Source organism: Allobosea sp. (assembly GCF_035999205.1).
Classification (GTDB): domain Bacteria; phylum Pseudomonadota; class Alphaproteobacteria; order Rhizobiales; family Beijerinckiaceae; genus Allobosea.
In genome coordinates, this window is sequence record NZ_DASYHA010000024.1 from 1 (window position 1) to 57,671 (window position 57,671).

General features: G+C 65.1%; 42 protein-coding genes. 18 read left to right on the top strand and 24 right to left on the bottom strand.

Annotation, left to right across the window (positions count from 1 at the left end; translation table 11 throughout):
* Both VGN82_RS12755 and VGN82_RS12760 read right to left on the bottom strand, forming a co-directional pair.
* On the bottom strand, positions 1-8,241 hold an 8,241-nt coding region (locus VGN82_RS12755), incomplete at its 3' end, for a peroxidase family protein (RefSeq protein ID WP_327527400.1).
* 856 nt (positions 8,242-9,097) lie between these two features.
* On the bottom strand, positions 9,098-9,766 hold the full coding sequence (locus tag VGN82_RS12760; protein WP_327527401.1) for a response regulator transcription factor: 669 nt from the start codon (positions 9,764-9,766) through the stop codon (positions 9,098-9,100).
* Between the two features lie 473 nt (positions 9,767-10,239).
* Between VGN82_RS12760 and VGN82_RS12765 the strand changes: the two genes are divergently transcribed.
* Positions 10,240-10,443 (top strand): hypothetical protein, encoded by a 204-nt coding sequence (locus VGN82_RS12765; protein WP_327527402.1) that lies wholly within the window; start codon positions 10,240-10,242, stop codon positions 10,441-10,443.
* A gap of 337 nt (positions 10,444-10,780) precedes the next feature.
* Here the strand turns inward: VGN82_RS12765 and VGN82_RS12770 are convergent, their stop codons facing one another.
* The 5 genes from VGN82_RS12770 to VGN82_RS12790 all read right to left on the bottom strand — a co-directional run bounded on the left by VGN82_RS12770 (position 10,781) and on the right by VGN82_RS12790 (position 17,416).
* Entirely contained in the window at positions 10,781-11,779 is a 999-nt protein-coding gene (locus VGN82_RS12770) for an HlyD family secretion protein (protein ID WP_327527403.1), read from the bottom strand.
* 194 nt (positions 11,780-11,973) lie between these two features.
* The gene (locus VGN82_RS12775) at positions 11,974-12,705 is read right to left on the bottom strand and encodes an ABC transporter ATP-binding protein (protein ID WP_327527404.1); all 732 of its coding nucleotides are present in this window, start codon (positions 12,703-12,705) and stop codon (positions 11,974-11,976) included.
* Positions 12,706-12,708: 3 nt separating this feature from the next.
* Positions 12,709-13,851 carry an ABC transporter permease gene (locus tag VGN82_RS12780; RefSeq protein WP_327527405.1) on the bottom strand — a complete coding sequence of 381 codons (1,143 nt, stop codon included), beginning with the start codon at positions 13,849-13,851 and terminating at the stop codon, positions 12,709-12,711.
* Between the two features lie 35 nt (positions 13,852-13,886).
* Entirely contained in the window at positions 13,887-15,116 is a 1,230-nt protein-coding gene (gene hemA, locus VGN82_RS12785) for a 5-aminolevulinate synthase (RefSeq protein ID WP_327527406.1), read from the bottom strand.
* A 296-nt stretch (positions 15,117-15,412) separates the two neighbouring features.
* A complete protein-coding gene (locus tag VGN82_RS12790; protein ID WP_327527407.1) occupies positions 15,413-17,416 on the bottom strand; it encodes a BTAD domain-containing putative transcriptional regulator in 2,004 nt (667 codons plus the stop codon).
* 145 nt (positions 17,417-17,561) lie between these two features.
* Here VGN82_RS12790 and VGN82_RS12795 point away from each other — a divergent pair, with 145 nt between their 5' ends.
* Both VGN82_RS12795 and VGN82_RS12800 read left to right on the top strand, forming a co-directional pair.
* The gene (locus VGN82_RS12795; RefSeq protein WP_327527408.1) at positions 17,562-17,864 is read left to right on the top strand and encodes a DUF1127 domain-containing protein; all 303 of its coding nucleotides are present in this window, start codon (positions 17,562-17,564) and stop codon (positions 17,862-17,864) included.
* 37 nt (positions 17,865-17,901) lie between these two features.
* A complete protein-coding gene (locus VGN82_RS12800; RefSeq protein ID WP_327527409.1) occupies positions 17,902-19,275 on the top strand; it encodes a tetratricopeptide repeat protein in 1,374 nt (457 codons plus the stop codon).
* 131 nt (positions 19,276-19,406) lie between these two features.
* Here the strand turns inward: VGN82_RS12800 and VGN82_RS12805 are convergent, their stop codons facing one another.
* The 3 genes from VGN82_RS12805 to VGN82_RS12815 form a co-directional block, all read right to left on the bottom strand.
* Positions 19,407-20,240, bottom strand: a complete 834-nt coding sequence (locus VGN82_RS12805; protein ID WP_327527410.1) for a GNAT family N-acetyltransferase — start codon at positions 20,238-20,240, stop codon at positions 19,407-19,409.
* 301 nt (positions 20,241-20,541) lie between these two features.
* Positions 20,542-21,435 (bottom strand): LysR family transcriptional regulator, encoded by an 894-nt coding sequence (locus VGN82_RS12810; RefSeq protein ID WP_327527411.1) that lies wholly within the window; start codon positions 21,433-21,435, stop codon positions 20,542-20,544.
* Entirely contained in the window at positions 21,432-22,286 is an 855-nt protein-coding gene (locus VGN82_RS12815) for a LysR family transcriptional regulator (RefSeq protein WP_327527412.1), read from the bottom strand. The genes VGN82_RS12810 and VGN82_RS12815 overlap by 4 nt, the downstream gene beginning before the upstream one ends.
* A 140-nt stretch (positions 22,287-22,426) precedes the next feature.
* On the opposite strand from VGN82_RS12815, the gene VGN82_RS12820 reads away from it, so the two are divergent.
* From VGN82_RS12820 to VGN82_RS12860, 9 genes are all read left to right on the top strand, one after another.
* A complete protein-coding gene (locus VGN82_RS12820; RefSeq protein WP_327527413.1) occupies positions 22,427-23,953 on the top strand; it encodes an ABC transporter substrate-binding protein in 1,527 nt (508 codons plus the stop codon).
* A gap of 43 nt (positions 23,954-23,996) precedes the next feature.
* On the top strand, positions 23,997-24,932 hold the full coding sequence (locus VGN82_RS12825) for an ABC transporter permease (protein WP_327527414.1): 936 nt from the start codon (positions 23,997-23,999) through the stop codon (positions 24,930-24,932).
* A 4-nt stretch (positions 24,933-24,936) separates the two neighbouring features.
* On the top strand, positions 24,937-25,749 hold the full coding sequence (locus tag VGN82_RS12830) for an ABC transporter permease (RefSeq protein ID WP_327527415.1): 813 nt from the start codon (positions 24,937-24,939) through the stop codon (positions 25,747-25,749).
* Positions 25,750-25,784: 35 nt separating this feature from the next.
* Positions 25,785-26,702 (top strand): serine hydrolase, encoded by a 918-nt coding sequence (locus VGN82_RS12835; protein ID WP_327527416.1) that lies wholly within the window; start codon positions 25,785-25,787, stop codon positions 26,700-26,702.
* A gap of 200 nt (positions 26,703-26,902) precedes the next feature.
* The gene (locus VGN82_RS12840; protein ID WP_327527417.1) at positions 26,903-27,952 is read left to right on the top strand and encodes a D-2-hydroxyacid dehydrogenase; all 1,050 of its coding nucleotides are present in this window, start codon (positions 26,903-26,905) and stop codon (positions 27,950-27,952) included.
* 57 nt (positions 27,953-28,009) lie between these two features.
* Positions 28,010-29,650, top strand: a complete 1,641-nt coding sequence (locus tag VGN82_RS12845; protein WP_327527418.1) for an ABC transporter substrate-binding protein — start codon at positions 28,010-28,012, stop codon at positions 29,648-29,650.
* A 67-nt stretch (positions 29,651-29,717) separates the two neighbouring features.
* The gene (locus VGN82_RS12850) at positions 29,718-30,635 is read left to right on the top strand and encodes an ABC transporter permease (protein ID WP_327527419.1); all 918 of its coding nucleotides are present in this window, start codon (positions 29,718-29,720) and stop codon (positions 30,633-30,635) included.
* A 17-nt stretch (positions 30,636-30,652) separates the two neighbouring features.
* The gene (locus VGN82_RS12855; RefSeq protein ID WP_327527420.1) at positions 30,653-31,540 is read left to right on the top strand and encodes an ABC transporter permease; all 888 of its coding nucleotides are present in this window, start codon (positions 30,653-30,655) and stop codon (positions 31,538-31,540) included.
* The gene (locus VGN82_RS12860) at positions 31,537-33,000 is read left to right on the top strand and encodes a M20/M25/M40 family metallo-hydrolase (RefSeq protein WP_327527421.1); all 1,464 of its coding nucleotides are present in this window, start codon (positions 31,537-31,539) and stop codon (positions 32,998-33,000) included. Before VGN82_RS12855 ends, VGN82_RS12860 begins: the two co-directional genes overlap by 4 nt.
* Before the next feature lie 120 nt (positions 33,001-33,120).
* Here the strand turns inward: VGN82_RS12860 and VGN82_RS12865 are convergent, their stop codons facing one another.
* From VGN82_RS12865 to VGN82_RS12895, 7 genes are read right to left on the bottom strand one after another with little or no spacing between them, the layout of a single operon-like run.
* The gene (locus VGN82_RS12865; RefSeq protein ID WP_327527422.1) at positions 33,121-34,473 is read right to left on the bottom strand and encodes a dihydroorotase; all 1,353 of its coding nucleotides are present in this window, start codon (positions 34,471-34,473) and stop codon (positions 33,121-33,123) included.
* A gap of 26 nt (positions 34,474-34,499) precedes the next feature.
* Positions 34,500-35,237: an ABC transporter ATP-binding protein gene (locus VGN82_RS12870; protein WP_327527423.1), complete on the bottom strand. Its 738-nt coding sequence runs from the start codon at positions 35,235-35,237 to the stop codon at positions 34,500-34,502.
* On the bottom strand, positions 35,210-35,890 hold the full coding sequence (locus VGN82_RS12875; protein WP_327527424.1) for a carboxymuconolactone decarboxylase family protein: 681 nt from the start codon (positions 35,888-35,890) through the stop codon (positions 35,210-35,212). Before VGN82_RS12875 ends, VGN82_RS12870 begins: the two co-directional genes overlap by 28 nt.
* Entirely contained in the window at positions 35,887-36,612 is a 726-nt protein-coding gene (locus tag VGN82_RS12880; RefSeq protein ID WP_327527425.1) for an ABC transporter ATP-binding protein, read from the bottom strand. Before VGN82_RS12880 ends, VGN82_RS12875 begins: the two co-directional genes overlap by 4 nt.
* Positions 36,609-37,598, bottom strand: coding sequence for a branched-chain amino acid ABC transporter permease (locus VGN82_RS12885; protein WP_327527426.1), 990 nt, complete (start codon positions 37,596-37,598; stop codon positions 36,609-36,611). The genes VGN82_RS12880 and VGN82_RS12885 overlap by 4 nt, the downstream gene beginning before the upstream one ends.
* Positions 37,595-38,467 carry a branched-chain amino acid ABC transporter permease gene (locus VGN82_RS12890; protein ID WP_327527427.1) on the bottom strand — a complete coding sequence of 291 codons (873 nt, stop codon included), beginning with the start codon at positions 38,465-38,467 and terminating at the stop codon, positions 37,595-37,597. The genes VGN82_RS12885 and VGN82_RS12890 overlap by 4 nt, the downstream gene beginning before the upstream one ends.
* An 11-nt stretch (positions 38,468-38,478) precedes the next feature.
* Positions 38,479-39,714, bottom strand: coding sequence for an amino acid ABC transporter substrate-binding protein (locus VGN82_RS12895; RefSeq protein WP_327527428.1), 1,236 nt, complete (start codon positions 39,712-39,714; stop codon positions 38,479-38,481).
* Positions 39,715-39,887: 173 nt separating this feature from the next.
* Between VGN82_RS12895 and VGN82_RS12900 the strand changes: the two genes are divergently transcribed.
* The 3 genes from VGN82_RS12900 (at position 39,888) to VGN82_RS12910 (ending at position 43,297) form a co-directional block, all read left to right on the top strand.
* The gene (locus tag VGN82_RS12900; protein ID WP_327527429.1) at positions 39,888-40,799 is read left to right on the top strand and encodes a LysR family transcriptional regulator; all 912 of its coding nucleotides are present in this window, start codon (positions 39,888-39,890) and stop codon (positions 40,797-40,799) included.
* Positions 40,800-40,981: 182 nt separating this feature from the next.
* Complete coding sequence (locus tag VGN82_RS12905) at positions 40,982-42,229, top strand: Zn-dependent hydrolase (RefSeq protein ID WP_327527430.1); 1,248 nt, start codon at positions 40,982-40,984, stop codon at positions 42,227-42,229.
* Positions 42,230-42,535: 306 nt separating this feature from the next.
* Positions 42,536-43,297 carry a bestrophin-like domain gene (locus VGN82_RS12910; RefSeq protein ID WP_465247923.1) on the top strand — a complete coding sequence of 254 codons (762 nt, stop codon included), beginning with the start codon at positions 42,536-42,538 and terminating at the stop codon, positions 43,295-43,297.
* A gap of 224 nt (positions 43,298-43,521) precedes the next feature.
* Here the strand turns inward: VGN82_RS12910 and VGN82_RS12915 are convergent, their stop codons facing one another.
* The 7 genes from VGN82_RS12915 to VGN82_RS12945 all read right to left on the bottom strand — a co-directional run bounded on the left by VGN82_RS12915 (position 43,522) and on the right by VGN82_RS12945 (position 52,709).
* On the bottom strand, positions 43,522-44,826 hold the full coding sequence (locus VGN82_RS12915) for an NAD(P)/FAD-dependent oxidoreductase (RefSeq protein WP_327527432.1): 1,305 nt from the start codon (positions 44,824-44,826) through the stop codon (positions 43,522-43,524).
* A gap of 73 nt (positions 44,827-44,899) precedes the next feature.
* Positions 44,900-46,522 (bottom strand): ABC transporter ATP-binding protein, encoded by a 1,623-nt coding sequence (locus VGN82_RS12920; protein WP_327527433.1) that lies wholly within the window; start codon positions 46,520-46,522, stop codon positions 44,900-44,902.
* A complete protein-coding gene (locus VGN82_RS12925; protein ID WP_327527434.1) occupies positions 46,519-47,400 on the bottom strand; it encodes an ABC transporter permease in 882 nt (293 codons plus the stop codon). Before VGN82_RS12925 ends, VGN82_RS12920 begins: the two co-directional genes overlap by 4 nt.
* 8 nt (positions 47,401-47,408) lie before the next feature.
* Positions 47,409-48,350, bottom strand: coding sequence for an ABC transporter permease (locus tag VGN82_RS12930; protein WP_327527435.1), 942 nt, complete (start codon positions 48,348-48,350; stop codon positions 47,409-47,411).
* Entirely contained in the window at positions 48,350-49,927 is a 1,578-nt protein-coding gene (locus tag VGN82_RS12935) for an ABC transporter substrate-binding protein (protein WP_327527436.1), read from the bottom strand. Before VGN82_RS12935 ends, VGN82_RS12930 begins: the two co-directional genes overlap by 1 nt.
* 61 nt (positions 49,928-49,988) lie before the next feature.
* Positions 49,989-51,683, bottom strand: a complete 1,695-nt coding sequence (ggt, locus tag VGN82_RS12940) for a gamma-glutamyltransferase (RefSeq protein WP_327527437.1) — start codon at positions 51,681-51,683, stop codon at positions 49,989-49,991.
* Positions 51,684-51,776: 93 nt separating this feature from the next.
* Entirely contained in the window at positions 51,777-52,709 is a 933-nt protein-coding gene (locus VGN82_RS12945; protein ID WP_327527438.1) for a LysR substrate-binding domain-containing protein, read from the bottom strand.
* 123 nt (positions 52,710-52,832) lie between these two features.
* On the opposite strand from VGN82_RS12945, the gene VGN82_RS12950 reads away from it, so the two are divergent.
* The 3 genes from VGN82_RS12950 to VGN82_RS12960 all read left to right on the top strand — a co-directional run bounded on the left by VGN82_RS12950 (position 52,833) and on the right by VGN82_RS12960 (position 57,483).
* A complete protein-coding gene (locus tag VGN82_RS12950; RefSeq protein ID WP_327527439.1) occupies positions 52,833-55,151 on the top strand; it encodes a molybdopterin guanine dinucleotide-containing S/N-oxide reductase in 2,319 nt (772 codons plus the stop codon).
* Positions 55,148-56,356, top strand: coding sequence for a CaiB/BaiF CoA transferase family protein (locus VGN82_RS12955; protein WP_327527440.1), 1,209 nt, complete (start codon positions 55,148-55,150; stop codon positions 56,354-56,356). Before VGN82_RS12950 ends, VGN82_RS12955 begins: the two co-directional genes overlap by 4 nt.
* Before the next feature lie 191 nt (positions 56,357-56,547).
* The gene (locus VGN82_RS12960) at positions 56,548-57,483 is read left to right on the top strand and encodes a LysR substrate-binding domain-containing protein (RefSeq protein ID WP_327527441.1); all 936 of its coding nucleotides are present in this window, start codon (positions 56,548-56,550) and stop codon (positions 57,481-57,483) included.
* Positions 57,484-57,671 lie beyond the last annotated feature (188 nt).

A 57,671-nucleotide genomic window follows, 5' to 3' on the forward strand; every position in this document is an offset into this window, starting at 1 on the left:
GATGTTGTCCGCGCCGGCCGTGCCGAGCAGGGTGTCGCCCGAGACCGTGCCGACCCTGGTGGCGCCACCCGAGGGCGATGGAGCAGGCGTACCCGTCTCGTCGTCGTCATCGTCGCAACCGCAGTCGTCGTCCTCGTCGTCCTCATCATCATCGCCGCTGCCGGTTTCGTCGTCGTCCTCATCGTCATCATCGACGTGACCGTCGTCGTCATCCTCATCTTCGTCGTCATCGCCATGACCAACCTGCGGTGGGCCGTCGGGGGCGGTGAAGCAGATGCTGTGCGTGCCGTTGGTCATCGTCGTCACGCCGCTCTCATCGGTCGTGCTGGTATAATCCTCCGGCACGGCCCCGTCCGGGAGCTCGATCACGTCCTGCGGACGCAACGTTCCGACGATCGTGTCATTGCCGCCATTCGAGCGGAACACGATCCGATGGGCCGAGCTCAAGGCGGAGATGTCGACCGTGTCGTCACCAGCATTGCCATCGATCGTGATGGTGTTGAGACGCAAGCTCGTGCCGGAGAAGTCGCCGATGATGTTGAAGGTGTCGTTCCCGGCGGCTCCGGGGCTGGTTCCGGAGGGATCGACGCCGTTGATGCGGATTTCCTCGATTTCCGCAAGCTCGGCGATGATCGCAGCGGCATTCGCGCCGTTGCGGGTGACCACGATCTCGGTTCCCGCCGCCAGCGGCACTGCCGCGTTGCCGGCAAGGCCAAGGAAGGCAGCCCTGGTGTAGATATTGTAGGTCTCGGCCGAGGCATTGCCGTTGATCACGAACGTGTCGCCGACCGCGCCTTCGGTGCCGCCGTTGACGAGGTCGCGACCATCGGTCGGAGCCGCGGCATTGGCGTTCCAGATGATCGTGTCGTCGCCGGCATCACCATTGACGGTGTCGATGCCGAGACCGCTGCCGCTGGCGTTGATGACGAAGTTCTCGATGAAGAAATTGTCGCCGGGATCCCAGTCACCATTGGCCGTGAAGCGAATGGCGGACTGGGGTCCGATCTGGGCTGCGGTCAGGGGCACGTTGAAGTTGCCGCTCGCCGTGCTCAGAACACCGCCGGTCAATGTCTCCCAATTATTGGTTGTGTGGTTCCAGGCCTGGACGGTGACGTTTTCGCCGCCTGTAAGGCTGGTATCTCCAACGTAGGCGAACTGAACCGAAGCGGATGTCACACCGGTCAGGTTGAACGCACGCTGGATGAACTCCCCGCCGTCGATGCCTTCCTCGAAGTGAAGACGGCTGCCGGTGGCGGCATTGATCTGGATGTCGCCGTCGCCAGCCCCCGTGGTTTCCCCGCCGCCTTCGGTCCAGCCGCCTGCGAAGGCCAGCGAACCGTTGTTGTCCGTGTAGGAGGCAGCGCCGTCGAAGTTGTCGCTGAAGGTACCGGAATTGGCTCCGATGCCGCCACTCAGCGTGTCGTTGCCATCGCCGCCATTGAGGGTGTCTGCGCCCTCGCCACCGTTGATGACATCATCGCCGCCTGCGCCACTGAGGGTGTCGTTGCCGCCAAGGCCATTGATCGAGTTGGCTGCAGCGTTACCGGTAATGGTGTCGGCTCCGGCAGTCGGGGCGCCGAACGCCGGCGGCGCAGCGGCGGCCAGGATAAAATCGGTCGCCGTGATGGCATTCTCCGCGTCTTCGACGTGGATGGTGCCCAGGACGGTCCCGCCGGCATCCCTGATGGTGATGAGGGTGTCGTCCGTACCGGCTTCGGCCACGTTCTGGATCTGAATCCGCGAGGCGGCAGTCGTGCCGATGTTGGCAGCCGTGAGCCCAAAGGCGCTCAGATCGATGAGGTCCTGCGTCGCCGCTGTGCCGCCGGTGGCGTCGAAGCTGTTGATGACGTCGTTGCCGAAGTTCGCGGCATTGTAGACGATCCGGTTGAAGCCTGTGCCCACATCGATGGTGTCGTTGCCGCCACCGCCGATGATGGTGTCGTTATCGTCGCCGCCGTTAAGGGTGTCATTGCCGTCACCGCCGTCGAGCAGATCGTTGCCGTCATCGCCATTCAATGTGTCGTTGCCGGTCCCGCCGAACAGCTGGTTGGCCGCGCCATTACCGTTGATGACGTTGTCGAGGCTGTTGCCCGTACCCCTGACCGCGCCCCCGTTAAGGTCGAGATTCTCGACATTGGCCCCCAGCGTGTAGTCGATGTCGGACTCGACGCGGTCGGTACCGCCGATGGTGGCATCGGCCGTCGCTTCAGTCACCACGTCGCCGACTTCATCGACAAAGAAGACGTCGTTGCCGTCGCCGCCGATCATCGTATCGGCTCCAAGGCCGCCATTCAGCGTGTCGGCACCGCCGAGACCGCTCAGCGTGTCGGCCAGGTCGCCGCCGGTAATGGTATTGGCACCGCTGTTGCCGGTGCCGACGAATTGGTCGGCGTCGACTCCTTCGTAGGACAGGTTCTCGACATTGGCCATGTTCTCGATCGAGAGCGCGGCCAGGTAGGTTTCGACCGTGTCGGTGCCCTCGCCAGCAGCCTCCACGACGACATCGAGCAGGTCGTCAATGCCGTAGGTGTCGTTGCCGGCGCCGCCGATCAGGGTGTCGGCGCCGAGAGCCCCGAGGAAATCGTCGCCGGCCGCATTAAGGCGAGCGTCAAGGGTGTCGTTGCCCGTGCCGCCGACCAGGAGGTCATCGCCGTCGCCGCCGACGAGATTGTTGGTACCGCTGGCGCCGAAGATCAGATCGTTGCCGCTGCCGCCGGTGATGACATCATTCGTTCCCTGCTCGCCGACGATGAAGTTGTTCGCGGTCGAAGCGGTCAGGTTGACGCCACCGCCGTCGCGATTGTTCGGATCGAGGCGGCTGATGAGGTAGTCCTCCGATCCGAGCGCATAGCCATTGAAGACCGCACCGTTGAAGTTGATGCGCTCGACGCCGGTCTCTGCATTCGTGCCGTCGAAGTGGTTCACGACCGTGATGGTCTGGGCGACCGAGGTGGCGCCACTCGGCAGGCTGTAATTGATGACCAGGTCGCCGTCGTTGGTTCCTCCGCCGTTATCCTGGGCGTTGAGGCTGCTGATCGTCAGGATGGGCAGGCCATCGGCGTCAACTCCCGTGCTCGGCGCGAGGATCGAGATGCGATCCGCCGTACCGCCGCTCGTGGCGGAGGCGCCTTCGTTAATGACGTCGTTCCCGTCGCCGAGGGTGAACGAATAGGTGTCGTCACCTAGGCCGCCGTTGAGGGTGTCCCCGACGGTGGTGGTTGTGACTGTGGTGAAGCTGACGGAAAGATTGTCGATCGTCACGGATTCGCCTGCCTCGAAGCTGTTGGCCACGAAGCGGATTGCGGCATTGGCGGTGAAGGGGCCTGTGCCGAAGGCGGTCAGGTCGATCGAGCGCGGCGTGATCGTGCTGGTGGAGTTAATGACGTCGACCTGGACGAAGGTGACGCCATCCCTAGAGAAGAACACCGTGACCGAGTCATTATCCGCGCCGCCATCAAGAGCGGTTCGGGTGATTGCCGAATAGGCCAGCGTGGCCGTGGTGGCCCCATTAAGATTGAGAGTGCGCTGGATCTGCGCGCCATCGCCATTAACGAAAGCGAGGACGTTGTTGAAGGCATCGTCAATCTGAATCTGACCATTGTTCGGGTCGTTGTTGTCGCCTGTTTCTACCCAATCCGGCCCCCAATTGACGGAGCCGTCGGAGTTGCCAAAGCTGTCGTTACCGAAGTTGTCGGCATAACTCGCCACAGTCGACGTCGAGATCGTGCCGTCGGCTCCGCCAACGAGGATGTCGTTGCCCGCAAGGCCGTTCAGCGTATCGGCGCCGGCAAGGCCAAGGATCAGGTCGTCTTCCGCCGTGCCGTTGAGCGCGGCATCGTTACCGGGCGTGCCGACGACGATGTTGAGCGCAGCGCCGGTGGCGAACTGCACTTTCTCGATGTTGCGCAGCCGGTCGGTGCCGTCCAGCCCGTCGGGGACGACATGCGAGATGATGACCTGCCCGTCTGCGGTGGCCGAGAAGGCGTACTCGCCGCGGCCGCCCTGGTACCTGGCGGTGTCGACGTCGGCCACGGTGTCCGCGCCCGCCGTCGTGATTTCGCGGATGATCTGCAGCTGACCGGGATTGATCTTGCCCTCGAACATCCAGGTGCTGAGCGGCTTCGTGGTCGGGGTGCCGCCGGTCGGCGCGGTGACCATGTTGCCGTTCGCATCCAGGCGCAGCGTGACCGGGCTGGTCATGCTCCTGATGTTCGGATTGCCCACGACTTCGGTGCCGGTCGGACCGCTGTCGTTAAACCCGCTCATGATCCCGATGCGGACGTTCAGGTACTTGTCGCCATCGATGATGTCGTCGCCGCCATTACCCTGGATGACGTCGCTGCCGTCGCCGCCCAGGATGATGTCGCCACCTGCGAAGGAGGTGACGCCCGCTCCGAGCACTTCTTGCAGGCCGGCGATGAGGGCGATGCCCTGCGCATCGAGCACGCTTCCGAGATAGCCGGTCGTGCCGCCCGCACTGAGCGGAGCCCGATCCGCCGCCACATCATTCGTGCCGGCGAGAACGTCGTTGAACTTCGTGCCCGAAAGGCCTTCCATCGACTCGAATTCGTCTAGCGCGGCGTTCTGCGGCAGTGTCGGAGCCTCGTCGAAAACGATCGGAATCGACAGGTCGGCATTCACGCCGGTGGTATTGTCCTTGTAGGTCGCCCAGTCGAAACCGGACATGCCCGCCATCTTGCCGCGGCCGGGGCTGCCGACCATGATGTCGTCGCCGCCCTCGCCGATGAACTCGTCGAAGCCGCCGTCGCCGAGGAACACGTCGTTCCCGTCGATGCCGTCATGCGCGAAGATCTCATCGAAATTGTCGCCAGGCGCACCGTCGAAAGTGCCGGTCTCGATCCAGTCATCGCCCTCGTTGCCGAGAATGCGTTCGGCGTTCTTGTTGCCGTAGATGAAGTCGTTGCCGGTGCCGGCGAAGACTTCCGAGCCCATGTCGGTGCCCAGGAAGACGAAGTCCTGGCCGTCATTGCCCATCACGAGATCGAGGCCGGGGCCTGCATGGACGACGTCGTGGCCCTTGCCGGCCTTGATGTTGTCGTCGCCGCCGCTGTCCTTGATGATGTCGTGGCCATCGCCCGCATTGATGATGTCGTTGCCGAAACCACCCTCGAGGATGTCGTTGCCGCCATCGCCATACAGCGTGTCGTCGCCGATGCCCGCGATCAGGACGTCTGCTTGCTCGGTACCGCCGAGGACGACATGGTCGCCGCCGGTGTAGCGAAGGTAGTTCGTATCTGCGCCGGGAGTGGCCGGATTGTCGCGGATCACCAGCTGGGTGAGGATGCCGCTGCCGACAGGATCGGCAGAGGTGTTCATCACATCGTCGAGGCTTTCGTCGACTCCGACCGTCGTCGGATCGTCTCCGAGAACGCCGTCGGCGCCCGGCAGGAACACGCCGGTGTCCGGGTTGTACTGACGGGACTGATCGACCTCGAGGATCAGGCCAGGCGTCGAGAACACGTCGGACGGCAGGTGCGAGGCATTGGTATTGCGCGCGATCATCGCAGCGAAGGAGTTGTTCTCCATTTCGCCGAACAGATGCAGGCCGTCGAGACGCTGCAGGTAATAGAAGCGGTCACCGCTCTGCAGGTTCTCCATCTGGACTTCGAAGACGAAATTGAAGGTCGAGCCGAGCATGCCGCCGAACGGCATGATGGCTTCGGCCAAGCCGCCGATCCAGAGATCGACATTGTTGAGGCCGCCAAGCGTGCTGCCAGGCACGGTGCCGGCATAAGCGCCGGTCGCATTGAGGAAGTCGAGGCGATCGGCCGGCACGAGCATGCCGTCGACCGAAACGCCGGTGATGATGGTCAGCGCGGCGTCACGCTTGCCCTCGATCGTCGTCTGGCTCGTGATCAACGAATGCGTGCCGTAGGAGGCGACGAAGTTGATGATCGAGGCCTCGTTCTTGAGGTGGCCGGCGAAGTCGACCCAGCTCTCATAGGGCTTGAGCAGGGAGTCCTGGTTGCTTGCCTCGTAGAATTGCCGCCTTGCCTCGTTCAGCGAGGGCACGCCGGTGTCACGACCACGCGCGAGGTTGATCGTCGCGAGATCGAGCGGCAGGCCGAGCAGGTTGTTGCGCAAGGCGCTGGTGACGAATTCGTCGATCTGGTTGCCCGGCTGCCGCGTCATGCCGCGGATGATGGCGCCAGCCGCGATGTCGTCCGTGCTCAGCGTCGTGCCGCCGTTGTTGGCGAACTGGAGCGGATTGAGGAAGCCCTCGATCAGGCCGATATGGTCTGGATTGAAGTTCGGATCGAAGCGGTCGATCGACTCGGTCAGCATCGAGTGGCCGAAGCGATAGACCACATGCGCGAACTCGGCGACGATCGAAGGATCGAGCGTGACGTCGTAGCCGTCGGGAACCAGGAACACGTTGATGTTCGGCTGAATCTTGCGGGCGAATTCCTCGAACACCAGGTGCTGATACTGCATCTCGGTGCCGAACTTGGCAGCCTGGAACAGACGTTCGCCGTTCCATTCGAGATCCTGTACGCCATCAGCGATGTTCGCGCCGGGGATGAGCCATTCCTGGATGAAGGCGTTGTCGCCGGTCGCCAGGACCACCGCCTTCGTATGTTCCATCAGCCGGTTGTGTTCGGCATGGAAGACGTGGTGCACGGCGGTCAGGCCGATGTTCTCGTTCACGCGCCCGTCGCCAGCGATGTAGTGCGCGTCGAGCAATTCGTTGTCGTAGCCGGGCGTCGCAGCTGGATCGTTGTTGCCCAGGCCAATCTCGATGTCGCCGTCGGCAAGGCCGTCGGGAACCGCATTATGCGCGATGTCGGCGAGGAAGGCATGGCCAGTGAGGAACGCATTGGCTGGCACGAGGACGCCGAGCCCGCCATTGGCGGCCGGATCGCCCTCAACGAGGCCGGTGGCGGTCACCATCTGCGGGAAGCCATTCGCGCCGCGCAGGAAATTGCCATACTGATCGGTAGCGAGAAGCGGAACGTTGCCAGCATTCGCATCGACCAACTGGATGCCCAGCAGGTCGGCTGCCTGGGCCTTCAGCTCGGCCCAGGTCGCCATGCCGCCATTGCCGCCCTCGATCAGTTTGCCCGTTGCCACGGGGTCCCCGGCGGCATTCATCACGTATTGCCGCAAGAAGACCTGATGGGACGGGTGCGAGGAGTAAGTCTGGTTCTGGTCGACGAACGAGGTGGTGGTGTTGACCGGGCGATCGGTGTTGTCGGCAGCTTCATTGATCGCCGTGAGCGGATCGTCGTTCAGGATACCGTCGGCGCCGGGCCCGACCAGCGTGGCGCGAGTCAGCACCATGAAGTTGGTCGTGCCACCCGGAACATAGAGCGGATCATCCGGCATGAGGGGAATGAACACGGTCCCGCTGCCGCCCTTGCCGACCAGATCGAGCCCGTGGTCGAAGAACTGGCCAAAGAGCGTGAACCAGGAGTTGAACGGCGCCGATAGCCCTTCGTCCGGGGCCGTGTTGGTGATGACGACATTGGGGCCATCGAGTTCGATGCCATTGGTCTCGAGCAACTCGTAAAGACCGCCAGCAACGCCGGCGAGTCCGTCCAGCGTCGCCCTGGCGGTGGCCAGGGTGGCTGCTGTTGCTGCGGCCGCATCCTGAAGCGCCTGATTGGTCGGGTTGGCAGAAGCCGACGCCTGAGCGACGGCATTCTCCCGTTCGGCATCCTCCACTGCCTTGAACTCGTCGGCGAGCGGTGTGTAGGCCGCCGTGATCTGTGCCGTGACGGTCATCTGGTCGGCAGGCGCCACGATGCCCGCGCGCTGCAGTCCGGTGAGAATGGCCGAGGGGTTGCCCAGTGTCTGGTCCACGATCAGGTTGGAGATCGTCCGGACATAGGGATCGACCACGTCACCGGGACCGGTGTTTCCGGGGCCGTCGGGCATGCCGGGCGTATTGTCGACACCCGGTGCGTAGCTGATCGGAACCAGGGGACCGCCAGGGCTCGACGGGACCATGATCGTGCGGAACTGGGTGCCGAGCCCCTCTGGGAACTCGTTGTCGGCAGCGCCCAGTTCCGGGCTGAGCAGGTGATTATACGTGCCGTCGACGGTGCGCAGCCCCCAGGAGAGATTGTAGGTGGGAATGGACGCAGTCTGTCCGTTGACGCCCGTTCCGAACAGGGGCTTGCCGAGTGTGCCTCCCGACCGCTCATAGAGCGCGTGGTCCTCAGCGATCTTGATCTGCGCGAGAATGAATTCCAGATCGCTTTTAATATAGGTGACCATCGAACTGCTCCATTCGTTTTCTTGGATGGAAGTTTTTCGCGGGAGGGAGGCGATAATTATCGAATTGATTTCACGTTTAAAAATAGACAATACATTCAATCATGGAGATTGAACCACGATCGTTGAATGGCTTAGAATTATATACTTATCTCGAAATCGGCTGTCGGCTCTGAATGGTCGAACATTATCAACCTGCTCGAGCGCCGAAATTGGCGAAGGTAGTGGAAAATTCGAAGACTTTAGTACATATATCGGCAACGAACCGTTGTTTAAGTGCCTCCCTTAAATATCAGAAAATTCGTAATAATCGGCGCTGGCCCGGGCCGGCGGTTGCCGGCCAGGAATTAGCTGGGGGGCTGATGCGCATCGGCTTTCATGGCTTCGACAGGGGAAGGGCCATCGCGAATGTGCAGCAGACGATCAGATGGCGCTGCACTCGGCCAGTCTGATCCCCCCAAGCATCGCCGAGCCTATCGGGCCATGCCCGTTACGAGCGGAATTATCCAATTACTCCGGTGTTTAACCGTGGCGCCTGGTCAAGGGCTGCATTGCTCGCCCGGCCGCCGTTCCGAAGTGCCGCCGCCATGCCGGTCCATGTCGAAGCCTTAAGCCTTCACATGGTCCGTCATGGCATATTTTGCCCGCCGTTAGGCTTTTGAATAGCCCGGCGTGATGAGGCTCCAGCGACGCATTCAGGACAAGGTTCCAATGAGCCGCTGCGCTGCAGCGCAACGGAATACATCTTCCTTGCGCTCTTCGGATTTTGAGGGAGGGAGGGAGAAATTAGATCGGAATTTGATTAATAATGTTCCGGCTCAATTGAATCAAGTAAATTGATATATCAATATAATCTATCTTAGAATAACTCTGGGTGCATCGTTTTTATGAAAACAACAACTTCCAATCTGCTGCGAGCCTGCAATTTCAACATGAGCTGAGACATATAGAATTTGATCGTCCGCTCTGTCAGGCGCAGCGCATTCGCAATTTCGCGATTCTTTCTGCCAATGAGTAGAAGTTTTATGATCTGAAGCTCTCTAGGGCTAAACTGATTCGGCTCCGTCGATGCGGAGTCGTGATGCTGATTCTTTGATGAACTGCCTTCCGCATTGAGTAGTGAGTAGACACTCTCTGCGATGCATTTGCTGATAAATACGCGACCGCTGCGAGCGGTCGTGATTGCATCGAATAATTCGTCAATCGAACTGCTTTTGAGAACATAGGCATCAGCGCCCAAGCTTACTGCCCGGGCCGCTTTATCAGGGTCGGTTGCTTCGGTGAATACAACCATTGTTACGTTGGGGTAATTAGACGATGTCTCTGAGATTGATTTGAAGGCATCGCCTGCTACACATAGATCTATTAGGAGAATATCAACTCGATGATCCGCTAGAATTTCTCCGATATGACGCGCCTCGGAGCCGCTTGCGACAAAATTAAAGCCCGCCCGTCGCTCAGCAGCTGACCTTACCCCCTCTCGCAGCACGGGGTGCGCATCGACGATTGCTATACGAAGGTTCGCCATCGTTTATCCCTTCAAGGCAATTTGAAGGACGCTTGATATCAATGACTTATTTCTATCCTCTCGTAAAGAGATACATTGGCATTGGATCCCTATATGAGTGCGCAAATATAGGTGGAATGCAAAATGAATATCTTTGGAAACTTTCGAATTGCAGATCGGTTATCACATAGGCGCAGATTCAATATAATTTGATACATATCAAAAGTAATGAATATTTTGTTCCATTCAGTACGAAATGTGTTCTATGTATTGGGCTTATATATCATGTCACCCCTCTCCCATCCATCGAATTGTCCTAAGCATTCATATCAATTTCCGGTCGCGACGCAAAGATATCGCGAGATTTTAGGGCCAGTTTTCGGCGCTAAAGAAATTGACGTGGATTCTAGCAATTCGTAAAATGCGGCCTTCCTTGCCCTGTCCCGCCCCGGCGGCGTCCCGCTGTGGATACTCGTATAGGTCGGAGGGATATCATGGCAGACCCGACAATCAGCTTGGCCGTTCTGGATATCAATCAGATCCGCGTTAGCAATAGCGGACGCCTAGAGGCGGTTATAGCCATGAAGTTGCCGGGCTCTCACGTGCAGCTGCATCTGCCGCCAGTGGTTCTTGCAAAGCTTGAATCGATGCTGGCCAGGGCCAGCCTTGAACAAGCAAAGTTCCAATCTTCGCAGTAGTCCTCAGATGCGGCCCCAAGGGGCGGAGTGGGGTCGGCTTACGACGAATTGCTCGCGCAATGGGGTTGGGTTCTTCGCATCGCCGTGTTGGACAAGCCAGGGAGCGATCTCGCCAACTGCCTGGAACGCCTTCTAGGTTTAGGACGCACTGAGCGCGCAGAGCGACCTCATGACCTGGCTCGACGTTCGCGAAGACTTTGCACGCGCTCATGCTGATCGATTGCCTGCCTGTCGCGGGATTGGGTACGAATCCCGTCATGTCTCGACTACGCGACAAGCTCTCGCTGAGCCTTCTCGCATGCGCAGGACGTCGGCAGCGGCCGACTGACGCGACGGACTAGTTGCTATCCAGCGGTGCTTGGGTGCTTCGTTTGGCCGAACGACTAGATGCGACGTTGACCCCATGGGTCTCGAACTGATCAGCTTCGATGAAGACGTCAAACTGCTGGCCGATCAGCGCAGTCGAACCTTCGGGCTGGATCGCGTAAATGACCTGCATGACCCGCGTATCCACGCGCTCTGTCGCCTGGCCCGAGAGAGAGCGCTTGGGGACCACCAAGGGTTCGACCCTGACGAAATTCAGTCTTGTGTGCCGGCGGGCCCTGCCCCGTTCCATAGCCAGCGCTGGCGCACCCGGCCGATAGCGAGCGATGTCCGCTTCGTCGATATCGATCCGCAGGTGCATCGGCTCTGTCCGGCCCAGGACGACCAGCCCTTGGGTCAGGGCTCCAGCCTGCGCGAATTCGCCTGGCCGCAAGTTAACCTGCAGGACCGTCCCATCGTCCGGGGCCCGAACGGTACGGAGTTTGAGATCCGTCTCGGCGAGCTTCAGCGCATGCTTGGCTTGCTCGACAGCGGCGAGATCGACCGCGATCGACGCACTGCTTCCACCCGACTCGTCGAACAGGGCGAGGTTGGCCGCTTTTACAGCCAGCCGACCCTGCATTTCCGCCAGCTTTGCATCCGCCGCGCGCAGGAGGTTGTTGCGCCGCGTGATCTCGCGTTCCGAAATGGTCGAGCCTACGTTCAGGCCACCCGCCATTCGAACAAGGTCCATGACCTCGTCGCGCTCGACCTGCGCCGCCTCCATCGCGGTCCGGGCGACCTGAACCTCGGCCTGCAGGCCGGTGACGCGAGAGCGAGCCAACGCAAGCCGTGCCATCGCGGTGGCGAGATCGCCGCGGCGCTGGGCGATGGTCGCCTCGGCCCGGTCGTTGTTGAGGGAGAACAGGGGCTCCCCGCGCTTCACCTTCTCGCCCGGCGCCACAAAGACTTCAGCAGCCGTCCCCGAAACCTCGGTTCCGACTCGGATCTCCTGGCTCGAAGGCTCGACCATTCCAACAGCGCCGATATGAGCGAGCAACCCGTCCCGGCGGACGGCGTCCTGCGTCAGTGGCGAAGGCGGCTCGAGACGGGCCTCGACGCGCGGCCGGCTGTTGCCCTTGCTCGCGATCGAAACGCCAGCTCCGAGCAGCGCTGCGGCTGCGAGAACCGGCAAGCCATAGGCCAGAATCCGCGAGCGTCCGAACATCATGCAGCCTCCCGGTTGACGCGGATCTCCACCGCAGTGACCTGTCCGTCGTTCATGTGGACGACCCGGTCGGCATAGGAGATGATGCGATTGTCGTGAGTGACGACGATGACCGCGCAGTCGGCACGCAGCGCGACCCGGCCCAGAAGCTCCATGACGATTTGGCCTGACGCCGCATCGAGCGCCGCAGTCGGTTCATCGCAGATGACGAGGCTTGGTTCGTGAACGAGCGCGCGCGCTATGGCGACGCGCTGTTGCTCCCCGACCGAGAGCTGCCCGGGGTATTTGCGCAGGTGGGCGCCGAGGCCGACTTCATCGAGCAGACTGTTGGCGCGAGCCTCGGCGCGCGTCGCCCCCTCGCCCAGCACGAGCAGCGGAACGGCCACGTTCTCGGTCACCGTCAAGGCCGGGAAGAGGTTCAGCTTCTGGAAGACAATGCCGAGATTGGCGCCGCGAAAGCGGGCAAGCTCCGCGCGTCCCAGCTTTCTCAGATCGGTTCGCAGTAACTCGACCTGTCCCACCTCTATGGGAAGGATTCCCGCGATCGTCGAAATCAATGTCGTCTTGCCGCAACCCGATGGCCCCATCAGGAATGTCATCTCGCCGACGAACACGTCGAGATCGATGCCGTGCAGAATCCGCGTGTGGGATCCGCCGCTGACGACATCCTTGACGATGCCGCGACAGGAGACCGCAATCGCTCCTGCTTGAAGTCGGCTTGGCGCGCGCATTCGCTAGCCTCGAAAAATGGTCGCCGGCTCGACGACGAAAACCCGTCGCAAGCTGACGATCGTGGAAAGGAGGATGAGTAAGGACATCGCCCCCGCAACGCCCAAGGCAATCCACCAGGGCAGCACAAACCCGCGCAAGGCAGACGTCGGCGTGCAGGCGAACTCGAAGAATGCGGCCGCCAACCCCGTGCCGATCGCGTAGCCAATCGCGCCCACGACAGCGGCCTGAAGCAGGACCAGGCCGGCGAGGCGTGTATCCGTGACGCCGACCACCTTGAGCATGGCGTATTGCGGCAGGTTGTCGGACACGAACATGTTGAACGTCAGTCCCACGATCGCGCCGCCGACAAGAATTCCCAGCAGGATCGTGGTCGCGAAGCTCATCGGAATGCCGGTGTTCCGAAGATAGTACTGGATCGTACGCCGCGAGAACTCGTCCGAGGCGTAGGCCTTCAGGCCGGTCCGGTCGGTGATGGCAAGAGCGGCCTGCGCAGGCGTGATGCCGTCCTCGGCTTTCGCGAGGATAAAGGAGAGCTGGTTGCGGCCGGTGGGCAGGTAATTCAGGGCCTGGGTGTAGCGCGCATAGATGATGACCTGCGCCGAGAATGCCGGGGCCGCATCTGTGATGGCGATGACGATCGCGCGGCGGTCGTTGAGTTCGAGCGTCTTGCCGATGGCAAGCGGCTCGCCGGGCCAAAGCTGCGCGAATCCGGCCCGATCGATCGCGATGGCGTCGGGTCGCTGCAGATCCTCGGGCGATCCGACGAGGAAGCGTCGCGTGGCGCCGATCAGAGTGGTGTCGTCGACACCGAGAATGAGAGCATTCTTCGTGCGCCCTTCGGGTGTCCTGACAGGTGCGGTGCCCTTGAAGAATGGCGCCGCCCAGGCCACGCCCGGAACGCCGCGCACCTTGAACAACTCGCCGTCGCGCATCGGTCGAACCAGATCGAGGTATTCGACAGAAGGCTCCATGACCCAGATGTCCACCTCCTGAGCTTCGGCGATCACGTTCTGCGAGCGCGTCATCAGGCCGACGAACATCGCACCCTGCTGCATCACCAGCAGTGTGGCGAAGGCGACGCCAAACACCAGGCCCAGCAACTTGGCCCGGTCGCCGAACAGGATCTTCAAGGCGAGGACGGGCATGAATGCCTCGCTGTCAGGCGGTTGTGATGACGTGCCTACTCCGCCGCGACCGCCGGGCGACCGACTGCCAGCCCCATCTCGCTCCAAAGCGTCACGAGTGCCGAGACCAGATGGTCCATGTCGGCATCGCTGTGCATGGGAGACGGACAGAGTCGCAGGCGCTCGGTTCCGCGCGGGACGGTGGGGTAGTTGATCGGTTGAATGTAGATGGCGAAGCGCTCAAGCAGCGCGTCGGTCAGCTGTTTGCACAGCCCGGGATCGCCGACGAAGACAGGCACGATATGGCTCGGGCTCGCCATCACCGGGATGCCGGCGCGCGACAGTCTTCGTTTCAACGTGCCGGCCCGCTCCTGATGGCGGATCCGTTCGGTCTGACTGGCCTGCAGGTGCCGGATGCTCGCCAGTGCGCCCGCCGCGATGGCGGGAGGAAGCGACGTGGTGAAGATGAAGCCTGGAGCGCTGCAGCGGATCGCGTCGCAACAGTCCCGGCTGGCAGCGATGTAGCCGCCCATGACCCCAAAGCCCTTTGCGAGCGTGCCCTCGATGATGTCGATCTTGTCGCCAACGCCTCGTTGCTGGGCGACGCCCCCGCCGCGCGGCCCGTAGAGACCGACGGCATGGACCTCGTCGAGATAGGTCAGAGCGCCATATCGGCTGGCGAGGTCGCAAATTTCCTCGATGGGCGCGAAATCTCCATCCATCGAATAAACGGATTCGAACGCGACGATCTTCGGCAGGACAGGATCGATCGACTGCAGTTGGCGTTCGAGATCGGCGAGGTCGTTGTGGCGCCAGATCCGCTTGGGTCCGCCGCCATGCCGGATTCCCTCGATCATCGAAGCGTGATTGTTCTCGTCCGAGAAGATGACGGCGCCTGGCAGCAGCCGGGCCAAGGCGGACAGCGTCGCATCGTTGGCGACATAGCCGGAGGTGAAAAGGAGCGCGGCCTCCTTGTCGTGCAGTTTCGCAAGCTGCGCCTCCAGCTCGACATGATAATGCGTGTTGCCGGAAATGTTGCGGGTCCCGCCCGAGCCGGCCCCGGCACGGTCGATAGCCTCGTGCATGGCCGCCAGAACGCCGGAATTCTGGCCCATTCCCAAGTAATCGTTTGAGCACCAAACCGTCACTTCATCGACGCCGCAAGCATTGAAGTGCTGCGCTGTCGGATAATCGCCTCGCATCCGTCGGATGTCGGCAAAGGTACGGTACCGGCCTTCTGCCTTAATGGATCGAATATATTTTGAGAAGGCCGCGGAGTAGGTCATTTCGATAATCCATGTAATAAACCGATCACGAAAATGCTCAAATATGCGAGATATTCTCTAAATATTGCGCGCAACCCAGCGAATTTTGTATCCTTGGCGGGCATGGATTTCCATGGACGAAAGTTGAACAAAGAGCGCGACCAAAGTCTGTAGATTCACCTGTCGACATGACGGGCATGGCGCTCGTTGCCCATGAAGCGCCCCGTTGCGCGCGATCAGTCTGACAGGGTTATGCGCCTGTCGGGCGCGGTTGCGCGCCTAGGCCGCGGCGGTGCGCCATTCGTTGCAGAGCGCTCTCAGGACCGAGGCGCGATCCCGGCCGCTTCCAGACCGGCCCAGACCCGCATCCGTAGCTCCTGCGGCACCGAAGCGACCAGCCGACTGAACGTGTCGAGCGAAAGCGAAGGCTCGATCGCCCGCGCCTCGGCGACGACTGCCTTTGCGTCGTCGATGCGGCCGAGCGCGACAAGTGCTGCCGCCAAGGCAAGCCGCGACCAGGTTTCGCGACGATGCAGCTGGGTGGCGCGGCGCGCATCGGCCTCCGCCCGCACGTAGTCCGCCAAGCTGTATTGGCAGAAGGAACTCAATGTCAGCATCATGCTGGCGAGCGGGTCCTTCGGGCTGAGCCTGAGTGCTGTGGCAATGCTGGCCAATGCCTGATCCGGTCTTGCGGCGTAGATCTGCGCCTGGGCGAGGCCAAAATGCGCCTGGGCGAAACTTGGATTGAGTTCGACCGCCAGCGCGAGGTGATGCAGGGCACGGTCGAGTTCGCCGGAAAAGGTCAGCAGGCGACCGATCGCGAAATGCGCGAAGGCACTGTCGCCATCGAGCGCGATAGCCCGCTCGGCATGCGCCAGCCCTGCTGCAATGGCCGGCTTCGGGTCGGCGACGAAGTACCAGATCGCCTTGACGAAGGCGGCATAGGCGAGACCGGCCTGCGGCAGGGCAAAGTCAGGAGCTCGCTCAAGCGCTTGCTCGAACAGCTCTTCACCTGCCGAGACATCCTCGCGCGTGAAGCGGTAGACATGCCAAAGACCGCGATGGAACAGCTCCCAGGCGTCGAGCTCGCGAGGCAGCTTGCGCGCGGCACGCTCGCGTTCGTCATGCCGAACCTCGGCGTCGACGCTGGCGACGATGCTTGAGACGATCTCGTCCTGGACGGCAAAGATGTCGGCGACGGCGCGATCATAGCGCTGCGCCCAGATGCAGCGGTTACCGAGAGCATCGATCAGCTGCGCGGTCACGCGTAGCCTCTCGCCGGCGCGGCGCAAGCTTCCCGTCAGAGCATATCGGGCGGCCAGTTCGGTTGCGGCTGCCGAGGCCGTCTCCGGCCGCCCCGAGAACAGTGCGCTCGACTGGCGAGCGATCACCATGAATTCCCGACGGCGCGAGATTTCGGTGACAAGGTCTTCCGAAAAGCCCTCGGCGAGGAATTCCTGGCCTGGGTCGCTGCCCAGATTGGCGAAAGACAATACGGCGACCGAGAAACGGCCATCAACAAAGCCGCCCGTTGCAGGCGGCGCGGCGGCCGGATGACTTTCTGCCGCTCGCGGGCTCGCACCCGCCCGCAGCAGCGCTACCGTCTCGTCCGAGATCGCGACGCCGAGTTCGCGCTCCAGCAAGTCGCGACAGCTCTGCAACTGCGCGCTGGCCCGCGATTGCTCGCCTGCCGCCAGATAGCTGCGGATGAGCACGCGCTGGCTGTACTCGCGCAGCGGGTCGCGCGCGACGAGACGCTGCGCCAGATCGATCGCCTCCGCGAAGCGCCCGGACTGCTCGTGTGCTGCGATGGCTCGTTGGGCTGCGCGTGCGGCTAGCCCGTCGCAGCGTGTGCGCTCAAAGGCGAGCCAGTCGGCGAAGGTTTCCGAAGGCGGCACGACGCCCTCCAGCAGGTCTGTCCGCAGCGCAAGTTGCAGAAATCCATCGTCCACGCGGGCCTCGCCGGCCGCCGCTGCGGCGAGGCGGTCGATATCGGTGGAGATCTGGGCCGGCGCGAGCTCCACCATGTCACGCTCGGCTCGTATGACCTTGGCTCCGAGGACGGCGCGGAGCGCAGCAAGCGCATTGCGCAGGCTGCCGCGGGCCTGCACGTCCTGACGCTCGCTCCAAAGCAGGGCCGCGAGCTTGTCCCGGGAATGCGCGTGCCCCGCCGGCAGGGCGAGATAGGCAAGAAGCATTTCGGCCTTGCGGGTCGGCAGCGCCAATGTCTCGCCATCGAGGCAGCGCAATTCGAAACCGCCGAGCAATGCGAGCTCGATGGTCGCCGCGTCCCTGCCCGCCCCGCATTCCGGGCTCGCCATCACCAGATTCCCGCTTCGAGCGAATTCCTGCCGATTTACCGCAAGTTTCACGCCGCTTCCACGCTGGCCTGACGCGCGTTGCCTAAGCGTTCTCTGACGCCGCACCGGCATCCCGTCGGAACGAGCGAATATTCGGAGAACTCACATGCGCATTCACGGGAACCAACTGCTCTACGAGATCCACGGCCCGTTCGAAGCTTCGTCGACCCAAGGGAACAGCAGGGCTTCGCGCTGGCAGGCAGCGCTCGCCCGGGTCGGCGGCGTGCTGGCAGGCTGGATGGAACGCTGGGCTCGGCACAAGCGGATCCGGAGGGCGACATTCGATCTCGCTCGCTTCGACGATCGTTTGCTCGCCGATATCGGCCTCACCCGCCTCGACATAGAAGCCGCCGCCGCCGGCGTGCCGCTTCGCGAGCGCGGACCACTGGCCGAACCGCTGCAGGCCTGACGTCTCCCTCTTTCCCTCCTCACCATTGAAAGCCAGGATGATGACCATCACCGATATCCGGGGCCATGCCCTTTCCGGGACCAACCGGGACGCCGCCCTCGCCTACTCCGACGCCGTCCGCCAGTTCTCGATGTTTTCAGGCGACCCCGTTTCGGCGGCCGACCGCCTGATCGAGGCGCAGCCCGGCTTCGTCATGGCGCATGCGCTGAAGGCCTGGCTCTATCTGCTCGGCGGCGCCCCAGCGGCGATACCGGTCGCGCGCGCGGCGATCCTGGCCGGCGAATCCGTTCCGGCAACGACACAGGAGCGCGGTCATCTGGCGGCGCTCGGGCACCTGGCGGCTGGTCGTTGGCACGAAGCCTCGCGCGTGATCGAGGACGTCGCGATCGAACATCCGCGGGACCTGCTGGCTTTGATCGCCGGGCACCAGCTTGACTACTTCACCGGCAACGCCAGGCTGCTGAAGGAGAGGATCGCACGCGCCCTGCCCAACTGGTCTCAGGACACGCCCGGGCGGCACGCGATACTGGCGATGCACGCCTTCGGACTGGAGGAGAACGCCCTCTACGATCAGGCGGAGCGGCAGGGGCGGGCCGCCCTCGCGATCGAGGCGGGCGATGGTTGGGCACGCCATGCCGTCGCACATGTGCTCGAGATGCAGGGGCGGCACGACGAAGGCATCACCTTCATGCGCGAGGATTTGCCGAGCTGGACGACGGACAGCTTCCTCGCCGTGCACAACTGGTGGCACCTCGCACTCTATCATCTCGAGCTCGGCCAGATCGACGAGGTGCTCGCACTCGTCGACGGGCCGATCATGGGGGGCGCGACACCGCAGATCATGGACCTGATCGACGCCTCCGCCATGCTCTGGCGGCTGCACCTGCGTGGCATCGATGTCGGGCCGCGCTGGCACAGGCTTGCCGATAGCTACAAGGCCGGCTGGAGCGCCGGCGGCTATGCCTTCACCGATTTCCACGCGGTGATGGCATTCGTCGGCGCCGGCAGGCGCGAGATGATCGAGCAGACGATCGAGGCCCAGGGAATCGCGTTGCTCGCGGCGGGCGACAATGCCGATTTCACCCGTGAGGTTGGCTATCCGCTGATGCGGGCACTCAAAGCCTTCGGCGATGGGCATTACGGCGAGACGGTGCGCCTGATCCGACCGATCCGCAGCCTGGCTGCCCGCTTCGGAGGCAGCAACGCTCAGCGCGATATCATCGATCTCACTCTGATCGAGGCGGCCTTCCGCTCGGGAGAGCGCTCGCTTGCCAAAGCGCTGGCCGCCGAGCGGGTGATGGCGAAGCACGATAGCCCCCTCGCCAAGCTATTCGCTCGCCGCGCCGGGCTGCAGGGCTGTGCCGGAACGAGCTGCACCTGCCCGCAATGCGCGGCCGGCATTGCAGCGTGATCGCAAAGCTTGAAGTGCGTCCGGCGTCACAGGCGCGGTGCGCAGGCGTCTGGCGCACTTCGACCGACCGGCGTGATCGCTCAATCCGCTCCATCCTTGCTAGTTATGGCGTCATCCGATCTGGAGACCGCCTAACCGAGCTCCAAGGTGGTCACGCCGAACAACTCGGGTGCCAGAGGGATCTGCTTGCCCAGATACATTCGCGTCGTCTCGAAGCCAGGCCGAAGGCCCGACTCCGACAGGAAGTCGATGAACTGCTGTCGCGCGGTTGGAACGTCGATGAAGATGTCGCCATCGGCAGAGGCCGCAAGATGCTGAACAAGAGAAGCAGCCGTCCTGTCATCAATCGCAGACAGTCCGCCAATCTTCCAACCCGAGCGGCACTTGCGCATGACGCCGTACCCCGTGACGGCTTCAGCTGAGACGGCCACGCATGCAAGATTTGGAGGTGCAAGCCAGCGCGCGAGAAACCGGTCCCGTGCTTCCGGAAAACTCCTTCGATCAAACGCCAAAATCTGGGGTATCAGTTCGGTAGTGACTGCGGCCAGCGTTGCACGATCGGTCGTGCGACCAGCAAATGTGCCACCGAAGCGGACGGTTCGGTAAGCGGGAGCAAAGCCCTTTCGGCAGTAGTTCTCGAACTGTTCATCGACCCCATCGAGCCCGATTGTCCGCCCGTTGAGGTGCGCCATGCCTGCGTCCCAGACGGCCTTGCCGTGACCTTGCCCGCGCATGTCCTCGCGGCTGATGTAGAGCCCGATGAAGCCGTAGGTCGCTCCGTAACCAACCGCCGAGATGCCGGCGGCCATCTCACCAGCGACAAACGCGCCGATGAAGCCTTCGGAATCAGTCGCTCGGAATACGGCGGCGTCATTGAGACCGGGATTCCAGCCCTCTGCCGCGGCCCAGTCGATAAGTTGCTCGACTTCGACCAGGTCAAGCTTGCGAACGAGGCGCCCGCTCATGCTGTCACAACTGCCTCCGGCACAAAGATTTGCACATCAGGCTAGCGCTTCGCGATCAGCGTTGCATAGCGTTGTCGCTCTGCCAGGGCGAGATCGCTCTTGGGCTGGGCAAGGCTGATCGGTTCCTGGCAGCGGTCCCAACCCTCCGGAAGCCGCGCAGTGCGCTTTCGCACTCGGCTCATGGCGCGGTGAAGTCACTTGAGAGTGAGGCGCTGCGGCTGCCGACGCGATGCAGGGCGAGCCCGGGAGATTGCGTTCGATTGGGGCTCGGTGGTGTGCCACGGCACGAGCTTGCCGCTGATCAGACGACGTCACCCGCGTTGGCATTGACCAGGATTTCGGCGAAGCGTGCGGCCAAGCGAGTCAGTGGCCGACTCCGCACCGTCATGAGACAGATCGTGATCGGCAATTGCGGTGTTACGCGCAGCTTGACCAGCCCCTCGAAAGGCTGCGCCTGTGTCAGCAGGCTGTCGATCAGGATGACGTCGCCCTGGCGGGCGAGCAGATGGGCCGCCGAGATGCTGTAGGGCACCGTCATGAACGGAGCGTAGTTCAGGCCGGCCTCCTCATGGGCCCGGGCGATCAGCCAGCCGAGTGGCGACTTCTCGCGGTCGAAGCAGATCAGGCGCCTCTCCTTGAGTTCTGGCAGGCTGACCGAGCCGCGACGCGCCAGAGGATCGTCGTCGCGGACGAGCGCGATGATCGAGGCCTGTGCAAGTGGCGTCAGGGCGATGTCGTCCGTGACGCGCGGCGAGAACATCACGCCGAGATCGGCGGTGCCCTTCGACAGCTCGGTCGGCGCGTCGCCCATGATCAGCTCGATGCGGGCCGCAGGATACTCGGTGACGAGCTGCCGGATCGCCTGAGCGATCAGGCCCTGGCCGATACTGGGTGTCGAGGCGATCCGCAGCGGCAGGGCACGCCCCGAGCGCAAGTCTCCGACGGCGGCGCGCAGGGCGCGCCATTCCTCCTCGACGGTGCCGAGCGCCTGCAGCAGGGCGCGTGCTTGCGGGCGCAGCACGAGGCGGCCGTCGCGACGATCGAAGACCGCGATGCCGAGGCTCGCCTCGCTGCGGGCGATGATCTTGCTGACGGCTGATTGGGTCAGATGCAGCTGCCTTGCGGCCTCAACGGTGGTTCCGCAACGTTCGACCGCGCGCAGCACAGTGGCGTGAGATGGCGTCAACGCCTTCATGCGCCGTCTCCTGCGAGGTGGTCCAGCAGGATGCGCGCGGCGCGGTCGAGCGGCGCTGCCTCGCGGTGATGCGCGTAGGCGGTGACCAGCGGACTGGCGTCGAGCGGACGGACTGCCAGCCCCGCCGTCAGGCCGCTGCTGATGACGAACCCGTCCACGACGGCGATGCCGACGCCCTCGCGAGCCAGATGGCAAGCGGTGTCGGTGTGCCGGACGGTGATCGCGACGTGGTCGGACAGGCCGCTGCGGCCGAGAGCGTCCTGAAAGCTGTCCGCCACGCTGAAGCCGTCCGGACCGTAGCTGATCAGACGCTGGCCCTCGAGATCGCAGCGCGTCAGCACATTGCGGCCGGCGAGCGGATGAGCCTCGCCGAGAACGCAGACGAGCGGGCTGCAGCGGAGCACGACATCGCGCAGCCCCTCCGTCGCCATCGGACCATAGGAGATCGCGAGATCGACCTCGTTGGCGCTGAGGTGATCGCGAACGTGGTCGAACATCACCTCGACGGCGGCCCGGTCGTCCAGAGCCTGACGCGCCCCGGCAATGGCCGGCGGCAGAATGCTGTGCGCCAGCCCCGGAACGGTCGCGATCCGAAGACGGTCGGCCATCCCGACGCGGATCATGTCCGCCTCGTGGTGCGCGCGGCGCAGGACGTCGAAGGCCGGCCGCGCCAGGCGGGTCAACTCCAGCGCCTCGGGTGTCGGCGTCAGGCGCCCCTGCACGGGGGCGACGAGGCTGAGATCGAGTTCCTGCTCCGCCAGCCGCAACGCCTTGATCACGGCGGACTGGCTGACACCCAGCCCCTGCGCCGCCTCGCCGGTGCCGCCGAGCCGGACGAATGCATCGATCACGTTCAAAGCGCCGAGCTTCACCTGCCCTATTCCATTTAGTTGAAGGGCGTGCCGAATGTTTCATTTGCGAGACTAGGTGGGCTCATGGGAGGTTGCAACCGCCGCGGCACAGGCAGAGCGGTCAAGATCAGGGGATTTCGATGACCACATTCCGTTCGATGGTGTCGGCGGCAGCACTCGCGCTTGCTGTCATCGGCCCTGCGCTGGCCGTTGCGCCGACGTCGGCCTTTGCGCAGGGCGTGCTCAAGCTGGCGCAGACGCAGGACCTCGTCTCGCTGGATCCGATCGCCACCAGCGACAACCCGTCGATCCACGCGCAGCTCCTGATCTATGACACGCTCCTGCGCCCGAGCACGGACGCCACCAAGCTGGAGCCCGGCCTCGCAGAGAGCTGGACCGTCAGCGAGGACGGCCTGACCTATACCTTCAAGCTGCGGCAGGCGAAGTTCTCGGACGGCGCGCCCGTCACCGCCGCCGACGTCGCCTTTTCGCTGAAGCGGGCCGGCAGCGACGCCTCGAACTGGAAGCGCTTCTTCGCCGGCATCGACGCGATCGAGACGCCCGATGAGCGTACGGTCGTGCTCAAGCTTAAATCGGTCTTCACCCCTCTGCTCAACAACCTCGCGCTGTTCTCGTCGGCGATCCTGCCGCAGAAGGCCTTCGAGGCCGCGCCCGACAAGTTCTTCGAGAAGCCGGTCGGCTCCGGGCCGTTCACGGTCGCAGCCTGGAACAAGGGCCAGGGTCTCTCGCTCAAGAAGAACGCGCATTACTGGCAGGCGGGCAAGCCGAGCCTCGACGGCGCCGAAATCCTGGTCTTGCCAGAGGGCAACAGCCGCGTGCTCAAGCTGCAAGCCGGCGAGATCGACGCCGCGCTCGAGATTCCGCTGAACCAGATGCAGAGCCTTGCCCGTTCGGGCGCGATCAAGACCGAGGTCGCGAACGTGCTGCGCACGGACTTCGTGCTGCTGAACACGAAGAAGAAGCCATTCGACGACGTGCGCGTCCGCCAGGCGCTGAACTACGCCATCGACAAGGACGGCCTTGTCAAGGCGCTGCTCTATGGCGCGGGCAAGGTTGCGAACTCGCCGATGCCGCTGATGGCCTATGCCGACCCCGAGCTGAAGCCCTACGGCCACGATGTCGCCAAGGCCAAGGCCTTGCTCAAGGAAGCGGGCTATGCCGATGGCTTCAAAACCTCGCTTCTGGTGCATTCCGGCCGGCCGCTGCACCGCCAGCTCGGCCAGGCGCTGCAGAGCGCGCTGGCGCAGATCGGCGTCACCGCCGAAATCCGTCTCGTCGAGGGCGGCACTCACTGGTCGACCACCAAGGCCGGCGACTACGAGATGGCCGTGTCCTATGCGTCCAGCGACACGATCGACCCCGACCAGATGGCCGGCTTCCTGATCGTCAATCCCGAGCGCGCCAACGCCTATCACACCGAGTGGAAGAGCGAACGCGTCAACGAGCTCTACGCCAAGGAGCGGGCCACCAGGGACGGGCCGGAGCGCGGTGCCATGTTCAAGGAGATGATCAAGCTCGCCCATGAGGGTGCGCCCTCGATCTTCCTGTTCTATCCCGGCACCTCTTACGCCCATCGCAGCAATGTCAGCGGGTTCGAAGTGCTGCCGACCGGCAACTTCCGGCTGGAGGACGTCAAGCTGAAGTGAGGATGGGGCGGCTTTCCGCCGCCCTCTTCCCCGGCCCGCCATCATGCTGACCTACATTCTCAAGCGGTTCGTCCAGCTCGTCCCGGTGCTGTTCGGCATTACGCTGGCTTGCTTCTTCCTGCTGCGCGCGTTGCCGGGCGACCCGGCGACGCTGCTTCTCGGCGCGCGCGGCGGGCCGGAGGAGATTGCGGCGATGAAGCAGCGGCTCGGGCTCGACCTGCCGCTGTGGCGGCAATACCTGCTCTTCCTCGGCGACATCCTGTCCGGCAGCCTCGGCCGCTCGGTCGTCTACGGCCAGTCGGTGACGAAACTGGTCCTGGAGCGCCTGCCGGCGACGCTCTGGCTCGTGGCCTATTCGACGGTGATCGCCGTCGTGCTGACGATCCCACTGGCGCTGTGGTCGGCGGTCAAGCGCGACCGGGCACCCGATCTCCTGATCAAACTCGTCTTCACGGTGCTGCTCGCAATCCCATCCTTCTGGCTCGGGCTGGTGCTCGTCGTCGTCCTCGCCATCTGGGTGCCGCTTTTCCCGACCTCGGGCTACGGCAACGGGTTCGTCGAGCGCTTGCATCACCTGACCCTGCCAGCCTTCGTCATCGCGCTGGCGACGGCGTCGCTGACGATCCGCAGCCTCCGCAGCGGCATCCTCAACGTGCTCGGCTCCGACTACGTGACCACTGCCCGCGCCAAGGGCAATGCCACGGCCCGCACCATGCACGTCCATGTGCTGCCCAATGCGCTGATCAGCTCGATCTCGGTGCTCGGCGCCCATACGAGCTGGGTGATCGGCGGCACGGTGGTGATCGAGACCGTCTTCGCCTTGCCCGGGCTCGGCTCGCTCTTCGTCGAGTCGATCTTCGCCCGCGACTACCCGATGATCCAGGGGCTGACGGTCGTCTTCGCCGTGCTGGTCGTCCTGATCAACCTCGCGACGGACATCGCCTATGCGCTGGCCGACCCGCGCATCCGGCTGGACTGACGCGATGAGCAAGCGCCGCCTCGATCCGACGCTCCTCGTCGGCCTCGCCATGCTGTTGCTACTGTGCCTGTTCGTCGGGCTCGGGCAGTTCTGGACGCCGCACGATCCGTTTCTGGTCGATTACGGCAATACGTTGCAGCCGCCCTCGGCGAAACACTGGTTCGGGACCGACGATCTCGGCCGCGACGTCGCCTCGCGCGTCATGGCCGGCGGGCTGGTGGACCTGCGGGTCGCGCTGGTCTGCGTCGTCGCTCCGGCCATCCTCGGCATCGCGATCGGTGCGCTTTCCGGCTTCGTCGGCGGGCGGGTCGATACCGTGATCATGCGCATCACGGACATCTTCTGGGCCTTCCCCTTCCATGTGCTGGTGATCGCCATCGTCGGCGTGCTCGGGCCCGGCGAGGCCAACCTCTACCTCGCCTTCCTGCTGGTGAACTGGATCTCCTTTGCCCGCATCACCCGCGGCGAGGTGCTGGTGCTGCGCGAGCTCGAATATGTGCAGGCGGCACGCAGCTTCGGCTCCACCGATCGCCGCATCGTCGTGGCGCATATCCTGCCCAACGCGGTGACGCCCGCGATCGTCTTCGCCATGGCCGACGTCGTCCTGACGATCCTGGCCGTAACCTCGCTCTCCTTCCTTGGCCTGGGCATCCAGCCGCCGACGCCGGAATGGGGTTTGATGATCGCCGACGGGCGCCAGTTCCTGTTCGACGCCTGGTGGATCGCGACGGCTCCCGGCCTCGCCATCATCTACACCGGCGTGACCTTCGCCCTGATCGGCGAAGGCCTCGACACCGCGCTGCGGCCCAAGGGCTGACGCGCCTTCCTTCCGCTCTGCATCGCGAGACGGCCATGAGCTTCTTCACCGACAATGCCGAACTGCAGCGGATCGGCGCGCTGCTCGAGGACCACGCCCGCCCGATCTACGCGGCGCGGGGCGTCCCTTTCCAGCAGTTCGCCTATGTGTTGCTGCAGCCCGGCCGGGACGGCGGCGCGCCCGTGGGCGCCTCGCTGCGTGCGGATTGGCGCGCTTATCCCTGCTCGCTGGTCAAGGTGTTCCACCTCGTCGCGGCACAGCTGCGGCTCGAGGACGGGCGGCTTTCCGCCCATGATGAGCTCGATCGCGCGATGCGCGACATGATCCTGTGGTCATCCAACTCGGCGACCAACTACATCATCGACCTGCTCACCGGCACGACCGGCGACACCCTGCTCGACGAGGTGGAGATGGCCGCCTGGTGCGAGCGCCGCGAGGAGATCAACCGGATCTTCGCCTCGCTGGGCTGGCCCGAACTCGCCGGCATCAACCTCAACCAGAAGCTCATGGACGACCTGCGCTACGGCAGGGAGAAAATCGCGCTGGATCTCTCGCCAGCCGGGCACAACTGCCTGACGCCGATCGCGATGGCGCGGCTGATGTACGAGATCTTCAGCGAATCCGCCCTGTTGCAACCCGCACGGCGCGCGCTCGTTCGCGATCATCTCGCCCGCGACGCAAACGCGCCGGACCGCGGACGCGGCGCCTATCAGCTCCTCGGCTATCTCGGCGACAGGCTGCCGCCGAGCACGCAGATCTGGTCAAAGGCCGGGCGCACGCGCTGGCTCGGCGACGACCGTGCCTCGTTCCGCCGGCATGATGCGCTGCGCGCGATCCTGCCTGACGGCCAGGACTTTCAGCTCACGGTTTTCACCCAGGGCGAAGCCATTGCCGAGGACGACGGCTTCCTGCCGGCGATCGGAGCGTTGGTCGCGACCCAGTTGGCTCGCTGACACGGCGGCGGACGATCTGGCGTCCTCGAGAGCTATTGAGGGCAGCAGAGTGCAGCCCCGTCAGGCCACCCCAGCGCAACGCTGGTCCATGGCCATGTTCGCAACGCCGACGGCTCGCCGATTGCACCTTGCACGGCAACGGCAATTAGTGCCGAATGGCACGATCCCTGCTTGCTGAAGTCACCCCGATTGGAGTGTCGATGCAACACACGATCTTCGTCACCTCGCCTCTCGACGACGATTGCGTAAGCCGGATCCGGGCGGCTGTCCCGGTGGGCGTGGACGTCGTCCACGATCCGGAACTGCTGCCGCCGACACGCTATGTCGCCGACCACAAGGGCATCGCCGGCTTCAGCCGTTCGAACGATCAGCAACGCCGCTGGCGCGAGCATCTGGCTCGAGCGACGATCCTGTGGGATTTCCCAGGCGGCCCCGTGTCCGAGGGGGGTGGGCTCTCGCTGGCCCCGCAGGTGCAGTGGGTTCAGACGACCAGTTCCGGTGTCGGCCCGCTGGTGAGTGGCTATGGCCTGACGGCCAGCGATGTGATCGTCACTACGGCGCGCGGCATCCACGCTCGCCCTCTAGCCGAGTTTACGATGATGGCGCTGCTGCTGCACGTCAAGCGGCACGCCCATCTCAAGGCTGAGCAGGCGGCGCATCGCTGGGAGCGCTATTGCGGCGAGAGCCTCGCCGGCCGGACATTGCTTGTCGTCGGCGCCGGCAAGGTCGGGGCTGAAATCGGCCGGCTGGCGCGTGCGTTCGACATGCGCGTCGTCTCCCTGGTTCGTCATCCGCATGACGACCGGTGCGACGAGCTTCATGCCGATGAGGTGCGCGGGCTGGACGCTCTCGACATGGCCGTCGCCGCCGCTGATGCCGTCGTCCTAGCTGCCCCGCATACGCCTGAGACGGAAGGCATGATCAGCCGTCCCGTCATCGCGCGGATGAAGCCGGGTGTCGCCTTCGTCAATGTCGGGCGCGGGCAGCTCGTCGACGAGGCGGCGCTGACCGAGGCCCTGCAGGACGGCCGCATCGGCTTCGCCGCGCTCGATGTGGCTCAGGTCGAGCCGTTGCCGGCGGCATCGCCCCTCTGGGATCTCCCGAACGTTCTGATCTCACCGCATTCGGCGAGCACGGTCGCAGCCGAGAATGCGGCGATCACCGACATCTTCGTTCACAACATCGGAAAGTTTTTTGCCGGCGAAACAAGTGGCATGATCAACGTGCTCGACAAGATGCGAATGTACTGACGGGCGATTTCGGATCTCCGAGCCCGCCCCGTGATCGACCGAAACCGGAGGATGACGATGCGCTCTCGAGTTTTCACCCTGGCCGCGGCAGCGGCACTGTCGGGACTGGCCTTCGCGAGCCCCGCCTCGTCGCAGGGACAGCCGCAATATGGCGGCCAGCTGATCTACGCCCAGTCAGGCGAGAAATTCACGCTTTTCATGGGCCGCAACACAGACCAGTCGGCCCAGGACGTCTGGCTGCATGCCTGCGAGACGCTCGTCGACATGGACGAGAAGAACGACATCAAGCCGCTGCTGGCCAAGAGCTGGAAAACCTCGCCCGACGGCAAGAAGGTGACGTTCACGCTGCAGGAGGGCGTCAAGTTCCATGACGGCACGCCCTTCAACGCTGAGGCGGCCGCTTTCGTCTTCAACGAGGCCAAGGCCAAAAAATTCCTTTATATCAGCCTGCTGGAAGGGTTCGAGCAGGCAACCGCCGATTCCGAATACGAGATGAGCTTCCATCTCTCGGCGCCCTTCGCCGCGTTGCTGCCGACGTTGGGCTACCGCCCGCTCTGCGTCTTCAGCCCGACTGCCTATAAGACCCTCGGCGAGGCCGGCCTCGCCACCAAGGTCGTCGGGACCGGCCCCTTCGTCCATACGCAATACGTCAAGGGCGAATACACGCTGTTCGAGCGCAACAAGGACTATTGGCAAAAGGGCAAGCCCTATTTCGACAGCGTCAAGATCATCATCGTTCCTGACGCCGCGACACGCACCGCAATGCTGGAGCGCGGTGAGATCGACCGCACGGTGCAGCTCGGCGATCTCGAGCTTGCGCGCCTGGAGCGCAACAAGAATATCCTCGTGCGCACGGTGCCGAGCACGCGCCAGTTCTATGTCGTCCTGAACCACAGGAACGCGCCCCTCGACAATCCGAAGTTCCGGCTCGCGCTCAACTACGCGATCGACAAGGCGGGGATCGTGCAGAGCGTCTTCGCAGGACGCGGCGCCGCGCTCATGACCGCGCCGACGGTGACCGAGGGCGTTTTCGGCTATGCCGACATGCGCAAGCCCGGCGAGGAGACGATCTTCCCCTACGATACCACCAAGGCGAAGGCGCTGTTCAAGGAGGCGGGCTATGACTTCAGCGGCGGCCAGCTCAAGGACGCCAGCGGCAAGCAGGTCCGCTTCAAGTTCTTCACCCCGCGCGGCGCCACCAAGGGCGATTACCAGACCGCGCAGCTGATCCAGACCTTCCTGGGACAGGTCGGCATCGGCGTGGACATGACTGTGATGGAAAGCGCCGCATTCAGTTCGGCCATGAACCAGGCGCCCGAGAATGCGAAGTACGACTTCGGCATGATGTCCTGGGGCATCCCGACGGCCGATCCCGACCAGCCGATGATGTATTTCACCCATACCAAGGCTTGGAAGCCGGTCGGCGCCAACCGCATGTTCTTCTCGGACACTGAGATCGACAGGCTCGCCGACCTCGCCCATGTCGAGACGGACGAGGCCAAGCGCAAGGACCTCGTCAAGCAGTGGATGACGCGGCTGCTCGACACCGCCCCGGTGATCTACCTGCCGACGCTCAATCTCGGCCTCGCCGGCCGGAGCTATCTGAAGGGCGACCAGATCCTCGCCGTCGACAATTACCCGGCGATCTTCGGCTGGTTCGACAAGGCCGAAATGGAACGCCAGGGCGTCAAGCGCTGACGATCGTCAACATGCCGCGCCGGCTCGGGCCGGCGCGGCCCTCCTCTCCCATGCTGGAATGCCGGCCTTGCTGAGACTGATCGTCGGACGCCTCTGCTTCATCGTGCTCGCGGGTTTCCTGCTGCTGAGCTTCCTGTTCGCACTGTTCCACATGATCCCGGGCGACCCGGCGGTCCTGCTCGCCGGCGACAGCGCGACGAAGGAGGTGGTGGACAGCATCCGGGCCGCCTATGGCTTCGACCGGCCGCTGCATGTGCAATACGTGTCCTATATGAGCCACGTGCTCGTCGGCGATTTCGGCGTGTCGAACTATACGCGTCAGCCCGTCCTCGGCATCGTGCTGCCACGCGTCCTCAACACGGCGCAGCTCGCGACGCTGGCCATGCTGCTGGCGGCCAGCATCAGCCTGGTCCTCGGTTCTCTCTCGGCTATGTTCTGGGGTCACCCGCTCGACCGGGTCGTGACGCTGTCCTCGCTCGTCGGCATCTGCACGCCGGTCTTCGTCACCGGCATCGCCGGCATCTATCTGTTCGGCGTCTGGCTCGAATGGCTGCCGATCGCCGGCATGGGGAGCTGGTGGAACTACATCCTTCCGGTGGTGACGCTCGGCACCTACCAGGCCGCGATCTTCACCCGCATGGTGCGCTCCTGCATGATCGATGCGCTCAGCAAGGAGTTCATCGTGACGGCGCGCGCCAAGGGCGTGCGCGAACGGCGCATCGTCTATCTCCACGCCATGCGCAATGCGCTGCTGCCGATCATCACCCTGTTCGGGCTCGGCTTCGGGCATACGCTCGGCGGTTCGGTCGTGGTCGAATCGATCTTCAACTGGCCGGGCCTCGGGCGGCTCATGGTGGAGTCGGTGCTAACGCGCGATCTGCCGGTAATTCAGGCAGCGATCTTCTTCTTCGCGATCATCTTCATCACGCTGAACATGCTCGTCGACATCATCTACACCTGGGCCGACCCCAGGATCCGCTACTGATCTCGATCGGAACGGCGATGCAATTCCTGAGGACCTTCACGCGGGACAAGATTGGCAGCTTCTTCGCCATGGTCCTGCTCGCGCTCATCGTCGTCGCGATCACGGCGCAATGGATCACGCCGCGCGACCCCTTTGCCGTCAGCCTGCGCGAGACCATGCAACCGCCGTCCTGGTCGCATTGGTTCGGCACGGACCAGTTCGGGCGCGACGTGCTCTCGCGCGTGATCCTGGCGACGCAGGTCACGACCAAGATCGCGCTGTCCTCAATCCTGTTCGCCGTCATCCTCGGCGTGCCGCTGGGCATGATCTCGGCCTATCGCGGCGGCATCGTCGACTCGATCTGCATGCGCATCACCGACATTATGCTGATCTTCCCGATTATCCTGGTGGCGATCGTCATCGTCGTGGTCGCCGGGCCGTCCGAGAACGGCGTCATCCTTGCGCTCGGCCTGTCGCAACTGCCGCAATTCGTCCGGATCGCGCGCGGCGTCACGCTGGCGGCGAAGGAAGAGCTCTATGTCGAGGCGGCGATCGCGGCTGGTGCCGGTTGGCGGCGTATCCTGTGGCGCCACATCTGGCCCAATATCTCGACGCCGGTCATCGTCCAGGCGACGCTGACCCTGCCCGTCTTCGTCCTCAATACGGCCGCTCTGAGCTATCTCGGCCTCGGCGTCCAGCCGCCGACGCCCGAATGGGGGCAGATGCTGAACGAGGCCAAGGAGGTGCTGACCAGCGCGCCCTATCTGATCATCGGGCCCTCGGTCGCTCTCTTCCTGTTCGTGCTTTCCGCCAATCTCGTCGGCGACACCTTGCAGGAAGCGATGAACCCCAAGCTCAAGGCGCGGACGCCCGGTTCCGCCCCCAGCACGGACCCAGTGATCGATCAGGCGAGGACAAACGGATGAGCGACCGGCAGGCAATCTACGACCATATCGACGCCAATCTCGACGCGCATGTTGCCGCTATCCAGTCGATCGTCCGCCAGCCCAGCGTCAGCCTCGAGAAGCTCGGCATGCGCGAATGCGCTGCTGTACTTGTCGAGAGCATGAAGGCTGCTGGCTGCACCGAGGCCGAGGTGGTCGACGTCGGCGACGACTATCCCGGCGTCTGGGCCGCGATGGATTTCGGCAAGCCGACCACGCTGTTCATCTACGGCCATTACGACGTCCGTCCTGTCGGCACCGAAGCCTGGACACATGCGCCGTTCTCCGGCGAGGCGATCCCCTTCGGCGGCTTCCCGAAGGTCGTTTTCGGGCGCGGCGCGGCGGCGCAGAAGGGGCCGCTCCAGGCGTGGCTGAACGCCATGTCCTCGATCATCGCGACGACGGGCGAGTTGCCGGTCAACATCGCCTATCTGATCGAGGGCGCTGAGCTGCTTGGCAGCGCGAATTACGGCAAGCTGGTCGAGCGCTATCGCGACCGGCTTGCCAAGGCTTCGGCGCTCTATGGCCCCAAGACGGCCCAGGATGCCTCGGGCGCGATCAGCATGACGCTGGGCTACAAGGGGCTGATCTATATCGAGCTGACCGCTAGCACCGCCGCGACTGGGCTGGGTCCGCAGGGCGGCTCCGTCCACAGCGCCACCGCCGTCGTCGCGGACAATCCGGTCTGGCGCCTGCTGCACGCCATGGCCACGATGACCGACGCCAGCGGCCGCGAGATCCGCATCCCCGAGCTCGCCGCCGTGATGGCCCCGCTCAAGCCGATCGAGCCCTGGGAGCGGCCGGTGCTCGATGCGATGCGGGCGAGCGCGGCGGGCAAGGATGCCAATGGCGTCATCCCCGGCCTGTTGCCGAACTTTCCCGTGCGCCAGTTCAAGGAGGAGATGTCGACCGAGGATTTGCTCGAACGCTACATGTATGGCGCGTCCTTCAACATCAGCGGCCTGCGCTCGGGCTACACCGGGCCGGGCTCCAAATCCTTCCTTCTACCCGACAGCGCGACCGCGACCTGCGATATCCGTGTCATCAGCGAGGTGCCGGCTGACGAGATCATCGCGATGGTCCGCCGCCACCTCGACGGTCAGGGCTTCACCGACATCGCGATCAAGGTGCTCGCGGCCTATGACTGGTATCAGAGCTCGATCGAGTCGAACCTGCTCCAGGCGACGCTGAAGACCCTCGACGATTATGGCTGCCCCCGTACGATCTGGCCGGTGCAGGGCTTCGGCGGACCCTGGGCGCATTACGCCAAGGTCTTCGACATCCCCTCGCTCCAGGGTGGTGGCCCGCTCCACGGCGCGCGCATGGCGACGAGCGACGAGTTCCTGGTCGTCGAGGGTGATGGCAAGGTTGCGGGATTGGCAACGACCGAGCGCTTCTATGTCGATCTGCTGTACAGGTTCGCGGCCTTGCAGGGCGAGTGACACCGCGCCACGCCGCCCGAGCCCGCGGATCGCGTTTCCGAGCCTCGGGGATGCGTTCCCGGGCTCCTTTCATGCGGCAGCAGTCAGGCCTGACCGATCGGTGACGCCTACAAACCGATCCTACGCCGGCCTGATGAAACGCCCGCTGCCCGGCGCTGCCGTGACCTGCTTGCCATCGAAGACGGTTTCGCCTCGACGGAAGGTCGCGATAGGGCGATATGGCAGCTCGATCCCGTCATAGGGGCTCCAGCTGACGAAATTGTGCCCGCTGCGCGCCGCCTCGTAGCGGTGCGGGTCGTGCGCCATCACCATGATGTCGGCGTCGCGCCCTGGCGCGAGCGCGCCCTTCACGTCGCCGATGCGGAAGAGGCGTGCCGGGTTGGCGGCGAGCAGGCGCGCCGCCCAGGTGAGCGGCAGGTTGCGCTCCACCAGGCCCTTGACCAGCAGCGGATAGAGCGCTTCCAGGCCGGGCACGCCCGACGCATTGCGGGCCATGACCGGATCGACCTTGCGGTCCTCCGACCAGGAGACGTGGTCGGTCGAGACAATCGTGACATGGCCGGCGGCGAGATGCCGCCAGAGCGCTTCGACCTCGGCGCGCGAGCGGATCGGTGGGTTGATCTTGGCCTTGCCGACGAGGCGGGCGACGTCGCTTTCCTCGTCGAGGAAGAGATAATGCACGCAGGCCTCGATCGTCGTGTCGTAGCCGTCCCGGCGGTAATTCTCGCAGAGCTGGTAGCCGCGGCCGATCGAGCAATGCACGATATGGCCGGAGCAACCGGTCGCGGCCGCGATCTCGTAGACCTCTGCCGTCGCAAGCGCCTCGGAAAGCTTGCTACGCGCGAGGCCGTGGGCGCGATAATCGGTGATCCCCTGCGCCGCGACGCGCGCCTCCGCATCGCGGATCATCTCGTCGTTCTCGTTGTGGACTGCGCCGATCCGGTCATGCTTCGCGATCTCGGCGAAGCAGGCCTCCAGCATCTGCGGCGGAATGCGCGGGAAGCGCTCGGGATGCGTGCCGAAGGTCGAGAATTTGAAGCCGGCCGCTCCGGCGGCGACCATGGCGGGAATGTGCTCGGGACCTTCTCCCGGATGGACCGTGCCGTAGAGCGCGAAGTCGACGCGAGCCTGCTCGCCCGCCTCCTTCGCCTTGGTCGTCAGCTTCTCGGCCGTGCAGATCAGGTTGCCGTCGTCATAGGGCATGTCGACGATGGTGGTGACGCCACCTGCCGCCGCCGAGCGCGTCGTCCAGATGAAATCGTCCTGGCCCTTCTGCGTGCGCGAATGCACCTGCGCGTCGATGGCGCCCGGGAGCACCAGCGCATTGCCGAAATCCTCGCGTTCGCGTGCGGCCGGCGGCGTGCCTTCGCCGACGCGCTCGATGATGCCGCCGCGGATCGCGACGTAGCCGTTCTCCCGCACACGGTCGGTCCCGACGACCCGGCCCGTCACCACGAGATCGAAATCGCTCATTCGCTGCTCCCCATGAAGTCGCCCGCTCAGACGCCCAGAAAGGCCGAGCGGATGCTGTCGTCGTCTATCAGGTTGCTGGAGAGGTCACTACGCACGGTGCGTCCCTTCTCGAGCACATAGGCCCGGTGCGAGATGCGCAGCGCCTGCCTGGCATTCTGCTCGACGAGCAGGATCGCCGTGCCGGCCGCATTGACCTTCTTGAGCAGCTGGAACAGTTCGGCAACGAGCTTCGGCGCCAGCCCGAGCGAGGGTTCGTCGAGGATCAGCAGGGTCGGCCGGCTCATAAGCGCCCGGGCGATTGCCAGCATCTGCTGTTCACCGCCGCTCATGAGGCCGCCGAGCTGTTCGCGCCGCTCCGCGAGCCGCGGGAAGAAGGCGAACATCTCGTCGAGCGTTTCCTGGCGTATCGCGATGTCGCGCTGCGTGTAGGCGCCCATCAGCAGATTTTCCATGACGGTCATCTGCGGCATGATCAGGCGCCCCTCGGGGCATAGCGCGACGCCCAACGGCACCATCTCATGGCACTCGGAGCGCGTGACATCCCTGCCGCCGAAATGGATCGTCCCCGCTTGGGGCGCCATTGCACCCGCGATCATCCTAACCGTCGTGGATTTTCCGGCGCCATTTGCGCCGAGCAGGGCCACGATCTCCCCCTGCCCCACAGTCAGGCTGACATCACTGACCGCGACGGCGCCTGCATAGGCGTAACTCAATCCCTTGACGTCGAGCATCGGCGTCAGTCCATGGGCCAGGGCGGCAGGCATCCGCCTTCTCGTGCAAGCTCGGCCCAGACATCGCAGGCATCGACCAGCGTGGGGCCGCCGCAGGGCAGCATCACATAGGAGACGCCTTCCGCGATCTTCTCGATCGAGGCGCCGAGTTCGGTGGCGCGGCGCAGATGATAGCGCATGCCGGCCTTACATTTTCGGGCCGCGTGCGCGACGATCAGGGCGATCTCGGCGATCTGTTCCGGAATGGCGCCGCGAGCGGTCCCGACCATGGCGGCATAGCGCCTGTCGGCCTCCTCGGGAGCGATCCAACGCGACCAGCTGTTGGAGAAGTCGAGCGCCGGATAGGCTTCGGCTACCCCCGCCAGCGCCATGCAGTCGTGGATCTGCTCCGAGGTCATGCCGGACTCCTCGGCCCGCGGCATGTGGATGTCGCCATAGGCCTCGCGCGCCGAGGTCAACAGCACCAGCCAGACGACCTCGCGCTCGAAATAGGTGAAGGCGCGCTCGAGCAGCGTCAGTTCGCGGTAGTAGTTGTCGTACGCCGCCATCAGGTTCGGATCGTAGGTGCACAGCATCCGGTGATAGGCGAGCAGGTAGCCGCGGGCGTCCAGGGCCTTGGCCAGAGCGGCCTTGCCATTCGCCTCGCGCTCCTGCGGGGTGAGTTCCTGTCGTTTGATGAAGGTCATTCGTCGGTTCCCAGATAGGCTGCGATGACCCGCGGATCGCGTGCGATCTCCTCGGGCTTGCCCTGTGCGATCAGGCAGCCGGCCTCGAGCACGAGCACGGTGTCCGAGACCTCCATCACGGCGGGCATGTCATGTTCGACCAGGACGATGGTGGCCCCGGCGTCGCGGATGCGGCGCAGGATCGTGACCATTTCCGCGGTCTCGGTGGGGTTGAGGCCGGCGCAGGGCTCGTCCGCCAGCAGCAGCGACGGGCGCGCCGCCAGCGCGCGGGCGACTTCGAGCCGGCGCAACTGGCCGACCGTCAGTTCGCGGGCTTCACGGTCATGCAGCTCCGCAAGACCCGCGAGCTCCATCGCCTGCGCCGTCACCGCGGCGACGTCGCGCGGACCGGTGCGCCCGAACAGGGCGCCGATACGCACATTCTCGGTGACCGACATGCCGGGGAACGGCTTGGCGATCTGGAAGGCCCGCGCGACGCCGAGATGGGCGACCTGGACCGGCGAGAATCCCGTGATATCCCGTCCCTCGAAGGTGATCGTACCGGTGTCCGGCGCGAAGTAGCCGGTCACCAGGTTGAAGAAGGTCGACTTGCCGGCGCCATTGGGACCGATAAGGCTGCAGATGGAGCCGCGCGGCACCTCGAAGGAGACCTCGTTCACCGCCTTGAGGCCACGGAACGACCGGCTGACGCCCTGCACGCTCAGGATCGACTGCGCCGTCATCGTTGCGTCTCCTGCTTGCGACGCCGCATGCGCAGGCGATAATTGTCGTAGATGCCATAGAGCCCGTTCGGTGCGGCCAGCACCAGGACCGCGATGAGCAGTCCGGTGATGAACATGTGCGTGTCGAGCAGATCGCCCAGCAGCACCTGCGTGACATAGGTCATGATGCCGGCGCCGATGATCGGGCCGATGATCGTGCCCATCCCGCCCAGCAGAGAATAGACGATGACATTGAGGTTGAAGTCGCCGCGATAGACCGAGTTCGCGGTGATGTAGCCGAGGTTATGGGCATAGATGACGCCCATCATCGCCGTCAGCATCGCCGAGATCACGAAGGCGATCATCTTGTAGCGCGTCGTCGGCACGCCGAGCATGCGCGCGGTGTCTTCGTCCTCGCGGATCGCGAGCAATCCGTAGCCCAGCTTGGAATGGCGGACCGCGATCGCGACGAGGACGATGACCAGCGTGGCCAGCAGCAGCGCCCAGTAATAGAAGCGCTCCGGCCGGACGCCCCTGGGGACGATGTCCATGAGGTTCACGCCGAGCGCGCCACGCAGGCTGTCGATATTGCTGACCAGCTCGAAGCAGACCTGACTGACGCCCAGCATCGCAATTGCGAAATAGATGCCGCGCAGGCGCAGGATCGGCCAGGCGATCGCCAGCGCCAGCAGGCCGTTCAGCAGCATGGCCGCAACCAGCGCCACCATGAAGGCCGAGCCCGCCGGCCAGCCCGGCAGGGCGAGCTGGAGCAGCGCCGCCGTGAAGGCGCCGGTGCCGACGAAGGCCGCGTTGCCGAAGCTCCAATAGCCGGAGAAGCCGCCGAGAACCGTCCAGGCGACGGCGAGGCCCGCCGCGAGAACGAAGAGCTGGCCGACGCGGACGCCGTAGGGCGACAGCAGCAGCGGCAGCAGGGCGAACAGAAGGGTGCCGGCCAGGGTGACGCCGATCGACACCCAGGCCTGACGGCCGGAGACGAAGAGCTTCATCGCGATCCCTTGAAGCTGTTGCCGAGAAGACCGGCCGGTCGCACCACGAGCATGAGCACGAGCAGGAGGAACATCATCGCATTGGGGAAGGCGGCGCCGACGAGCTGGGCCGTCGCCGTGTTGATGACGCCGAGGATCAGGCCACCGACCAGCGCGCCGGCAGGGCTGCCGATGCCGCCCAGCGTCACGACGACGAAGGCGTTGATCGTCCAGAGCGTCTCGTCCGGAGGAGAGAACGGCATGACGAGGCCGATCGCGACGCCGGCAGCGCCGGCGAAGGCGGCCGACACGCCCGCCGTCAGGGCGAAGACATGGCGGATGTTGACGCCGCACAGTGCCGCGGCCTGCTCCTGCTGCGCGGTCGCGCGGATGGTGCGACCGAGTGAGGTGTAGCGCAGCATCGCCGCCAGCAGTGCCAGCAGCACGACGCTGACGACCAGCGCCGCGACGCGCGTCAGGCCGACCGTCACCTCGCCGAAGGAGAGCGAGTCGAAGGCATAGGCAGGCGTCACGCTCTTGAAGTCCGGCGAGTAGATCAGGACCAGCGCGTTGCGGATCATCAGCGCGAAACCGAAGGTCAGCAGCATCGAAGCGAGCAGGCTCGCCCGCTTCGTTGCCCACTGGATGACCGTGCGCTGGAAGGCGTAGCCCAGACAGAACATGCCGAGCATGATCAGCGGCAGGGCCAGCAGCGGATCGATGCCGAAGCGGTCGAGCAGCGTCCAGGCCGCATAGCCGCCGATCAGGACGAAGGCGCCGTGAGCCAGATTCACGACACCGAGCACGCCGAAGAGCAGCGAGAAGCCGACGGCCGAGAGCGAGAAGAGCCCGCCCAGGACCAGCCCGTCGACCAGGGTTTGCAAGGTCATCGGGTTCTCGCTCAGCCGCGCTTCTGCGCCCACGTCGGGGCCGGATAGGTCGGGGCCGCGGTACGGGAAGCCTCGGGGAAGACGACCTCGGCGTTGCCCTTGAGAACCTGGCCGACGGTCGAGCCAAGATAGAGCGGATCGCCGTCGCCCTCGGGAGTGAACTTGATGCGGCCGTAGAGGGATTCGACATCCAGCGCCGCGAGCTTCTCGCGCACCTTGGCCGGATCGAGCGAGTTGGCCGCCTTCATCGCATGCACGTAGGCGACGATGCAGGCCGCGCCGGAGGCTGTGTGGTAGGCCATGTCGCGTTTGAAGTGCTTGTGGTAGTAGGTGGCGAAGCCCTGAGCTGAGCCGAAGATCGCATCTTTGTAGGGCGAACGCTCGTCCCAGAACTGCTGGAAGTACAGGCCGTTGGCAAAGTTGCCGAGTGCTTCGCGGAAACTCTTGAGCTGCGGGCCGAGCGACAGATAGAGCAGTGGCACGTCGACATTGGACGAGATCAGCTGGCGCGCGATCAGGAGCGAGTTCTGGTCGTGGGTGGTGGCGAGCAGGACGTCCGGCTTCTTGCTGCGGATCTGGTTCACCAGGCTCGAGGCGTCGGTGATGTTCTCCGGCAGGGTGACGATGTCGTTGATCGGGAGCCCCTTCTGCTTGCCGAATGCGATGGCGCCCTCCGCCAGGGTCTTGGAGAAGGCATCATTGGCCATTGCGAACATGATCGACTTCGGCGCCGGGTTCAGCGCGGCGAAATACTCGATCGTGTTGTAGAGCTGGCGCGAGGCGCGCGGGAACATGCAGAAGATGTTCTTGTAGCCCTGGGTGTAGATCTGGTCGGAGGCGCCGCCGGTCTGCATCATCGGCTTGCCGGCGCGCTCGACGATGGCGGCCGTCGGGAGAACGATGTTGCTGCCGAAGGAGCCGAGGAAGAACTGCACGCCGTCGTCGAGGTGGCGCTGGATCAGGGTCGAGGCGCGGGCCGGGTCCGAGGCGTCGTCGAAAAGGCGCACGTCGATCTTATAGCGCTTGCCGTCGACCTCGACGCCGTTGAGCTCTTCATTGATGAACTTCTGAGCGGTGAGATAGCCGTTGTTGACGTTGAGACCAGTCTCGGCGGCACGCCCGGAGAGCGGCACCGAGCCACCGATGACGATCGTGTCGGTGGCTTGTGCCATGGCGCTGCGGCTGATCGCCGGCATGGCGACGGCCGTGCCGATGGTCTTCAGGACTGTTCTGCGGTCGATCTTCATGGTTCCCCTCGCAGTTCTTGTCGGCCGGCCCGAGGACCGCCTCTCTTGCCCTGCAAGATCGGGCCCTTTCATCGGAACCTTCGCCCTGCCGGCATGTCACGCAGCAAGATTTTCCTCTTGCGGCGCCGCGATAAAGATTGCTGTCGCATTGGATTTATGCGGAATTCGCATGAATGGACATGTTGCACGCCTATCGCGCCTTTCTGCGGGTCGCAGAAACCGGCAGTTTCAGCCGCGCAGCCGAGGAAATGCGCCAGCAGCAATCGCAGATCAGCCGGATGGTCGCGGCGCTCGAATCGCAGCTCGGCGTGCAACTGCTGCGGCGCACGACCCGGTCGGTCACCATCACCGAAGAGGGCGAGCGCTACCGGATGCGTCTCGCATCGATCCTGCATGCGCTCGACGATTGCGAGAGCGAGATTCGGACCGGCCGGCGCGAGCCGAGCGGGCTGATCCGCGTTGCCTGCCCCACCACGCTTGGGCGCGTGCTGCTGGTCCCGATCGTCAGCGAGTTCCTGAAGGTCTACGGCAAGGTCAGCGTCGAGCTGCTGATGAACAACAGCCTCGTCAATCTCGCGGCGGACGGCATCGACATCGCCGTGCGCGCCGGCCGCCTGCCGGAGAACGAGCTGCCGACGCGCCGCCTCGGCACCGTCGAGCAGTTCGTGGTCGCGAGCCCGGCCCATCTCGCCAGCATCGACGCGATCAGCGATCCCGACCATCTGCTCGGCCGCAACTGCTTCTGCTTCGCGACGAGCGGCGGGACGCAGACTTGGTCCTTCTCGCAGGGCGACACCGCCAAGCTCGTCAATGTCCAAGGCGACTTCATCGCCAACGATGCAGAGGTGCTGCTGCAACGTTGCCTGGACGGGCTTGGCGTGGCGATGCTGCCACGCTGGCTGGTGTGGAACCTGATCGCCGAGGGGCGGCTGGAACGCCTGCTGCCGCATTGGCAGACCCGCTCGATGCAGCTCAGCGTCGTCACCTCGCATCGCAGCTATCGGCCACAGCGCATCTCCGTATTCCTGGCCTTCCTGGAGATGCACCTGAAGCCATTCCTGACGTCAAGCCAGGAAGCGGACTGAGCTGCGATCGTCGCCCGGCCGGCACAACTGGGCCAGCCTGCGGCCGGCGCCGCAGACCCGCCCCGCTGCTCGGCCGGCTTGCGCCGAGACGTGCGGGATGACAATGGCGTGTCGGCGAGAGCGCCGGATAGGCGCAGCCCGTCGCTCGCCGAACCATGCCAGTCCTTGCCCTCAGAGGTTTCATGTCCATCGATCAGAGCCGTCTCTGGAGGAGACTTGAGACACTGTCGCGCCTGACCGATCGTGACCGGCCTTGGACGCGCCGCTCGTTCACGCCGCGCTTCCTTGAAGGCCGCGCGTGGCTCGCCGCCGAATTCCGTGCGGCAGGGCTGGAGACCGGAATCGATGCCGGCGGCAACCTGATCGGGCGGCTGGAGGGGACAGAGCAGGGCCTGGCGCCGATCCTGATCGGCTCGCATTCCGACACCGTCCCGTCCGGCGGGCGCTATGACGGGATTCTCGGCGTTCTGGCGGCACTCGAGGTCGCACAGGGCCTGATCGAGAACGGCGAGCGCCGGCGGCATCCGCTGGAGGTCGTTGATTTCCTCGCAGAGGAGCCGAGCGAGTTCGAGGGCCTGTCGTGCATCGGCAGCCGCGCGATGAGTGGCGCGCTAACCCCTGAGCACCTCGCCCTGCGCCGGGCAGACGGCATGAGTCTCGAAGAGGGCATCGCTTATGTCGGCGGAAGGCCGCAGGACGTGGCCGGTTCGGCCCGTGCTCCCGGCAGCATCGCTGCCTATCTCGAGCTTCACATCGAACAGGGACGCGTGCTCGAAAGCGAGGCGAAGCCGATCGGCATCGTGACCGATATCGTCGGAATCCGACGCGAGCGCATCACGGTCACCGGCCGTGCCGACCATGCCGGGGCCACGCCGATGCCGCTGCGCAGCGATGCGCTCGTTGGCGCGGCCCGCCTGATCGAAGCCGCCTACCAGAAGGCGATGGCGACATCGGGAGATGCGCAGCCCCTGGTCGCGACCTTCGGCAAGATCGACGTCAGCCCGAACGCGGCGAACGCGGTGCCCGGGGAAGTCGTAATGACGCTCGAGGTGCGGTCGGGCAACGAAGCTGCCGTTTCCGCTTTCGGCGGCGCGCTCGTGCGAGAGGTGCAGCCTGAACTGGACGCGCTTCGCCTGAAGGTGAAGGCCGAGCCGATCAGCAATGTCGCTCCCGTCGCCTGCGCGACTGTCATCCGCACGGCCATCGCCGATGCCTCGCGAGCCTGCGGGCTTGGCACGCGCGACCTGCCGAGCGGCGCCGGCCATGACGGGGTCTTCGTTTCGCGGCTCGGCCCGATCGGCATGATCTTTGTGCCGTGCCGCGACGGACGCAGCCACGCGCCGGAAGAGGCGATCGAACCGGAGCAGGTGGCGGATGGGGCCCGGACACTGGCCGGTGCTGTCAAGGTGCTCGACGAGCGCCTCGACTGAGCGGGCCGAAAACTGGATCCAGCTGCAGGCCCCTGTCACCCTCGTCACGCGGTGCCGTTCGTCCATCCGATCCGCGCGTGATCGGCATCCAAGCCTACCCCGTCAGGCTGGCGGCCGCAGGTCAAGCCGACCGCGGATTCGCCGCGAGTCGGTGGAACGGCCGGCTCTTCTGGCGCAACGCAGTCGACTCGGATGCACGTGTCGCAGGCGAGAGGAGCTTGCGCCACCGTCACGCACCCGATTTGATACCGGCGGGCGGGGCGCGCGGTGATTCAAGTCGAACTCATCTTCGGGATCGCATTTGTCGTGCTTTTCAGCGCAAGCGCCATGGCTGGCGCCACACTGCGCAAGCATCTCCATGAGCGGCATTTGTCAGCGGAGAACATGGACGCCGTCAGGCTCGTAACGGGCCTTCTGGTCACTTTTGCAGCCCTTGTCCTCAGCCTGCAGCTTTCGACGGCGAGGTCTGCCTTCGACGCGGCGAGCCAGGATCGCTCGAACTACGCTGCGCGCCTGGCCAATCTCGACCAATGTCTGCGGAGCATGGGGCCGACGACGGAGCCGATCCGCCTGCTGATGCGCCGCTATACGGCCGCAGTCATCGCCAGCACATGGCCTCGCGAGTCCCGGCCTCAGGTGGATGGGATGCCGGATGCTCGTCGCATGGCCGTCCGAGGCGAGGACGTCACGCTGTCACAGCTCATGAACGAGATCGGGATTGCCATCGAGGCACTAGCCCCGTCGGACGCATCGGGATCCCACACCGCGGCGCGGTGTCGGGACGTTTACGCGTCGGTGATCAGCGCCCGCTGGACCGTGATCGAGGACAGCCACACGCCGTCAGGCGATTTCTTCGTCGCAATCCTCAGCTTCTGGCTCAGCCTGGTTTTTCTCAGCTTCGGCGTCCAGGTGCCGCGCAAGGCGTTGAGCGCCGTCGTCCTGGCGATCGGCGTGATATCGGTTGCGAGCGTCATGTTCGTGATCGTCGATCTGAGCTTCCCGTACCGTGGCGTGTTCAACATCTCCAGCTCGGCCATGCGGGACGCCCTGAGCGAGATGACGCGATAGGACCGCGCCGGCGGATCGCTGTTCTGCAGCTGCGTCAGCGCCTCGGGGGCTGCGGCCGTGGCAGGAAGTGATCGACGAGCGAGTCGACGTCGTGGCGCCCGTGCTGCGGGAGCGAGGGATGGTTCTGGAAGGATCACGAGGCGTTGACGGTGCCGGCGCGGCCAGCCGGAGCGCGGCCGACGCAAGAATCTCCGCGTCCCGCTCCGCCGGCTGCAAGGGGCGGGTCAACGCTCTGCCCCGGCGAGCCGTTGCTCCCAGGCAATCTGTGCTTTCGCTCCCAAGGCTCTAAGCGGCTCGGGAGGGAGCCAGTTGGGCCCCTTCTGTGCCAGCCGGTCGCTCAAGAGCACCGATTGTGCTCCGCAGGCCAGTTCCGCGAGCAGCTTTCCGTGAATGGTGCCGCGCGTGATGCCGGCCCCTCCGCAGCCCGCGGAAACGAACAGCCCCGGCCTGGCCTCCCCGAACAGGAAGGCGCCATTGTGGGTCACGGCGGTCAACCCGCCCCAGACATGTTCGAAATCATGGACCCTCAGTGCGGGAAACCGATTGCGATAGAGCTCGGTCAGCATCCTGCGGACATGAACGGGGCCGAGCTCCCTTTCGTAGGAGTCGCCGCTCCGGATCAGCAGACGCCCCATCGTCTTGCGCATCGTGGTGCCCATGCGATGCGCCGGCAGAGCGCCCCAGTCCGGCTCGTCACCGAGGAGGTCGAGCTGGTCCCGATCCAGTTCCGGCGTGAAGGCGCCATAGGTGTAGATGCCTATCATCCGGTCCTGCGCGAGCCCGAAGGCGCGGGCATGCAGGTTGTTGGCGACGAACACCCGGTCGGCGATGAACGCGCCACGGCTCGTCCTGATCGTGAAGGGCGCCGCGCCGCCGATCTCATGCACGGTGGTGTTTTCGACCAGCGTCACACCCGCAGGCAGGCTGTCGGCGAGCCCCCGTTGCAACGCCGCCGGCTGCACCAGAGCGCGTGTCAGCGACTGGATGCCGTGGCGGTAGTAATCCGTCCCGAGGATGCGCCGCAGTTCGGCGGCGGGATACTCCCGTGTCTCGATGCCCCAGCCTTCATAGCGGTCGCGGGTCGCGCGGACTGTTCTTTCGCCGAGCGGTGTCGCTGCGGCCGTGATCGCCGGAACGTCCTCCTGCCAGTTGCAGTCGATGGCATGCCGGGCAACAAGCTCGCGCAGCCAATCCAGCCCCGCCTGGACCAGCGCCATCTGACGCGCCGCCCAATCCCCGGCGAACTGCGCCGCGCCGGCGCTTGGCTCGCCCGGGTTGATCAGCAGATAGCCGGAGTTCCGGCCCGCGGCCCCCTCGCCGATCGTGGTGGCGTCGAGGAGCAGGGTCTCGTCGTCCGGGGCCAGTTCCGACAGCCGCCGGGCGCTCGCGAGGCCCGTGTAACCTGCGCCGATGACGATGTTCCGGAAGCGACGCTCGCTCGGCATCTGCTCCCTTGCCACGCGCTTCGGCAGCAACGCATTCCAGCCGGACGGTGCCCTGTAGGCGGGCGCTTTCTCTCCGGTCGTCATGTCGCACCCGTCAATCAAGCGATGAGGCGCGGCACGCCATGAAGGCACGCCGCTCGATGGGAAAGGCCTGCTTTCAGCCAGCGGCGGCTTCGCGCGCGAAGCCCGGGACCGCGGCCAGCAATTCGCGCGTGTAGGACGCTTCCGGCTCCTGGAAGACCCGTCGCGACGGGCCGATCTCGACGATCCGGCCGCGTTGCATGACCGCGATGCGGTCGCAGATGTTTGAGGCCACGCGCAGGTCGTGCGTGACGAAGATCATCGCGAAGCCCAGACGCTTCTGCAGGTCCTCGAACAGGCGCAGCACCTGCGCCTGCACGGAGACGTCGAGGGCCGAGACAGCTTCGTCCGCGACGATGACCGAGGGCTCCATGGCGAGCGCGCGGGCGATACAGATGCGCTGGCGCTGGCCGCCGGAGAACTCATGCGGGAAGCGATCGAGTGCATCGCGCCGGAGACCGACGAGCTCCATCAGCTCCTCGGCGCGGACCAGGGCCTGCGCGCGGGGGATGCCGTGCTGGACCGGGCCTTCGATCAGGGATTGGCCGACCCGGCGCCGCGGATTCAGCGACTTGTAAGGGTCCTGGAACACCATCTGGATGTGGCGCCGCATCTCCCTCAGTTCCGTCCCGGCCAGACCGGCGACGTCGCGCCCCCTGAACAGGATGCGGCCTGAATCCGGCGTCTCGAAGCGCAGCAGCGTCTTGGCGAGGCTGGTCTTGCCGGAGCCGGACTCGCCCACGACGCCCAGGGTCTCGCCCGGCGCGAGCCGGAAGGAGACCGTATCCAGCGCCCGGGTCTCACGCCGCGAGCCGAGGAAGCTGGTGGTGCGATAGGTCAGGGACAGATCCTCGACAGAGAGGATCGGCTCCTCGCCCCTCTCCGGCTCCGCCCGATAGCGGAAGCGCGGCACCGCCTCGATCAGCGCGCGGGTGTATGGATGCTCCGGCGCCTCCAGTACCTTGTCCGGGGCGCCGCGCTCGACCACCTCGCCCTGCCGCATGACCACGACGTGATCCGCGACGTCGGCGACGACGCCGAAATCATGGGTGATCATCAGCACGCCGCTGTCATGCTTGGTCAAAAGCTCGCGAAACAACCGTAGGATCTGCGCCTGCGTGGTCACGTCGAGCGCAGTCGTGGGCTCGTCCGCGATGATCAGCGCAGGTTCCAGCGCGAGCGCCATGGCGATCATCACGCGCTGGCGCTGCCCGCCGGAAAGCTGATGCGGATAGGCCTTCGCTAGCCTCGCGGGATCGGGCAGATGGACGTCCGCCATCAGCTCGACGACGCGTTCGCCCACCCGCTCGCGCGACATCTCGGGGCGATGGATGCGCAGCACCTCGGCGATCTGGTCGCCGACCCGCATGACCGGGTTCAGGGCCGTCAAAGGCTCCTGGAAGATCATCGCCATGCGGTTGCCGCGCAGATCGCACAGCCGCGCCGGCGATGTGGCCGCGATATCCTCGCCTTCGAGCCGGATGGTGCCGCCGGTGATGCGCAGCACCTTCTCCGGCAGCAGGCGCATCACGGCCGAAGCCGTCACCGACTTGCCGGAACCAGACTCCCCGACCACGCAGACGATCTGGCGGCGATGGACGTCGAGCGACAGATCATGGACGGCATGCGTCCGGTCCAGCCCTGCCGGAAGCGCCACGCTGAGGTTTTCGATGCGCAGGATCGGTTCTGACGCGGTCATGACGACACCTTCGCGGCACGGGACAGGCGCGGATCGAGGCGGTCGCGCAGCCCGTCGCCGAGCAGGTTCACGGCCATCACGGTCACGGCCAGGAACAGGCCCGGCGCAATGATCGTCCAGGGTGCGCGCTGGAAGACGGCGCGCCCTTCGGCCAGCACATTGCCCCAGCTCGGCAGGTCGGGCGGGAAGCCGACGCCGAGGAAGCCGAGAACGGCCTCCGACAGGATCGCGGCGGCGAACATGTAGGTCGTCTGGACGATCAGCGGCGCGATGCAGCTCGGCAGGATATGGCGGACGAGCACGAGCAGCGGCGGGATGCCCAAGCCTTCCGCGGCCCGGACATAGGATTCCTCGCGCACGCTGAGCACGACGCTGCGCACCAGCCGCGTCACGCGCGGAATCTCGGCGAAGGTGATGGCGGCCACGATCGTCAGGAGGCTCGGGCCGACCAGCGAGACCAGCGCCACGGCGAAGAGGATGCCGGGGATCGCCATGATGCCGTCCATGATCCGCATCAGGATCGGATCGAGCCACCGCAGATAGCCGGTCAGCAGGCCGATGACGGTGCCGATGGCTGCGCCGGCGAGTGCAGCGAGCAGGCCGACCAGCAGCGAGATCCGGCCGCCGTGCAGCACAAGCGCGAAGACGTCGCGGCCGAGTGCGTCCGTGCCGAACCAGAACTCCGCGCCCGGCGGCCGCAGCCGCTGGCGCGGGCGGATCAGGAAGGCGTCGTCGCCGGTGATGAATGTCGCGAAGACCGCCGCGAGCACGATCGCCAGCAGCAGGACGGCGCTGAGCAGAGCGACGCGGTTGGCCAGCATCGCCTCGACGACAGGATAGCGCCTCGCAGGGGAAGTGGCCCGTTCGGTTGCCGACATGGCGGGCCTCAATAACGGATGCGCGGATCGACGATCACATAGGCGATGTCGATCAGCAGGTTCACGCCGACATAGATCAGCGCGAAGAACAGCATGAGGCCCTGCACGACGGGATAGTCGCGGGCCAGGATGGCGTCGATGGTCAACCGGCCGACGCCGGGCAGGTTGAAGACGCTCTCCGTCACCACCACGCCGCTGATCAGGAGGGCGATGCCGAGCCCGATCACCGTGATGATCGGCACCGCGGCATTGGGCAGGGCGTGGCGCCAGAGCACGCGGCGCTCGACATTGCCCTTGGCGCGGGCTGTGCGGACGAAGTCCTCGCCGAGCACTTCGAGCAGGCTGGACCGGGTGACGCGCGAGATCAGCGCCATGAAGACCAGGGCGAGCGTGATCGAGGGCAAGGCCAGATGCCGCAGGGACGCGACAGGGTCGTCGAACGGGCTGACATAGCCCTGCACGGGGAAGATGTCCGCCTTCACCGAGAGCAGCAGGATCAGGATGTAGCCGATCACGAAGGCCGGGATCGAGAAGCCCAGGACCGACAGCATCATCACCGCCCGGTCGACCCAGCTGTTGTGCCGCCAGGCGGCGATCGCGCCGAGTGGCACGGCGACGAGCACCGTTATCAGGATCGCGCTGATCGCCAGCACCAGCGTCGGCTCCAGCCGGTCGAAAATCAGGCTCAGCACCGGGATCTTCGACAGGATGGAGATGCCGAGATGGCCGCGCGCGATCTCGCCGAGCCAGGCCAAATACTGCACGAAAAGCGGCCGATCGAGGCCCATATCGGCCCGGATGCGCGCCAGCGCCTCCGGCCCTGCCGTCTCGCCGGCGATGATGAGAGCCGGATCGCCCGGGCTCAGGCGAAGCAGGAGGAAGACGATGGTGGCGACGACCAGCATCACCGGCACCGCCATCGCGATCCTGAGGGCGATCAGCCTCAGCATCAGACCTTGTCCACGCCCCAGGTCACCATGACCGGGGACGGCACGTAGTTCGAGACATTGGAGCGGTAGGCCTCGTAGTCGAAATAGGTGCCGAGCGGGATGTAGAAGACGAGCTCATAGGCGCGCTTCTGCATCTCCTCGACGATGGCCTTCTGCTTGGCCGGGTCGGTCTCGCGCTGATAGCGGCTCTTCAACGCCTCGGTTTCGCGGTCGTCGACGAAGCCGGTATAGGCGCCCTTGCCGCGCGCGTCGAAGTTGAGGTTGCCGAGGGGCGAGATCAGGTCGATGCGGTCGAAGACGGCATGGGCCAGGTTCCAGCCGCCCTCCGCGACCGGATCGGGCTTGGCACGCCGCGCGAGGAAGGCGCTCCACTCCATGGTCTGGATCTCGGAGGGAATGCCGATCTGGCGCAGGAGCTGCTGCGTCAGAGGCGCGAGCGGCGCGAAGGAAGCGATGTCGCCTGGCGTGATGATGACGATCTTCTCGCCCTTGTAGCCGGCCTCCTGCAGCAGGGCCTTGGCCTTGGCGATGTTGGGCTTGCCGGTGTCCGGAAACCCGACTGCCGTCTCCAGCGGCGTGCCGCAGCCGAAGAAGGCCGGGCAGACCTGGTAGGACGCGGCATCGCCGATTGAGGCGTCCATGTAGTCCTGCTGGGTGACGACGGCCTGCACAGCCCTGCGTACCTTGACGTTGTCGAAAGGCGGCTGCGCCCAGTTGAAGCGGATCGTCGAGGCGTTGGGACCGGGGCGGCGCCGGATCGTGACGCCCTTGTTGTCCTGAAGCAGCGAGCGCTGGTCGGCGTTCATGTTCTCCAGCAGGTCGATCTCGCCCTTGGCGAGCGCGTTGATCGCCGTCTGCTTGCTCGGGAACCAGAGCACCTCGACCCGGTCGACCTTGGCGACCTTGCCGCCGGCGAGGCCATCGGGCTGCTCGGCGCGCGGGACATATTTCTCGTTGCGCTCATAGGCCCAGCTCACGCCCGGCCGGAACTCCGATTGCAGGAAGCGGAACGGACCGGAGCCGACGACGTCCTCGAGCACCTTGTCCGCCGGCAGATCGGCGATCCGCTTCGGCATGATGAAGAGCGGGATCGAGCTGGGCCGGGCGAAAGCCTCCAGCATCGGCCCGAACGGCTCCTTCAGCTCGATGCGGAAGGTCCTGCCGTCGACCGCACGCATGCCGGCGGTGACGGTGGCGAGGCGCAGGCCCACGACGTCCTTCTTGGCCCAGCGCGCGATCGAGGCGATGCAGTCCTCGGCCGTGACGGGCTGGCCGTCATGGAAGGCGAGGCCGTCGCGCAGCACGAAGGTCCAGGCCAGCTTGTCGTCGCTGACCGACCACTCCTTCACCATCTGCGGCTGCGGCCGGTACTGGGAGTCGACCGCGAACAGCGTGTCATAGACCATGAAGGCGTGGTTGCGTGTGATGTAGGCGTTGGTCACGACAGGATCGAGCACGCGCAAGGCGGCGTGCGGCGCCATCCGCAAGGTCTTCTTGCCCTGCGCCCGCGCAGGGTTCATGGCGGCGAAAAGCGCTCCGGCAGACAATGCCAGGGTATCGCGACGGTTGATCAGCATTGGCTCCGTTCCCTTTGTCAGGCGGACTTCGTGCCCGCTTCGCTGCAAGTTCGTGCGCGATTCAGTAGCTGCGGCCCCGGCGGGGATCGGGCCAGAAGGAAGTGCCCTCGCGGGCCGGGCCGCCGCCCACGCCCATCGGCACGCCGTCGGCGCGCCAGCAGGCGGCGCCTTCCATGGTGCCGTCCGCCGCGAAGCCGATGATGCCCATGCCACCGGCGACGTGATCGACGGCGGAGACGCGGTGGCCGAGCGCGGCGAGCTTCGCCCTCACCGCCTCGGACACGCCGAGCTCGATCTCGGCCTCCTGCCCCCAGGTGAAGACGCGCGGCGCCTCGGCCGCCTCCTGCGGGCTCATGCCGTGGTCGACGAGATTCAGGACCGCCTGCATTGCGGAGGCCGGGATGCGGTGCGCGCCGGGCAGACCGAGCGCGAAGATCGGCCGGCCGTCACGCTTGCCGATGAGAGCGGTGATGCCGCTGGTGATGCGCTTGCCGGGCTGCAGCGACAGCGCCTTTCCGGGGTGCGGATCGAATAGGTACATGTAGTTGTTCGGAATGATGCCCGTGCCCGGGATCATGATGCGCGCGCCGAACAGGCTGTTGATCGTCTGGGTCGAGGTGACGATGTTGCCCTCCGCGTCAGCGATCGTGACGTGGGTGGTGTTCGCCGACTCGTTCGAGAGGATGCGCGCCTCGAAAGCGTTCGCCTTGCCGGGATCGATCTCCGGGCGGCGCAGCTCCGCATAGGCCTTCGAGATCAGCCGCGCGGTCGGCACATCGACGAAATCGGGATCGGCGGTCACCGCGCGCCGGTCGGCGGCGGCGATCTTCAGCGCTTCCAGCACCAGATGCAGCGTCTCGCTCGAGCCGAATCCGAGTTTTCCAAGATCAAAGGCCTCGAGGAGATTGAGGATCTGCAGCGTCTGGACGCCACCGGAACAGGGCGGCGGCGGGCCGACGATCTCGACGCCGCGATAGAGCCCGCGCACCGGTTCGCGCTCGATCGTGCGATAGGCGACGAGGTCCTCGAGGCGCAGGAAGGACCCGGCTTGCTCAAGATGGGCGGAGATGCGCTGGCCGAGCGTGCCGCCATAGACGGCATTGGGCCCCTCGGCCGCGATCTGTCGCAGCGTCCCGGCATAATCCGTCTGGACCAACAGGTCTCCGGCCAGCAGCGGCTTGCCACCCGGCAGGAAGATGGCCGCGATCGCCGGGTCCAGGGCCAGGTCGGGAGCGATCTCGGCGATGCAGGTCGCGAGATAGGGCGAAAGCCTGAAGCCGCGCTCGGCGTGGCGGATCGCCGGCTCGATCAGGTCGCGCAGCGGCAGGCGGCCGAAGCGCTCCGCCGCCTCGCACCAGGCCTTGAGCGTGCCGGGTACAGCAATGGCCTTCGGCCCGACGCGGTTGGCGCGGCCCTTGGCCTCCATGTAGTCGGGCCACTCGTCCGAGATCGGCGTGAAGCTGTCGGGGCGCGCGGCCGCCGGGGCGGTGGAAAGGCCGTCCAGCACGATCTCGCGGCCGTCGGCGAGGCGGATCAGGGCCGTACCGCCACCGAGGATGCCGACCATCATCGGCTCGACGACGGTCAGCGTGAAGAGAGCCGAAATCGCGGCATCGATCGCATTCCCCCCGGCCGCGAGCATTTCGACTGCCGCAGCGGAGGCCAGCGGGTGGTTCGTCACGGCCATGCCACGATGCGCGGCGGCGGCCGTCTTCTCGCAGGTGAAGGGGCTTCCCGCCCGATCGCGCCAGTCCATTTGCCGAAAACCCGATCTCGTTGATCAGGGATTATCGGATCGGATCTTCAAATCAGTCCAATACGCAGACTGCGCATTTTTGATAATTTGAGATTATGGATTGGGCGGCGGAGCGGCCTTACGGGCATGTCCTGCGAAGGCCCGGGCCACCGGAGATGGCTCGTTGCGCCGGTAGGCGACGGCAAGCTCGGCCAGGATCGGCTGACCAGCGATCGCGCGGTACCGCAGGCCGGGGACCTGAATGCTCTGGAGCGATTGCGGCACCAGGGCGACGCCGAGGCCGACGGCGACCATGCTCGCGATCGTGACGAAATCGCGCCCCTGCGGGCCGAGCCTCGGGAAGAACCCGGCAGTGCGGCAGGCCGATGTCGTGTGCTCGTGGAAGCTAACGCCCGCCGGATGGCGCGGCGTGATGAAGATCTCGCCGTTGAGCGCCGAGAGCGGCACCCGCTCCTGCGCTGCCAGAACATGGCTCTCGGGGAGTGCCAGCATGATCTCTTCGAACAGGATCGGCGTCGAGACGATACCCAGCGGCAGCGGCACCGGGGGACGAATGAAGCCGATGTCCAGCTTTCCCTGGTCGAGTTGGTCGAGCTGCTGCGACATCTCCATCTCGGAAATGGCAAGCTCGACCTCCGGATAGGCCTTGCGGAACTCCCCGATCATCGTGGTCAGTGCACCGGTATAGGCGGCCGAGCCGACATAGCCGATTGCGATGCGCCCGAGCTCCCCCCTGCCCGCCCGGCGCGTCACCAAAAGCGCGGTCTCGGTCTGCTGCAGGGCCTTGCGAGCCTCCTCGGCAAACAACTCCCCGGCAAGCGTCAGTTTCACCGACCGGCGCGTTCGGTCGAAGAGCGGCGTCCCGACGATCTCCTCGAGATTCTTGATCTGCTGGCTGAGGCCTGGCTGCGCGATACGCAGCCTCTCTGCGGCCCGGCCGTAGTTCAGCTCCTCGGCTGTCGCGAGAAAATAGCGCAGGTGCCGCAATTCGAGCATCGCGCTGCTGGGTCGTCGGCCCGGCGCCATGGATCACCCTTGTATTGAGAAGTCTGAGTTCTTGAAAACTACGGACTTGCATATTGGACCGATATGAATGGGCTCAGCAATATCGCCGCGTCGTTTTGAGCCCGGATCGTCAGCGAGTTGTGCATGGATTGCCCTGTTCCGCCCGCGCGCGGGCTGCCTCACAGCGCCCATTGGGGCACCTTCTTCGCCCGCCGCGATGGTGATCGGCTTGTGCTGACGCCTCATCCGGAAGACCCCTGCCCCTCACCGATCCTCGGCAATTTCACCGATGCGCTGGCTCACAAGGCCCGGATCCGCCGCCCGATGGTGCGACGTGGCTGGCTCGAGGCCGGCCCCGGTCCGCGCGAGCGCGACTTCCGGGATGACCTTGTCGCGGTCGGCTGGGACGAGGTGCTGGACCGTCTGGCCGGAGAGATTGGCCGCGTCCATATCGATTTCGGCCCGAAGGCCATCTATGGCGGCTCATACGGCTGGTCGAGCGCCGGGCGCTTCCACCACGCGCAGAGCCAGATCCATCGCTTCTTCAACGTCGCCTGCGGCGGCTATGTCCGATCGGTCAACAGCTACAGCGCCGGCGCGTCTTCGGTGATCCTGCCCCATGTGCTGGGGCCGTTCGAGAACCTGTCGCGGCGCAACGTCACCTGGGAACAGATCGCCGAGCATACCGACTTCGTGCTCGCTTTCGGCGGGATGCCGCTGAAGAACTCGATGATCGCCAGCGGCGGCATCACCCGGCATGTCGAGCCGGATGCGATGGCGCGGGCAGCCGCGCGCGGCTGCACCTTCTGGTCCGTGAGCCCGCTGCGCGACGATATGCCGGGAGAGGCCGCCCCGCGCTGGCTGCCGATCCAGCCCGGCACGGACGTCGCGCTGATGCTGGCCATTGCCCAGACGCTGGTCGCGGAGGGCTTGCATGACCAAGCCTTCCTCAGCCGATACTGCGTCGGCTTCGAGCGTTTCGCCGCCTATCTCGATGGCAGCGCCGATGGCACCGTCAAGGACGCCGACTGGGCGGCGGCGATCACTGGCATCGACGGCGACACCATCCGCGAGATCGCCCGCAGGCTGGTCGGCGGCCGCAGCCTGATCACCGTCGCCCATGCGCTGCAGCGCGCACAGTACGGCGAGCAGCCGGTCTGGATGGCGGCCGTCCTCGCCGCGATGGTCGGCCAGATCGGTCTTCCCGGCGGGGGCTACAATTACGCGCTCGGCGCGATGGGCCACACCGGTCGGCGCGTGAACGCCGTGCCGATTCCGACCATGGCGCAGGGTATGAACGGGGTGAACGACTTCATCCCGGTGGCGCGCATCGCCGATATGCTGCTCAATCCCGGACAACCGTTCGAGTACAACGGGCAGAAGCTGACCTATCCCGAGATCCGGCTGATCTACTGGGCCGGTGGCAATCCCTTCCATCACCATCAGGACCTGAACCGGTTGCGGCGCGCCTTCTCGCAGGTCGACACGATCGTCTGCCAGGACAGTGCCTGGACGCCAATGGCCCGCTTCGCCGACATCGTGCTGCCGGCCACCATGTCGCTGGAGCGCGACGACATCGGCGCAGCGGCGACGGATCCGCGGCTGATCGCGATGCGGCGCATCGCCGAGCCGGTCGGCGAGGCCCGCGACGACTTCGAGATCTTCCTCGGCCTGGCGCAGCGGATGGGCTGCGAGGACGCCTTCGCCGAAGGGCGCTCGGCCGCCGGGTGGCTGGAACATCTCTACGAACCGACTCGCAACGCACTTGCCGCCCAGGGACAACCCGCACCGTCCTTCGCGGAGTTCTGGCAGCAGGGCGAGATTCCGCTGCCGTCCGCGCCGGACGATGGTGGGCTGCTGCGGGCTTTCCGGAACGATCCCGAGCGAAATGCGCTGCCGACCGCGAGCGGCCGGATCGAGATCTTCTGCGAGACGATCGCGGGCTTCGGCTATGACGATTGCCCCGGGCATCCCACTTGGCTTCCCGCAACCGAGCAGCCGGACGCGATGGCACCTCTGACACTGATCGCTAACCAGCCGGCGACGCGGCTGCACAGCCAGCTCGATTTCGGCGCCTACAGCCAGTCGGCCAAGCGGCACGGCCGCGAGGTCGTGCGGCTGAATCCGCGGGACGCGGCTGAGCGCGGCATCGCGGACGGCGATCTCGTGCGGCTGTACAATGCCCGCGGTGCCTGCCTGGCCGCAGCCCAGATCAGCGACGGCGTCATGCCGGGTGTCGCGAACCTCTCGACCGGCGCCTGGTATGATCCTGTCGAGGATGGAAGCGACCAACCTCTCTGCAGCCACGGCAATCCGAACGCGGTGACGCGCGATATCGGCACCTCGCGGTTGGCTCAAGGCAGTTGCGGTCAGGTCACGACAGTCCAATGTGCGCGGTATGCAGGAGAGGCGCCCCCCATGCGCGCCTATGACCCGCCCCGTGAAGCGAGCCAGTTGCCATGAGCGGTCCTTTGACCGGTATCCGGGTACTCGACATGACCTCCGTGCTCATGGGCCCCTATGCCACATCGATCCTCGGCGACATGGGCGCCGACGTCATCAAGCTGGAATCCCCTGAAGGCGACCTCATCCGTCAGGTCGGCCCGAGCCGAAGCGGCGCGATGGGCGGCATGTTCATGCATGCCAACCGCTCCAAACGCAGCATCGTCGTGGACCTGAAGAAGCCCGCAGGTCGGGATGTCGCGCTGAATCTCGCGCGGACAGTCGATGTCCTCGTCTACAATCTGCGGCCACAGGCGATGGACCGGCTCGGCCTCGGCTACGAGTCTCTCGCAGGCGCCAAGCAAGACATCATCTATGTCGGTACCTTCGGCTTCGGACAGGATGGTCCCTATGCCGCGAAGCCCGCCTATGACGATCTCGTTCAGGGATTGTGCGCCGTGCCGGCTCTCATCGCCGATGCCGGCGACGGCACGCCCCGCTATGTCCCTATCAACATCGCCGATCGCATCGTCGGACTGCACGCGCTGACGGCGATCCTCGCGGCCCTGCGCCATCGCGACCGCACCGGCGAGGGTCAGCGCATCGATGTCCCGATGTTCGAGACCATGGCGAGCTTTGTCCTCGGCGATCATTTCGGCGGCCTGAGCTACGAGCCCCCGCTCGACGGCGGCGGCTATGCGCGCCTGCTCGCCTCGGACCGCCGGCCGTTCCGGACCGCGGACGGCTACCTCTGTGCGGTTATCTATACGGACCGCCACTGGCAGCGCTTCATCGACATCGCCGGGCAAGACGACTGGCGCGGCGATCCGCGCTTCGCGAGCCATTCCAGCCGCACGCGCCATATGGCTGAGATCATGAAGAGCGTCGCCGGGATTTTCCTCACTCGCTCGACGGCCGAGTGGGAACGATCGCTTGGCGCAGCGGATATTCCGCATGCTCGCATGCACACGCTGGATTCGCTCGTCAACGATCCCCATTTGACCGAGGTTGGTTTCTTCCCGACATCTGAGCACCCGTCCGAAGGGCCGGTCCGCAGCCTGCGCGTAGCCTCGCAATGGGGCGCCAGCCAGCCCAGGCCGGACCGGGCCGCGCCGCGCCTGGGAGAGCATAGCCGGGAAGTCTTGGCGGAGGTCGGCTATGCGGAAGCGGAGGTTCAGCGACTGATCGCAGCAGGCGTCGTCGCATGCCCGAACGCCGAAGGCTGAGTGCGGCCGGCAGGCGTGCCGTATTTGCCGGCCCCGGTGGCGAAACGGCAGCTCCTCGTATGGAGCCGACCGTCGCCGAAGTCAGGGACAATCCTCGCCCGTTCCGCTACTGATCGCCCGATGCGGCCATCCTCGCCATTCGTGCAGCTTCTGTTCCTGGTCGGGCCGGCGAGCGCCGGGGAGATCTTCCCGTGAGCGGCAAGCCGTCGGATGGCCCATCCTTCGAGCTACGCCATCTGCGCTATTTCGTGGCTGTGGCGGAGGAGCGCAATTTCGGGCGCGCCGCCGAGCGGCTCGGCATCGCCCAGCCCGGCCTCAGCCAGCAGATCGCCAGCCTCGAAGCTCTAGTAGGCACCCGGCTGCTCGACCGCAGCAAGCGCCTGTTCCGGCTGGCCCTGCCCGGACAGGTCTTCCTGGCGGAGGCTCGCAAGACCCTGGCCCAGGCCGATACCGCCTTCGCTGCCGTCCAGCGCGCCGCGCGCGGCGAAACGGGCCGCGTCTCCATCGGCTATGTGGCGTCGGCAGCCTATTCCGGGGTGCTCACCGAAGTGATCAGCGCGTTCCGCGACACGCATCCCGAAGTCGAACTCGTCCTCATCGAGATGGAGATGCTGCGCCAGCTCGACCACATCGTGGAGGGAGCTCTTGATTTCGGCTTTATCCGTCCGCCCGCCCCCGTTCCGCGCGGCCTGGAAGCGTTGACCGTCCAGAGCGAGCCGCTGGTCGCGTTGCTGCCGTCGGGGCACAGGCTGGCGCAAGCTGAACCGATCGCGCTGCGGGACCTTGCCGCCGAGACGTTCATCGTTCCGAACCAGACGGCGGATGTCGGCTTCCACCGCCAGACGGCGCAGGCCTGCAAGGACGCGGGGATCAATCCCACGATCCAGGCGAACGGGCGCGACTTCATGACGATCGCCAGCATGGTGACGGTCGGCCTCGGCGTGGCGCTGGTGCCCCGCTCGATGGAATGCATGCAGCTACCCGGCATCGTCTACCGGCCACTCGCTTCTCCTGTGACCCGATCCGAGATCTCGGCCGTTTTTCGCCGCAACGAGGCAGCGCCGGCTGCCAATGCCTTCATCACGCATTGTCGCGCCGAAGTCCGTCGCCGGGAGCGCAGCGATTAGGTTAGAATAGATAAAAACAATGACGCTCATAAGTTCTGCCTATTGAATTCGAAGCCCCGTTTATTGGACGCCGGCGCGCCTCCTGCATTAACGCCTTCTTCATTCCACCTGCCTCGATGCTCCGATCCTGAGCGGCCTGCTTTGCCGCCACTTCGGGTACGCGGCCGGTCCGCACTCCGCGAGAAGGC

Bases quoted from the DNA above. Each gene is read 5' to 3' on its own strand.
- VGN82_RS12775 (WP_327527404.1), bottom strand. From the start codon at position 12,705: ATGCGCGCGCCAAGCCGACTTCAAGCAGGAGCGATTGCGGTCTCCTGT.
- VGN82_RS12880 (WP_327527425.1), bottom strand. From the start codon at position 36,612: ATGACGGCGCAGTCGATCCTGAGCGTGCAGGGCGTCAGCCGGTCGTTC.
- VGN82_RS12835 (WP_327527416.1), top strand. From the start codon at position 25,785: ATGAGCTTCTTCACCGACAATGCCGAACTGCAGCGGATCGGCGCGCTG.
- VGN82_RS12795 (WP_327527408.1), top strand. From the start codon at position 17,562: ATGCGCATTCACGGGAACCAACTGCTCTACGAGATCCACGGCCCGTTC.
- ggt (WP_327527437.1), bottom strand. From the start codon at position 51,683: ATGGACTGGCGCGATCGGGCGGGAAGCCCCTTCACCTGCGAGAAGACG.
- VGN82_RS12870 (WP_327527423.1), bottom strand. From the start codon at position 35,237: ATGCCTGCCGCCCTGGCCCATGGACTGACGCCGATGCTCGACGTCAAG.
- VGN82_RS12820 (WP_327527413.1), top strand. From the start codon at position 22,427: ATGACCACATTCCGTTCGATGGTGTCGGCGGCAGCACTCGCGCTTGCT.
- VGN82_RS12830 (WP_327527415.1), top strand. From the start codon at position 24,937: ATGAGCAAGCGCCGCCTCGATCCGACGCTCCTCGTCGGCCTCGCCATG.
- VGN82_RS12955 (WP_327527440.1), top strand. From the start codon at position 55,148: ATGAGCGGTCCTTTGACCGGTATCCGGGTACTCGACATGACCTCCGTG.
- VGN82_RS12890 (WP_327527427.1), bottom strand. From the start codon at position 38,467: ATGACCTTGCAAACCCTGGTCGACGGGCTGGTCCTGGGCGGGCTCTTC.
- VGN82_RS12895 (WP_327527428.1), bottom strand. From the start codon at position 39,714: ATGAAGATCGACCGCAGAACAGTCCTGAAGACCATCGGCACGGCCGTC.
- VGN82_RS12770 (WP_327527403.1), bottom strand. From the start codon at position 11,779: ATGGTCGAGCCTTCGAGCCAGGAGATCCGAGTCGGAACCGAGGTTTCG.
- VGN82_RS12920 (WP_327527433.1), bottom strand. From the start codon at position 46,522: ATGACCGCGTCAGAACCGATCCTGCGCATCGAAAACCTCAGCGTGGCG.
- VGN82_RS12860 (WP_327527421.1), top strand. From the start codon at position 31,537: ATGAGCGACCGGCAGGCAATCTACGACCATATCGACGCCAATCTCGAC.
- VGN82_RS12765 (WP_327527402.1), top strand. From the start codon at position 10,240: ATGGCAGACCCGACAATCAGCTTGGCCGTTCTGGATATCAATCAGATC.
- hemA (WP_327527406.1), bottom strand. From the start codon at position 15,116: ATGACCTACTCCGCGGCCTTCTCAAAATATATTCGATCCATTAAGGCA.
- VGN82_RS12805 (WP_327527410.1), bottom strand. From the start codon at position 20,240: ATGAGCGGGCGCCTCGTTCGCAAGCTTGACCTGGTCGAAGTCGAGCAA.
- VGN82_RS12865 (WP_327527422.1), bottom strand. From the start codon at position 34,473: ATGAGCGATTTCGATCTCGTGGTGACGGGCCGGGTCGTCGGGACCGAC.
- VGN82_RS12810 (WP_327527411.1), bottom strand. From the start codon at position 21,435: ATGAAGGCGTTGACGCCATCTCACGCCACTGTGCTGCGCGCGGTCGAA.
- VGN82_RS12945 (WP_327527438.1), bottom strand. From the start codon at position 52,709: ATGGCGCCGGGCCGACGACCCAGCAGCGCGATGCTCGAATTGCGGCAC.
- VGN82_RS12840 (WP_327527417.1), top strand. From the start codon at position 26,903: ATGCAACACACGATCTTCGTCACCTCGCCTCTCGACGACGATTGCGTA.
- VGN82_RS12925 (WP_327527434.1), bottom strand. From the start codon at position 47,400: ATGTCGGCAACCGAACGGGCCACTTCCCCTGCGAGGCGCTATCCTGTC.
- VGN82_RS12825 (WP_327527414.1), top strand. From the start codon at position 23,997: ATGCTGACCTACATTCTCAAGCGGTTCGTCCAGCTCGTCCCGGTGCTG.
- VGN82_RS12935 (WP_327527436.1), bottom strand. From the start codon at position 49,927: ATGCTGATCAACCGTCGCGATACCCTGGCATTGTCTGCCGGAGCGCTT.
- VGN82_RS12930 (WP_327527435.1), bottom strand. From the start codon at position 48,350: ATGCTGAGGCTGATCGCCCTCAGGATCGCGATGGCGGTGCCGGTGATG.
- VGN82_RS12875 (WP_327527424.1), bottom strand. From the start codon at position 35,890: ATGACCTTCATCAAACGACAGGAACTCACCCCGCAGGAGCGCGAGGCG.
- VGN82_RS12905 (WP_327527430.1), top strand. From the start codon at position 40,982: ATGTCCATCGATCAGAGCCGTCTCTGGAGGAGACTTGAGACACTGTCG.
- VGN82_RS12780 (WP_327527405.1), bottom strand. From the start codon at position 13,851: ATGCCCGTCCTCGCCTTGAAGATCCTGTTCGGCGACCGGGCCAAGTTG.
- VGN82_RS12845 (WP_327527418.1), top strand. From the start codon at position 28,010: ATGCGCTCTCGAGTTTTCACCCTGGCCGCGGCAGCGGCACTGTCGGGA.
- VGN82_RS12790 (WP_327527407.1), bottom strand. From the start codon at position 17,416: ATGGCGAGCCCGGAATGCGGGGCGGGCAGGGACGCGGCGACCATCGAG.
- VGN82_RS12915 (WP_327527432.1), bottom strand. From the start codon at position 44,826: ATGACGACCGGAGAGAAAGCGCCCGCCTACAGGGCACCGTCCGGCTGG.
- VGN82_RS12760 (WP_327527401.1), bottom strand. From the start codon at position 9,766: ATGGCGAACCTTCGTATAGCAATCGTCGATGCGCACCCCGTGCTGCGA.
- VGN82_RS12855 (WP_327527420.1), top strand. From the start codon at position 30,653: ATGCAATTCCTGAGGACCTTCACGCGGGACAAGATTGGCAGCTTCTTC.
- VGN82_RS12885 (WP_327527426.1), bottom strand. From the start codon at position 37,598: ATGAAGCTCTTCGTCTCCGGCCGTCAGGCCTGGGTGTCGATCGGCGTC.
- VGN82_RS12950 (WP_327527439.1), top strand. From the start codon at position 52,833: ATGGATTGCCCTGTTCCGCCCGCGCGCGGGCTGCCTCACAGCGCCCAT.
- VGN82_RS12900 (WP_327527429.1), top strand. From the start codon at position 39,888: ATGGACATGTTGCACGCCTATCGCGCCTTTCTGCGGGTCGCAGAAACC.
- VGN82_RS12800 (WP_327527409.1), top strand. From the start codon at position 17,902: ATGATGACCATCACCGATATCCGGGGCCATGCCCTTTCCGGGACCAAC.